At 68.6% G+C, this 56,642-nt stretch carries 48 protein-coding genes, 2 tRNA genes and 1 riboswitch (2 of these 51 only partly in view); of the genes, 28 read left to right on the forward strand and 22 right to left on the reverse strand.

Features of this window, described 5'->3' with window-relative positions:
- Together EIZ45_RS20090 and EIZ45_RS20095 are read left to right on the forward strand one after the other, a co-directional pair.
- Positions 1-376: the end of a 2-hydroxyacid dehydrogenase gene (locus tag EIZ45_RS20090; protein ID WP_037811781.1), read on the forward strand. It extends 533 nt beyond the left edge of the window; only the last 376 of its 909 coding nucleotides appear in the window; its start codon lies off the left edge, out of view; its stop codon occupies positions 374-376.
- 105 nt (positions 377-481) lie between these two features.
- Positions 482-1,057 carry a DoxX family membrane protein gene (locus EIZ45_RS20095; RefSeq protein ID WP_134665599.1) on the forward strand — a complete coding sequence of 192 codons (576 nt, stop codon included), beginning with the start codon at positions 482-484 and terminating at the stop codon, positions 1,055-1,057.
- Positions 1,058-1,648: 591 nt separating this feature from the next.
- Here EIZ45_RS20095 and ilvD read toward each other — a convergent pair.
- Positions 1,649-3,493: a dihydroxy-acid dehydratase gene (gene ilvD, locus EIZ45_RS20100; RefSeq protein ID WP_134665597.1), complete on the reverse strand. Its 1,845-nt coding sequence runs from the start codon at positions 3,491-3,493 to the stop codon at positions 1,649-1,651.
- A 72-nt stretch (positions 3,494-3,565) separates the two neighbouring features.
- Positions 3,566-4,147 carry a PH domain-containing protein gene (locus EIZ45_RS20105; RefSeq protein ID WP_134665595.1) on the reverse strand — a complete coding sequence of 194 codons (582 nt, stop codon included), beginning with the start codon at positions 4,145-4,147 and terminating at the stop codon, positions 3,566-3,568.
- Positions 4,148-4,471: 324 nt separating this feature from the next.
- Between EIZ45_RS20105 and EIZ45_RS20110 the strand changes: the two genes are divergently transcribed.
- From EIZ45_RS20110 to EIZ45_RS20125, 4 genes are all read left to right on the forward strand, one after another.
- Positions 4,472-6,358 carry an acetolactate synthase large subunit gene (locus EIZ45_RS20110; RefSeq protein WP_167756505.1) on the forward strand — a complete coding sequence of 629 codons (1,887 nt, stop codon included), beginning with the start codon at positions 4,472-4,474 and terminating at the stop codon, positions 6,356-6,358.
- Positions 6,355-6,861 (forward strand): acetolactate synthase small subunit, encoded by a 507-nt coding sequence (ilvN, locus tag EIZ45_RS20115; protein WP_037811774.1) that lies wholly within the window; start codon positions 6,355-6,357, stop codon positions 6,859-6,861. Before EIZ45_RS20110 ends, ilvN begins: the two co-directional genes overlap by 4 nt.
- A 42-nt stretch (positions 6,862-6,903) precedes the next feature.
- Positions 6,904-7,917 (forward strand): ketol-acid reductoisomerase, encoded by a 1,014-nt coding sequence (ilvC, locus tag EIZ45_RS20120; RefSeq protein WP_037811773.1) that lies wholly within the window; start codon positions 6,904-6,906, stop codon positions 7,915-7,917.
- A 101-nt stretch (positions 7,918-8,018) separates the two neighbouring features.
- Positions 8,019-8,282, forward strand: a complete 264-nt coding sequence (locus EIZ45_RS20125; RefSeq protein ID WP_134665593.1) for a DUF397 domain-containing protein — start codon at positions 8,019-8,021, stop codon at positions 8,280-8,282.
- A gap of 147 nt (positions 8,283-8,429) precedes the next feature.
- Here EIZ45_RS20125 and EIZ45_RS20130 read toward each other — a convergent pair whose 3' ends face one another.
- Both EIZ45_RS20130 and EIZ45_RS20135 read right to left on the reverse strand, forming a co-directional pair.
- Positions 8,430-9,254: a M55 family metallopeptidase gene (locus EIZ45_RS20130; RefSeq protein ID WP_205670070.1), complete on the reverse strand. Its 825-nt coding sequence runs from the start codon at positions 9,252-9,254 to the stop codon at positions 8,430-8,432.
- Between the two features lie 238 nt (positions 9,255-9,492).
- Positions 9,493-10,053 (reverse strand): TetR/AcrR family transcriptional regulator, encoded by a 561-nt coding sequence (locus tag EIZ45_RS20135; protein WP_205670069.1) that lies wholly within the window; start codon positions 10,051-10,053, stop codon positions 9,493-9,495.
- A 104-nt stretch (positions 10,054-10,157) separates the two neighbouring features.
- On the opposite strand from EIZ45_RS20135, the gene EIZ45_RS20140 reads away from it, so the two are divergent.
- The 3 genes from EIZ45_RS20140 to EIZ45_RS20150 all read left to right on the forward strand — a co-directional run bounded on the left by EIZ45_RS20140 (position 10,158) and on the right by EIZ45_RS20150 (position 12,500).
- Positions 10,158-10,697: a cupin domain-containing protein gene (locus tag EIZ45_RS20140; RefSeq protein ID WP_134665588.1), complete on the forward strand. Its 540-nt coding sequence runs from the start codon at positions 10,158-10,160 to the stop codon at positions 10,695-10,697.
- 97 nt (positions 10,698-10,794) lie between these two features.
- Entirely contained in the window at positions 10,795-11,475 is a 681-nt protein-coding gene (locus EIZ45_RS20145) for a HEAT repeat domain-containing protein (RefSeq protein ID WP_134665586.1), read from the forward strand.
- Positions 11,469-12,500, forward strand: coding sequence for a HEAT repeat domain-containing protein (locus EIZ45_RS20150; RefSeq protein ID WP_134665584.1), 1,032 nt, complete (start codon positions 11,469-11,471; stop codon positions 12,498-12,500). Before EIZ45_RS20145 ends, EIZ45_RS20150 begins: the two co-directional genes overlap by 7 nt.
- Positions 12,501-12,840: 340 nt before the next feature.
- On the opposite strand, the gene EIZ45_RS20155 is transcribed toward EIZ45_RS20150, so the two are convergent.
- The 4 genes from EIZ45_RS20155 to EIZ45_RS20170 form a co-directional block, all read right to left on the reverse strand.
- Positions 12,841-13,737 (reverse strand): nuclear transport factor 2 family protein, encoded by an 897-nt coding sequence (locus tag EIZ45_RS20155; RefSeq protein WP_134665582.1) that lies wholly within the window; start codon positions 13,735-13,737, stop codon positions 12,841-12,843.
- Positions 13,738-13,827: 90 nt separating this feature from the next.
- Positions 13,828-15,174, reverse strand: coding sequence for an ankyrin repeat domain-containing protein (locus EIZ45_RS20160; protein WP_134665674.1), 1,347 nt, complete (start codon positions 15,172-15,174; stop codon positions 13,828-13,830).
- A 157-nt stretch (positions 15,175-15,331) separates the two neighbouring features.
- Positions 15,332-15,958 (reverse strand): DUF1345 domain-containing protein, encoded by a 627-nt coding sequence (locus EIZ45_RS20165; protein ID WP_134665579.1) that lies wholly within the window; start codon positions 15,956-15,958, stop codon positions 15,332-15,334.
- Positions 15,959-16,311: 353 nt separating this feature from the next.
- Entirely contained in the window at positions 16,312-17,145 is an 834-nt protein-coding gene (locus EIZ45_RS20170; protein WP_134665577.1) for a TIGR03620 family F420-dependent LLM class oxidoreductase, read from the reverse strand.
- Between the two features lie 206 nt (positions 17,146-17,351).
- Here EIZ45_RS20170 and EIZ45_RS20175 point away from each other — a divergent pair, with 206 nt between their 5' ends.
- The 9 genes from EIZ45_RS20175 (at position 17,352) to EIZ45_RS20215 (ending at position 31,185) form a co-directional block, all read left to right on the forward strand.
- Positions 17,352-17,951, forward strand: a complete 600-nt coding sequence (locus tag EIZ45_RS20175; RefSeq protein WP_134665575.1) for a TetR/AcrR family transcriptional regulator — start codon at positions 17,352-17,354, stop codon at positions 17,949-17,951.
- Between the two features lie 80 nt (positions 17,952-18,031).
- Positions 18,032-19,630 carry a phosphoglycerate dehydrogenase gene (gene serA, locus EIZ45_RS20180; protein WP_134665574.1) on the forward strand — a complete coding sequence of 533 codons (1,599 nt, stop codon included), beginning with the start codon at positions 18,032-18,034 and terminating at the stop codon, positions 19,628-19,630.
- 251 nt (positions 19,631-19,881) lie between these two features.
- Positions 19,882-23,214, forward strand: a complete 3,333-nt coding sequence (locus tag EIZ45_RS20185) for a S8 family serine peptidase (protein ID WP_167756506.1) — start codon at positions 19,882-19,884, stop codon at positions 23,212-23,214.
- A gap of 262 nt (positions 23,215-23,476) precedes the next feature.
- The gene (locus tag EIZ45_RS20190; protein WP_037811756.1) at positions 23,477-24,517 is read left to right on the forward strand and encodes a 3-isopropylmalate dehydrogenase; all 1,041 of its coding nucleotides are present in this window, start codon (positions 23,477-23,479) and stop codon (positions 24,515-24,517) included.
- Between the two features lie 28 nt (positions 24,518-24,545).
- Positions 24,546-24,627, forward strand: a riboswitch (cobalamin riboswitch).
- 775 nt (positions 24,628-25,402) lie between these two features.
- Positions 25,403-26,476, forward strand: a complete 1,074-nt coding sequence (locus tag EIZ45_RS20195; RefSeq protein WP_205670073.1) for an iron ABC transporter permease — start codon at positions 25,403-25,405, stop codon at positions 26,474-26,476.
- Positions 26,477-27,265, forward strand: a complete 789-nt coding sequence (locus EIZ45_RS20200; RefSeq protein ID WP_134665572.1) for an ABC transporter ATP-binding protein — start codon at positions 26,477-26,479, stop codon at positions 27,263-27,265. It abuts the gene before it with no gap.
- A gap of 16 nt (positions 27,266-27,281) precedes the next feature.
- Entirely contained in the window at positions 27,282-28,262 is a 981-nt protein-coding gene (locus tag EIZ45_RS20205; protein ID WP_240690741.1) for an ABC transporter substrate-binding protein, read from the forward strand.
- Between the two features lie 209 nt (positions 28,263-28,471).
- Positions 28,472-30,136: a citramalate synthase gene (gene cimA / locus EIZ45_RS20210; protein ID WP_134665568.1), complete on the forward strand. Its 1,665-nt coding sequence runs from the start codon at positions 28,472-28,474 to the stop codon at positions 30,134-30,136.
- 278 nt (positions 30,137-30,414) lie between these two features.
- Positions 30,415-31,185, forward strand: coding sequence for a fumarylacetoacetate hydrolase family protein (locus tag EIZ45_RS20215; RefSeq protein WP_037811749.1), 771 nt, complete (start codon positions 30,415-30,417; stop codon positions 31,183-31,185).
- A gap of 543 nt (positions 31,186-31,728) precedes the next feature.
- Here EIZ45_RS20215 and EIZ45_RS20220 read toward each other — a convergent pair.
- Positions 31,729-32,967 carry an FAD-dependent oxidoreductase gene (locus EIZ45_RS20220; protein WP_134665566.1) on the reverse strand — a complete coding sequence of 413 codons (1,239 nt, stop codon included), beginning with the start codon at positions 32,965-32,967 and terminating at the stop codon, positions 31,729-31,731.
- Between the two features lie 1,068 nt (positions 32,968-34,035).
- Here EIZ45_RS20220 and EIZ45_RS20225 point away from each other — a divergent pair.
- The 3 genes from EIZ45_RS20225 (at position 34,036) to EIZ45_RS20235 (ending at position 35,157) form a co-directional block, all read left to right on the forward strand.
- A complete protein-coding gene (locus EIZ45_RS20225) occupies positions 34,036-34,872 on the forward strand; it encodes an HAD family hydrolase (RefSeq protein WP_134665564.1) in 837 nt (278 codons plus the stop codon).
- A 49-nt stretch (positions 34,873-34,921) separates the two neighbouring features.
- A tRNA-Gln gene (locus EIZ45_RS20230) sits at positions 34,922-34,993 on the forward strand.
- Between the two features lie 91 nt (positions 34,994-35,084).
- Positions 35,085-35,157: transfer RNA gene (locus EIZ45_RS20235), tRNA-Glu, on the forward strand.
- A 75-nt stretch (positions 35,158-35,232) separates the two neighbouring features.
- Here the strand turns inward: EIZ45_RS20235 and EIZ45_RS20240 are convergent.
- Positions 35,233-36,288 carry an FAD-dependent monooxygenase gene (locus EIZ45_RS20240; protein WP_134665562.1) on the reverse strand — a complete coding sequence of 352 codons (1,056 nt, stop codon included), beginning with the start codon at positions 36,286-36,288 and terminating at the stop codon, positions 35,233-35,235.
- A gap of 85 nt (positions 36,289-36,373) precedes the next feature.
- Between EIZ45_RS20240 and EIZ45_RS20245 the strand changes: the two genes are divergently transcribed.
- Complete coding sequence (locus tag EIZ45_RS20245) at positions 36,374-36,862, forward strand: TetR family transcriptional regulator (RefSeq protein WP_134665560.1); 489 nt, start codon at positions 36,374-36,376, stop codon at positions 36,860-36,862.
- Here the strand turns inward: EIZ45_RS20245 and EIZ45_RS20250 are convergent.
- The 6 genes from EIZ45_RS20250 to EIZ45_RS20270 form a co-directional block, all read right to left on the reverse strand.
- Positions 36,859-37,359, reverse strand: a complete 501-nt coding sequence (locus tag EIZ45_RS20250; RefSeq protein WP_167753965.1) for a MarR family winged helix-turn-helix transcriptional regulator — start codon at positions 37,357-37,359, stop codon at positions 36,859-36,861. The genes EIZ45_RS20245 and EIZ45_RS20250 overlap by 4 nt on opposite strands.
- A 156-nt stretch (positions 37,360-37,515) precedes the next feature.
- Positions 37,516-38,424, reverse strand: a complete 909-nt coding sequence (locus tag EIZ45_RS46475) for a glycine betaine ABC transporter substrate-binding protein (RefSeq protein WP_134665555.1) — start codon at positions 38,422-38,424, stop codon at positions 37,516-37,518.
- A gap of 33 nt (positions 38,425-38,457) precedes the next feature.
- A complete protein-coding gene (locus tag EIZ45_RS46480) occupies positions 38,458-39,342 on the reverse strand; it encodes a proline/glycine betaine ABC transporter permease (RefSeq protein ID WP_037811739.1) in 885 nt (294 codons plus the stop codon).
- Entirely contained in the window at positions 39,335-40,561 is a 1,227-nt protein-coding gene (locus EIZ45_RS20260; RefSeq protein ID WP_051728871.1) for a glycine betaine/L-proline ABC transporter ATP-binding protein, read from the reverse strand. Before EIZ45_RS20260 ends, EIZ45_RS46480 begins: the two co-directional genes overlap by 8 nt.
- Before the next feature lie 729 nt (positions 40,562-41,290).
- The gene (locus tag EIZ45_RS20265) at positions 41,291-41,914 is read right to left on the reverse strand and encodes an HU family DNA-binding protein (protein WP_037811736.1); all 624 of its coding nucleotides are present in this window, start codon (positions 41,912-41,914) and stop codon (positions 41,291-41,293) included.
- Between the two features lie 1,145 nt (positions 41,915-43,059).
- Entirely contained in the window at positions 43,060-43,761 is a 702-nt protein-coding gene (locus EIZ45_RS20270; protein ID WP_009074079.1) for an IclR family transcriptional regulator, read from the reverse strand.
- Positions 43,762-43,906: 145 nt separating this feature from the next.
- On the opposite strand from EIZ45_RS20270, the gene leuC reads away from it, so the two are divergent.
- The 3 genes from leuC (at position 43,907) to EIZ45_RS20285 (ending at position 46,841) form a co-directional block, all read left to right on the forward strand.
- A complete protein-coding gene (leuC, locus tag EIZ45_RS20275; RefSeq protein WP_043827833.1) occupies positions 43,907-45,331 on the forward strand; it encodes a 3-isopropylmalate dehydratase large subunit in 1,425 nt (474 codons plus the stop codon).
- A gap of 23 nt (positions 45,332-45,354) precedes the next feature.
- Entirely contained in the window at positions 45,355-45,957 is a 603-nt protein-coding gene (gene leuD / locus EIZ45_RS20280) for a 3-isopropylmalate dehydratase small subunit (protein ID WP_037811732.1), read from the forward strand.
- Positions 45,958-46,199: 242 nt separating this feature from the next.
- Entirely contained in the window at positions 46,200-46,841 is a 642-nt protein-coding gene (locus tag EIZ45_RS20285; protein ID WP_037811731.1) for an HU family DNA-binding protein, read from the forward strand.
- Between the two features lie 1,015 nt (positions 46,842-47,856).
- On the opposite strand, the gene EIZ45_RS20290 is transcribed toward EIZ45_RS20285, so the two are convergent.
- From EIZ45_RS20290 to cofC, 3 genes are read right to left on the reverse strand one after another with little or no spacing between them, the layout of a single operon-like run.
- Positions 47,857-48,804 carry an NUDIX hydrolase gene (locus EIZ45_RS20290; protein ID WP_037811730.1) on the reverse strand — a complete coding sequence of 316 codons (948 nt, stop codon included), beginning with the start codon at positions 48,802-48,804 and terminating at the stop codon, positions 47,857-47,859.
- A complete protein-coding gene (locus EIZ45_RS20295; RefSeq protein ID WP_199817566.1) occupies positions 48,801-51,215 on the reverse strand; it encodes an RNA degradosome polyphosphate kinase in 2,415 nt (804 codons plus the stop codon). Before EIZ45_RS20295 ends, EIZ45_RS20290 begins: the two co-directional genes overlap by 4 nt.
- A 55-nt stretch (positions 51,216-51,270) precedes the next feature.
- Entirely contained in the window at positions 51,271-51,903 is a 633-nt protein-coding gene (gene cofC, locus EIZ45_RS20300; protein ID WP_134665553.1) for a 2-phospho-L-lactate guanylyltransferase, read from the reverse strand.
- Between the two features lie 176 nt (positions 51,904-52,079).
- On the opposite strand from cofC, the gene EIZ45_RS20305 reads away from it, so the two are divergent.
- The 3 genes from EIZ45_RS20305 (at position 52,080) to EIZ45_RS20315 (ending at position 54,665) form a co-directional block, all read left to right on the forward strand.
- On the forward strand, positions 52,080-52,793 hold the full coding sequence (locus EIZ45_RS20305) for a 1-acyl-sn-glycerol-3-phosphate acyltransferase (RefSeq protein ID WP_240690744.1): 714 nt from the start codon (positions 52,080-52,082) through the stop codon (positions 52,791-52,793).
- A complete protein-coding gene (locus EIZ45_RS20310; RefSeq protein ID WP_043835439.1) occupies positions 52,793-53,818 on the forward strand; it encodes an NAD(P)H-dependent glycerol-3-phosphate dehydrogenase in 1,026 nt (341 codons plus the stop codon). The genes EIZ45_RS20305 and EIZ45_RS20310 overlap by 1 nt, the downstream gene beginning before the upstream one ends.
- A 364-nt stretch (positions 53,819-54,182) precedes the next feature.
- Positions 54,183-54,665 carry a cysteine dioxygenase family protein gene (locus tag EIZ45_RS20315; RefSeq protein ID WP_043835437.1) on the forward strand — a complete coding sequence of 161 codons (483 nt, stop codon included), beginning with the start codon at positions 54,183-54,185 and terminating at the stop codon, positions 54,663-54,665.
- Between the two features lie 32 nt (positions 54,666-54,697).
- Here EIZ45_RS20315 and EIZ45_RS20320 read toward each other — a convergent pair whose 3' ends face one another.
- The 3 genes in view from EIZ45_RS20320 to EIZ45_RS20330 are tightly spaced (at most 10 nt apart) and all read right to left on the reverse strand, a layout consistent with a single transcriptional unit that may run on beyond the window.
- Entirely contained in the window at positions 54,698-55,684 is a 987-nt protein-coding gene (locus EIZ45_RS20320; protein WP_134665549.1) for an asparaginase, read from the reverse strand.
- Between the two features lie 10 nt (positions 55,685-55,694).
- Positions 55,695-56,516 (reverse strand): bifunctional 2-polyprenyl-6-hydroxyphenol methylase/3-demethylubiquinol 3-O-methyltransferase UbiG, encoded by an 822-nt coding sequence (locus EIZ45_RS20325; RefSeq protein ID WP_134665547.1) that lies wholly within the window; start codon positions 56,514-56,516, stop codon positions 55,695-55,697.
- Positions 56,513-56,642 carry the 3' portion of a VOC family protein gene (locus tag EIZ45_RS20330; protein WP_043835433.1) on the reverse strand. It continues 245 nt past the right edge of the window, so the window shows 130 of its 375 coding nt (coding positions 246-375); its start codon lies beyond the right edge, outside the window — the gene reads right to left on this strand; its stop codon occupies positions 56,513-56,515. Before EIZ45_RS20330 ends, EIZ45_RS20325 begins: the two co-directional genes overlap by 4 nt.

A 56,642-nucleotide genomic window follows, 5' to 3' on the forward strand; every position in this document is an offset into this window, starting at 1 on the left:
GCTGCCGCACCACGATGTGGTGGTCATGATGGTCCCCCTCACGTCGCGGACGCGGGGCATGGTCGACGCTGATTTCCTCGCGGCGATGCGGGACGGCGCGGTGTTGGTCAATGCTGCTCAAGGGCCTGTTGTGGTTACCGACGCGCTCGCGGCGGAGCTGGTGGCGGGAAGGCTTCGCGCCGCGCTCGACGTGACCGATCCCGAGCCATTGCCGGACGGCCATCCACTGTGGACGGCACCCGGTTTCGTGCTGACGCCGCACGTCGCCGGAGCAGTACGGGGCGTCCGGCGGCGCGCTTATTTGGTGGCTGCCGCGGAAATCGCCCGGTACGCTGGCGGAGAGCTACCTGGCAATCTCGTGCGCGGCGAATACTGATCATTTCCCGGATGTCGGCATGGCACTCAGGGTGAACCCTGAAAGAGCCCCTGACCTCGGCGTGCTCGCTCGCGGGCCACGGCTGAATCCCCTAATCTTCGCCGCGTGACCACTCAAGGGGACGACTACCAGACCAGCGTGCTGTCCGGTGTCGAGGACTCTGCCGGCAACGACTACGACGAACCGCGGCAGGGCGGTCTCGGCTTCGGCCTGCTCGTCCTGCGCCTGGGGCTCGGCGTGATCATGGGTGCGCACGGCCTGCAGCATCTGTTCGGCGCTTTCGGCGGACCGGGCGTCGGCGGGTTCGCGCACGTGCTCGAGATGTTCGGGTACCACAAACAGACGACGCTGCTGTCCTGGATCACCGGCATCACCGAGGTCGCGGGCAGTGCGCTGCTGATCGTCGGCCTCTTCACCCCGCTCGCCGCGGCGGGGCTGCTGGGTGTGGCCGCGAACATCGTCTACGCGAAGTTCCACGGCGGCTTCTTCGAGGGTGCCGGTCAGGGCTGGGAGTACGAGCTGCTCCTGGGCCTGTGTGCGCTGACGCTGATCTTCACCGGCGCGGGCACCATCTCGCTGGAGCGGAACACGCCGTGGCGGAAACGGCCGTTGCCGCTTGGGTTCATCTCGTTGCTGCTGGCGGCGGCTGCGTCTGTGGTGGTCATCGTTCTGACTCGCTGACCCGGCCGGGGCCTGCGTCGCTGAGTGCGCGGAGGTCGTCGGAGGCAACGGTGGGGTTGGTGGGCTCGGGTCGTTGGCCAGGCCGTTCAGGCGTTGTTGCCGTTTAGTGGCGAATGCCTGGTCGGGGCCGCAATCCGAGGCTCGCTGGACTGGCTCGTGGGTGGCGGCTGCAGATGTGGGTGCCGCGGCCGGAGGTTGGCGCGGGTGGGCGATCCGTGGCCGTTGAGTGGCGAATCGTGCCGCTCGGGGGGCCTTGGGCTGGCGAGAGCGAGTGTTCGCCGTTTGGTGGCGAATGTTGCGGCCTGGCGACTCGGGCAGGCCGGAGCGACTGCTCGCCGTTGAGTGGCGATTCGCGTTGACCCCGGGGTGGGTTGGGCTGGTCAGGGGAGCGGTCGCCGTTGAGTGGCGAATGGGGCGGGCCGGGACTCGGGCTAGCCGCGGTGACAGTTGGCCGTTCAGCGGCGAATTGTGTCGGCCGGGGAACGTCGGCGGCGCAAATCGGGATTGCAGTGGTGGAAGCCGACTGGCCGAGATACGGAAAGGGGCCCGCGCACCACGCGCGGGCCCCTTCCGGCAAAGCGAACAGCAGGATCAGCGGTTCGGGTCCCGGACCGCACCGGTGTCGGCAGACGTGGCCATCCGGGCATAGGCCCGCAGCGCCGAGGTGATCGGGCGTTCCCGGTCCTTCGGCTGCCACGGACGTTCCGAAGCCTCCATCTTCGCCCGCCGTTCGGCCAGGACTTCCGGTTCGACCAGCAGCTCGAGCCGGCGCTCGTGGACGTCCAGGACGATCTGGTCGCCGTTCTCCACCAAGCCGATCAGGCCGCCCGCGGCAGCTTCCGGCGAGATGTGCCCGACCGAGATGCCCGAGGAGCCGCCGGAGAAGCGGCCGTCGGTGATCAGGGCGCATTTCTTGCCGAGGCCGGATCCCTTGAGGAACGCCGTCGGGTGCAGCATTTCCTGCATGCCGGGACCGCCCGCCGGGCCCTCGTAGCGGATGACCAGCACTTCGCCCGGCTGGATCTCCTTCTTGAGGATCGCCGACACGGCTTCCTCCTGGCTCTCCAGCACCCGCGCCGGGCCCTGGAAGTGCCACAGTTCTTCGTCGATGCCCGCGGACTTGATCACGGCGCCGTTCTCGGCCAGGTTGCCGCGCAGGATCGCGAGGCCGCCGTCCTTCGTGTAGGCGTGTTCGACGTCGCGGATGCAGCCGCCAGCGGCGTCGGTGTCCAGCGACGACCAGCGGTTTTCCGTCGAGAACGCCTGCGTGGTCCGGACCCCGCCCGGGGCAGCGTGGAACAGCTCCAGCGCCTTCTCCGACGGAGACTCGGCGCGGATGTCCCACTCGTTCAGCCACGTCGCGATGTCCGGCGCGTGGACCGCGTGCACGCCGGTGTTCAGCAGGCCGCCGCGGTACAGCTCGCCCAGGATGGCGGGGATTCCGCCGGCCCGGTGGACGTCTTCCATGTGGTAGTCGGAGTTCGGTGCGACCTTCGACAGGCACGGCACCCGCCGTCCGATGGCGTCGATGTCGCTGATCGTGAAGTCGACCTCGCCCTCCTGCGCGGCGGCGAGGATGTGCAGCACGGTGTTCGTCGACCCGCCCATGGCCATGTCGAGCGCCATCGCGTTCTCGAACGCCTCCTTCGTGGCGATCGAACGCGGAAGTGCCGACTCGTCATCGGAGCCGTACCAGCGCTTGCACAGCTCGACCACCGTGCGTCCGGCGTTGGAGAACAGTTCGCGGCGAGCCGCGTGCGTCGCGAGCGTGGAACCGTTGCCCGGCAACGACAAGCCCAGCGCTTCGGTGAGGCAGTTCATCGAGTTCGCGGTGAACATGCCGGAGCAGGAACCGCAGGTCGGACAGGCGGAGCGCTCGACCTCGGAGAGGCCGGCCTCGTCGACCGCCGAGTTCGCGGAGGCCGCGATGGTGGTGATCAGGTCGGTCGGGGCGTGCGCGACGCCTTCGACGACCACTGCCTTGCCGGCTTCCATCGGACCGCCGGAGACGAACACGGTCGGGATGTTGAGCCGCATCGCGGCGTTGAGCATGCCCGGCGTGATCTTGTCGCAGTTGGAGATGCACACCAGCGCGTCGGCCTGATGCGCGTTGACCATGTACTCCACCGAGTCGGCGATGATCTCGCGCGAGGGCAGCGAGTAGAGCATGCCCGAGTGGCCCATCGCGATGCCGTCGTCGACCGCGATCGTATGGAACTCGCGCGCGATGCCGCCTGCTTCGGCGACCGCCTCGGCGACGATCTCGCCGAGGTCCTTGAGGTGCACGTGGCCGGGCACGAACTGGGTGTAGGAGTTGGCGATCGCGACGATCGGCTTGCCGAAATCGCTGTCGGTCATTCCGGTCGCACGCCAGAGCGAGCGTGCGCCCGCCGCGTTGCGACCGTGGGTGGTGGTCCGGGAACGGAGGTGCGGCACGGCATTCTCCCAGGTCAGAAGGCTGAACCAGGCGGAGGGGAACTACGGCTCCGCAAACTGGTCCTACCAATTCTACTCGGCGGGTTTGCCGCTTCCGCCGCCGGTCCGTTCCGCGTCGGCGGAAGGCTCCGGTTCAGCGGGCCCGGGGGAGGACTCGGGAGAGGGCTCCGGTGCGGGTTCCTCAGCAGCGTCCGGCGCGGTCTCGGCGGCGGCCGGTTTGCGACCGGTGAGCTCCTCGTCGCTCAGCACGCCGGACGGGTCCTGGATCTTGCCCTCGCTCACCAGCGCCAGTACCGGAAGGTGCCGCGTCCGCACCGTGGGAAGACTGACCTGCGTGTCGTCGCCGAGGACCGCGCGCACGCGGGCCTTGTTCGTGATCGCCAGGCCCTTGAGCGACGACCACGGCAGGTCGCGCTTGCCGAAGACGGTCCGGATGTGCAGTCCTTCGCGGGTCGCGACGGTGCGCGTGCGCGCGACGAACACGAGCAGCGCGAGCGGGAAGACGTACAGCCACTGGAATCCGCCGATCTCGCCCAGTGCGATCGGTGTCACACAGACGGTCAGCAGACCGATCGCGAGATACGCCGTGGTCGGGATCCGGAACACGGCCTTCCGGCCCTCGTCCGCACGCTGGTCCTGCTGTTTCTTGGCCACGCAGGAATGGTGCACCGACGCCGGGAGTGACCTGCGTCCGGGTCGCGCGGGAGCAGTACTGGCCGTCCACGATGCGGAACCGCCGTCCCGTAGAGTTGACACTCGCCCGGGCGCGCGACTAACGTCGGGGCCGTGATTACGCAGACCGGTCTCGTACTTCCCCAGCGCGCCGACGCTTAGGAAGAGTCCTCTGCGTCGACGCGCGACCCTCGTGCGACCTTACGGTCGGCGAGGGTTTTTTGTTGCGTGAAACCGGTTCCCCGACCGGAAGTACGGCCCAGACAACCCGAACGAGTGACACCGAGAACCCACGAGGCAGAACCGATGACCAGTGCCACGTCGCGCAGCGACGCGAAGCCCGGGCCGACCGCGCCCGGTGTCCCAGGAGCACGTCCGAAGCCCGCCCCGCCGGCGGGTACGCCGGTGCGCGTCACCGGCGCGCAGTCGCTTGTCCGCTCGCTCGAGGCGGTCGGCGCGGAGGTCGTGTTCGGCATTCCGGGTGGCACCATCCTTCCCGCCTACGACCCGTTGCTCGACTCGACGAAGGTCCGGCACGTCCTCGTCCGCCACGAGCAGGGTGCCGGGCACGCCGCCACCGGGTACGCCCAGGCGACCGGCAAGGTCGGCGTCTGCATGGCCACCTCGGGTCCGGGAGCCACGAACCTCGTCACCCCGCTGGCCGACGCCAACATGGACTCGGTCCCGGTCGTCGCCATCACCGGGCAGCAGTCGCGCGCCCTGATCGGCACCGACGCGTTCCAGGAAGCCGACATCTGCGGCATCACCATGCCGATCACCAAGCACAACTTCCTCGTCACCGACCCGGCGGAGATCCCGCGGGCGATCGCCGAGGCGTTCCACCTGGCCGCGACCGGACGCCCGGGCCCGGTGCTGGTGGACATCCCCAAGGACGTGCTGCAGGAGATGACCTCGTTCTCCTGGCCGCCCGAACTGCGGCTGCCCGGCTACCGCCCGACGCTGCGTCCGCACGGCAAGCAGGTCCGCGAGGCCGCGAAGCTGATCGCGCAGGCCCAGCGGCCGGTGCTGTACGTCGGCGGCGGCGTGATCAAGGCCGAGGCGTCCGAGCAGTTGCGCGAACTCGCCGAGCTGACCGGCATCCCGGTCGCCACCACGCTGATGGCGCGCGGCGCGTTCCCGGACTCGCACCGCCAGCACGTCGGCATGCCTGGCATGCACGGGTCCGTCGCCGCGGTCGCTTCGATGCAGCGCGCTGACCTGCTGGTCGCGCTCGGCGCCCGGTTCGACGACCGGGTCACCGGACAGCTGTCGTCGTTCGCGCCGGACGCGAAGATCGTCCACGCGGACATCGACCCGGCCGAGATCTCCAAGAACCGCAAGGCGGACGTGCCGATCGTCGGCGACTGCAAGGAGATCATCGGCGAGCTGATCGAAGCGGTGAAGACCGAGTTCGACCGAGCCCGTCCGGACCTGAGCGACTGGTGGACGCAGGTCGACTCGTGGCGCGAGGACTACCCGGCGGGCTACGAATGGCCCGACGACGGTTCGCTGTCCCCGCAGTACGTCATCGAGCGGATCGGCGAGCTGGTCGGCCCGGACGCGGTGTACGCCGCGGGCGTCGGGCAGCACCAGATGTGGGCCGCGCAGTTCGTGAAGTACGAGAAGCCGCGCACCTGGATCAACTCCGGCGGCCTCGGCACCATGGGCTTCGCCGTTCCGGCCGCGATGGGCGCGCAGTTCGGCCTCCCGGACACGCAGGTGTGGGCGATCGACGGCGACGGCTGCTTCCAGATGACCAACCAGGAACTCGCCACGTGCGCCATCGAGGGCGCGCCGATCAAGGTCGCCGTGATCAACAACGGCAACCTCGGCATGGTCCGCCAGTGGCAGAACCTGTTCTACTCCGAGCGGTACTCCAACACCGACCTCGGCACGCACAAGCACCGCATCCCGGACTTCACGCTGCTGGCCGAGGCGCTCGGCTGTGCGGGCCTGCGCTGCGAGGCCAAGGAAGACGTCGACGCGACGATCCGGCGCGCGATGGAAATCAACGACCGCCCCGTCGTGATCGATTTCGTCGTGGGGAAGGATGCCCAGGTGTGGCCGATGGTCGCCGCGGGCACCGGGAACGACGAGATCATGGCCGTCCGCGGCATCCGGCCGCTGTTCGACGACGACGAGGTTTCGCAGGAAGCCGCCGAGGCCGCGGCCGCGGAGGGAGAACAAGCATGACTGTCCACACGCTGAGCGTGCTGGTCGAGAACAAGCCCGGTGTGCTCGCCCGGGTCTCGGGACTGTTCTCCCGCCGCGGCTTCAACATCGAGTCCCTTGCTGTCGGGCCCACGGAGAACCCCGAGGTGTCCCGGATGACGATCGTGGTCGCCGTTGAGGAGCTACCGCTCGAACAGGTGACCAAGCAGCTCAACAAGCTGGTGAACGTGATCAAGATCGTCGAGCTGGAAACTGGCAGCGCGGTGCAGCGCGAACTGCTGCTCGTGAAGGTCAGGGCCGACGCCACCGTGCGCAGCCAGGTCCTCGAGACCGTCCAGCTCTTCCGCGCCAAGGTGGTGGACGTCTCGCCGGAGGCGCTCACCGTCGAGGCGACCGGGACGTCGGACAAGATCGGCGCGCTGCTGCGGATGCTGGAGCCGTACGGCATTCGCGAACTCGTCCAGTCCGGCATGGTCGCGGTGGGCCGCGGGGCCCGCTCGATCACCGCCGCTTCTCCCCGCTGAACCTCAGATTTCGTGTAAGTACGGAAGGAAGTAGTACCCCCCATGGCAGTGGAAATCTTCTACGACGACGACGCCGACCTGTCGATCATCCAGGGTCGCAAGGTCGCCGTGATCGGCTACGGCAGCCAGGGCCACGCGCACTCGCTCAGCCTGCGCGACTCGGGCGTCGACGTCCGGATCGGCCTTCAGGAGGGGTCCAAGTCCCGGGCGAAGGCCGAGGAGCAGGGCCTGCGCGTGCTGTCGGTCGCCGAGGCGGCCGCCGAGGCCGACGTGATCATGATCCTCGCGCCGGACACGAAGCAGCGCTTCATCTACGAAGAGCACATCGCGCCGAACCTCAAGGACGGCGACGCGCTCTTCTTCGGCCACGGCTTCAACATCCGGTACGAGCTGATCAAGCCGCCGGCGAACGTCGACGTCGCGATGGTCGCCCCGAAGGGCCCGGGCCACCTGGTCCGCCGCCAGTTCGTGGACGGCAAGGGCGTGCCCTGCCTGATCGCGGTCGAGCAGGACGCTTCGGGCAACGCCCAGGCGCTCGCGCTCTCCTACGCCGCGGCGATCGGCGGCGCGCGGGCCGGCGTCATCAAGACGACCTTCACCGAGGAGACCGAGACCGACCTCTTCGGCGAGCAGGCCGTGCTGTGCGGCGGCGCGTCCGCGCTGGTGCAGACCGGTTTCGAGGTGCTCACCGAGGCGGGCTACGCCCCGGAGATCGCGTACTTCGAGGTGCTGCACGAGCTGAAGCTGATCGTCGACCTCATGTACGAGGGCGGCATCGCGCGCCAGCGCTACTCCATCTCCGACACCGCCGAGTACGGCGACCTCACCCGCGGCCCGCGCGTCATCTCGCCGGCCGTCAAGGAGGAGATGAAGAAGATCCTGGGCGAGATCCAGGACGGCACCTTCGCCCGCGAGTGGGTCGCCGAGGACGAGGCCGGCCGGCCGAACTTCACGAAGCTCGAGGAGCAGGGCAACCAGCACCCGATCGAGAAGACCGGCAAGAAGCTCCGCGACCTCATGTCGTGGGTGGACCGGCCGATCACCGAGACCGCCTGACGGTTTTTCTTGGCAGGAGGCCCCTGCCGTCCGTTCGCCGGACGGCAGGGGCCTCTTTTCGTTCCAAGGCGTTGCCGCTGAATGGCGGATACGCTGTGCCGATGAGACGCCCGACCGACGACAAGGCGCACATCCGGCACGAACTCGACCTCACCGGCGTCACCTGGATCCGCGCCGAACCGGCGGGCGCGACCCTGGAGCATTGTGCGGAGTACGCGTTCGTCCCGCACTCGGACGGGGTGACCTACGTGGCCATCCGGCAGCCGACCGACCCGGACGGTGCGGTGCTCGTGTTCACGCCTTCGGAATGGGACGCGTTCACGCGCGGGGTCCGGGACGGCGAGTTCGAGCTGCCGGAGTCGTAGGGTTTTTCGCGGCCCTTTCTGACTGGGAAACCGGCCTGGCTGCTTGTGGGCGGCTGTTGCCGTTTAGTGGCGAATCTGTGGTCAGCGGCGTGATTGCCCAGGTCAGAGGTTTGAGCGCGGCTGCGCAGTCGGGGCTGGTAGTCCGGATCAGACGGCTCCGAGCGTCGCGATGAGTTCGATGACCTGGTAGGCCGTCGGGAAGTCCGGTGCCCGGTAGCGGAGGGTGCGGCCGTCGGCGAGTTCCATGCCCGGCACCAGCAGCGCGTGTTCGGTCATCCGGGGCCGGTGCACCTGGACTTCAAGGTCGACCGGGCCGTCGAAACGCAGCGGGCGGACGTCCTCCCGGCCGGCCAGCGCTTCGGGTACCGCGTGCTCGATTTGGTCGCCCGCCTCGTCGGGATGCAGCATCGCGGCCGCGCCCGCACCCAGCGCGCGTTTGACCACCACGGAGTGAATGCCCGGGGCGACTTCGGCCGCCTCAGCCGCCACGGTGTCATCGCCGCTGGCCAGCACCGGCGGCGCGCCGTAGCGCGCCGCGAGCGCGGTGTTCAGACCGATTTCGCCCAACGAACGGCCATTGCAACGGACGTCCGCGATGGTCCCGCCGGAGATGGTGTGCGCCATGACCGAGCGGGGCGTGCCGGCCTTGCCGTGGTAGCCGATGAACAGGACCGCGTCCGTATTCTCGGCCAATCCCGCCATCATCCCGCCAGGCTTGGGCGTGCCGCGGAGCAATTCGGCACGTCGGTCCAGCAGTTCGGGCAGAAGGTTCCGGAAGCTCGCGTGCGCCTCGGTGACCTGGACGTGCGCGGCTGCGTCATACGCGAATACGCCGCGGACGGCTGCGTTGGCCTCCGCGGTGAGCAGCTTGCGGTTGCGCTCGTATTCGCTGTGCCCGGGAATGACCTCTTCGCCGTGGACCACTCCGGCGATTCCCTCCATGTCGACCGAGACGAGCACCCGCATCTCCATCACGCCCTTCTTGGCGACACATGGCCAGGAATGCCACCTTATCGAGCGATTCTGTCTGCGGGTTGCGATCGGCCGCCTCGCGTCTGCGGGATTTCTCGGGTCTCCGGACGTTCGGTCGATCGCGGGTTTCGCCGATTCGCGGCTACTCGGATCTCGCCGGACCAGATTCGTGTCCCGTCGGATTCGCCACTGGGAGGCCAATGCTGCAGCGGCCGGTGCGGTGCGCGCGGGCTGGCCCTCAGGACGGCAGGAAGATCGCCGCCGCTGCGTCGGCAAGTGCGTCGGGACTTGGCGAGTCCGCTTCGGTCTGGGCCAGGTGCAGCAGCCCGAGAATGGCCGCGTAAGCGACTCTCGCCCGGTGTGCCGCCTGATCCGGCGGGAAGTCGAGTTCGAGATACGTGCTGGTCAGAAGGTTGAGCCGGGCTTGGTTGACGCGGCCGACCGCGTCCTTGACCCGCGGGTCGTTGCGATCGCCGAGCAGGCTCAGGTGTACCGACGGGGCCAACGGCTGGACGGCGCGCACGACGGCGGTGAGCAGTTCGCGCAGCCGTTGCCGCGGATCGGCGATTGCGGCGTACTCGGCGAGCCCCGCTTCGCCGTGGTTTCGCCCCCAATCGGCGAGAGCCGCGGTGATCAGCTCGTCCCGGTTGCGGAAGTGCGCGTAGAAACTGCCCTTGGTCACGCCGAGCGTCCGCGCGAGCGGTTCGACTCCGACCGCGGCCAGTCCGCCGTCCGCGATCGCCTTCAGCGCGGCCCGCGTCCAGTCCTGGGCGGACAGCCGGGGCGAATCGTTCACCATGCGCGGAGGATACGCCACCGTATTGACGGCCCTGTCCACGCTGGATACGGTGGCGTATCCATACGTAACCGTATTCATACGCTGCCGTACTGAGGGGCGAAGAGATGGCACACGCGAAGGTTCGCCGAGTGGTCACCGGGCACGACTCCGACGGCAAGGCCCGGGTGGTCGCCGACGGCACCGTCGAGCCGATCACCACCGGCTTGATGCCGGGCTGCGCGATCTACCGGCTGTGGGGCCGGGACGAGCGACCGGTATTTCCCGACAACGGCTCGCCAGGTCAGGCCGAGACGTATTACCCGCCGCGGGACGGTTCGCGGTTCATGATCAACACGATCGCGCCCGGCGAACTGACCCCGGCGCCAGATCTCGACGTGACGGCAGCCTGGGAAGAACTGGAGCGACAGGCACCGGGCGCGGCCGCCGCAATGGAGCCGGACGCACCGGGCATGCACACCACCGACACCCTCGATTACGTCCTGGTCGTCTCCGGCGAGGTCACGTTGGAGCTGGACGACGGGGAGCAGACGGTCTTGCGGACAGGCGATGTCGTCGTCCAAAACGGCACGCGGCACGCCTGGCGAAACCACGGTGCCGAACCGTGCACCATCGTCGGCGTCGCTGTCGGTGCAGATCGGGCCTAGGCCGGATTCGCCACTGAGCGGCGACAGTTCCTTTTGCCCGCCGCGTTTGACATTGACATCGTGACAAGGTCTTCACTGGTCGGCGGAGGTGATCCCGATGAACTCGACCCAGATGAATTCCCAGCCCACACGGCTGATCGAGGCGTTGGGCGCCGGGGACTCGTCGACGCGGCTGCAGGCCGCACTGACGATCGGAACGCGCCCGGACGGCCCTGGTCTCGTCGAGACGCTCGTCGCACGGTGCGCGATCGAGCCGGACTTTTACGTACGCGACATGCTCACTTGGGCGTTGACCCGGTTCCCGGCAGGGGACACGGTGCCGCGGCTTCTCGCGGAGTTGCGGTCGCCAGTGGCGCAGGCCCGGAGCCAGTCGCTGCACACGTTGTCCAAAATCGGCGACCGGAGCGTGTGGCCAGCGATCACCCGATCGTTGCTGCGCGACGCCGACGACGAGGTCGCGAGAAGCGCGTGGCGGGCGGCTGTCGTCCTGGTGCCAGAAGGGGAGAAGATCGGTCTGGCGGCTGAACTGGCGACACAGCTCGGTCGCGGTGACCGGACCCTGCAGCTCAGCCTCAGCCGGGCGCTGGTCGCGCTCGGTCCCATGATCGAGCCGGTGCTGGAGGCCGCAGTGACGAGTACCGACCCGGATGTTCGGGCGCACGCTGTTGCCACAGAGCGGCTGCTTCGCGACCCGGACGCCGGTTTCGACCAAGCCGTGGACGAGGCGAAACGGATTGTCGCACTCGGTCCGGAACGGGCTCGGGAAACCGCGTGCTGATCGGCGAGGTCGCCCGCCGTTCGGGGGTGAGCACCCGGATGCTTCGGCACTACGACGCCCTCGGGCTGGTGCGGCCGACCGGCCGCACCGTGGGCGGCTATCGCGAATACTCGGCCGACGACATCCGCCGGATCTTCCACGTGGAGAGCCTCCGGTCGCTCGGGATGTCGCTGCGGCAGATCGGCCGGGCGCTGGAAGATCCCGCTTTCGTGCCGTCGGAGCTGGTCGGCGACCTCATCCGGCGGACCGAAGACCGGCTCAAGCGGGAACAGGAGCTGCTCGACCGGCTCCGCGCGGTCGATGCCTCGGCACCCTCCGGATGGGAGGGTGCCTTGCGCATCGTCGAACTGCTGCGCGGGCTCAGTTCACCGGGTGCCGCGCGTCGGCAGCAGACCGTCCTGGCTCCGGCCGACGATGTTCCGGTCCCCGCAGAAGTGCTGGCCAGGGCGATCCTCACCGAATCCGACCCGAACGTCGCCGGCGCACTCCGATGGGCCCTCGCCCGGACCGACGGCGACGCGGTTGCGAATGTGGCGTCCGGTCTCCGCTCGGAGGACGCCGACGTCCGCCGACGCGCGATCCTGGCACTCATCGAGTTGCCCGGCGACGAGGCGACCGCGGTGTTGATGGACGCGCTCGCCGGTTCCGATCCTGCGGTCCGTCGGCATGCGGCGCTCGCTCTGGGCGCGCGCGGTGTGGAGGAGGCTGTGCCGACGCTCGTCGAAATGGTCGTTGAGGGGCGAAACGACGTCGAGGCGGCTGAGGTTTTGGGCGCGCTGGCGGACGGGGGCGCGGACGGAATTGTCCGCGCGTTGGTCGATGCGTCGGCGGCACATCCTGCGGATTCAGCGGTGCGGATCCGGTTGACGCAGGCGCTCGCGGAGATGCCGGGGACGCTCGCGCACGGGGCGTTGCAGCAACTGGCGGGGGATGGGGACCGGGCGGTGGCGTTGGTGGCTTCGGCTTTGGTGAAGGTTGTTGAAGAGCGTGAGGATGTTGGTGGTGAGGGCTCGGGAAGTACCTAGGCGGGTGCCGGTGGTTGGCGGAGATTCAGTCGGTTGAAGCTGGTCAGGGGGCATTTGCCATTTAATGGCGAAAGTTGATCTGGGGTGACTGGCCGTTCAGCGGCGACCGGCTGTTGCCGCTGAACGGCGAATGGTCGCGGTGGCAGTTGCTGTCACCGGGTGGCGAGGTCCGCGGCCGTGGGTGTTCCCCGCTGAATGGCAACGATGGGTTTCGACGGTTGATTGACTGCGTCGGGATGCTGGTTCGCCGTTGAGTGGCGAATCTTGTGGCGAGCCGCCGTGGTGGCTGTGGATAGCGTGGGGGTTGCCGTTCAGCAGCGAGAGGCTGGAGGTGTTGCCGTTATTCGGCGACGCGGGCGACGAGTTCCGGCAGGCGTCCGGTGGCTGCGGCCAGGGCGAGGTGGTCACCGTAGTCGCGGGATTCGATGATCTGGCCGTCTCGGACGCGCATGACGAAGATGTTGTTCACCTGGAACGGAGTCCCGGAGCTGGTTTCGCCTACGTAGGTCGATTCGCCGATGACGACTTCGGGATCGGTGCTCAGGTGGAGCACTAGGTCGGTCACCTCGATGCGGAAGGCTGCTGCGGCACCGGCGGCGAAGTGGGCTCGCAGGTCGTCCCGGGTGCGTAGGACGGGGGCGCCGGGCAGGAACGGGTGGCGGACATCGGTTTTTGCCGCGTAGAGGTCGGGGAGTTCGGACCAGCGTCCGTCGGCGACGCCGAAGACGACTCGTTGGAATACGCCTTCGCGGCTGTTCGGGGAGAAGAGTTCAGTCGGGCGCGGAGCGATGGGGCGTGTTTCGTAAGCGGGTGCTTGGGCGTATGCCGCGTCTAGGCCGGCGGTCGCGTTTTGGATCGCGGCCAGGCGCAGGTAGTCGTGATAGTCGCGGGTGTGGGTAAGGAGTCCGTCGCGGGCGCGGAGGACTTGGATGTTGGCGGTCTCGGTGGTCCGGCCGGTTTTCCGCGCTTCGGCGGTGTACTGGTATTCGGCCACGATGACTGCGGGGTCAGCGGTGTCGTGAATGGTCACGTCGTGGCGTTTGAGGCGAAGGGTCTGGCCCAGGCCGCTGACGAAACGGTCGTGCACTGCGGCTCGGCCTTCCAAGCGTCCGGGCCTGGGGACTGCGGTGGGGTGTTCCACGATGGTGTCTTCGGAGTAGAGGCGTGCGAGGTCGGCGAAGCGGCCGTCGGTGATTCCGGTGGAGAGCTGGTCGAACAGGTCGCGTGCGGTCGGCATGAGGGTCTCCGCGGGGTCGGTTAACCGGAGTATGTAGTCCGTTACGATACGGACTACATACTCCGGTTGTCTACGGCCGGGAGTTGCCGATTAGTGGCGACTGAGGCGGTGCAACAGTTCTTGAGCGGCGGGGCTGTCGCAGGCTTCTGCCCAGCCTTCGGGGGTGCTGTCCCAGAGAGCGTCGCGGGCGTTGAGGTCGGCACCCGCGTTTACGAGGAGTTCGATGACGTCCAGTCGGTTGCTTTGGGCGGCCAGGTGCAGCGCCGTGACGCCGACGCCGTGGCGTGGGCCGCCGAAGGTGCCGACGTGGTTGACGTTCGCGCCCAGTGACAGCAGGGTTTCTGTTGCCGCTGAGTGGCCACGCGTCGCTGCCCAGGTGAGGGCGGTGCCGCGGTAGACGTCGGCGTCCAGGTTCGCGCCGCGTGCGGCCAGGGTGCGGAGTGCGGTTGTTTGGTTGTTGCGGGCGGCCCAGGCTAGGGATTCGTCGAGGACTTCCGTGGGGTCGTTTGTGGGCTGCCAGAAGGGAAAACCGCTGTGTGGACGGTAGAACTCACGGTGCGCGCCGGCTGCCGGAGAAAGAGTCCCCTTTGGACTGACGAGTTCATCCAGTAGTGCGTCGTCGCCGAGACCGGCTGCGACGCGCAGGTTGCGAGGGGACCGTTCGTGCGTTGCCAGTTTTTCGGCAACAGCGCGATTTCCCCAAAATAGAGCCACAATGAGCGGGGTTCCGCCGTCGCCGCGGCCGGAGACGGCCAAGGGCGCGCCGGCGTTGATCAACAGGTCGGCGATCAGTGGTAAATTGCTGTAGGCGGCTTGGTGCAAGGCAGTCCAACCGTGTGCGTTGGCTCGTGCGGGATCGGCACCGTGGGCGAGCAGGATGCGGACGAGGCGTTCGTCATGGGTCGCGGAGGCCATGCCGAGCAGATCGTTCCCGTTGGTGCCGCGTGCGTGGGCAAGGTGCGGCGCCTCGGTGAGCAGTGCCGTCAGGCCGTCCAAGTCCCGGGCTTCTACCAGCTGATAAGCCCGGGCGAACGGTTCGCCGTTTTTCGGCAAATTCTCGACGTGGGTCTTCAGCGCCCGCCATGTCGGGAAGCCGTGCTCGCGGGCGATGACGGTTCGCGCGCCGGTGCGGGTCAGCGGCTGTTCGTGCCGTTCGAAGGCGGCGCGGGCGTCGGGAGTGCCGTCTTCGGCTGAGGCGAGGAGGCCGACGGCGCGGCCGCGGTAGTACTCGACGTCCTGGTGGTAGGCATGCTGGACGTCCGGTCCGTGCTCGGCGATTCGGCGGACGTACGACTGAAGCTGTGGCCAGCTGGGGAATCCGTAGCGGCGGGCGAGCCGGAACTGCGCTTCCGACAGTGCGACCGCGTCCGCGCGGGCGAGTTCCTTTGCCTGCTTGCGGAGCTGACCGAGGTCGGGGTTGGCGGGCAAGGCCGTCATCAGGGAGTCCTTCCTTCCCTTGTGCGCCCCGTGGTCCGCCGGCACCGGGCAGGGAAGAAGGAGAAGCTCGGCAACTCGTAGTACGGGGGTGGGCTCAGCCCTTTCCGCGGACAGGACGCGGCCCCTGCCGCGCGAGGACAACTGTAACTCAAAAGGGTCAACGTCCGCCGGTGATGACGCTGACTGCGATGCCGAGCGTGGCCGTGTTGTACATGAATGACAGGACGCTGTGGGCGAGGACGAGGGAACGGATCGACGTCGTCCTCGTTTCGACGTCCGAGACGGCGAAGCTCGTTCCGATGGTGAACGCGAAATAGGTGAAATCGGCGAGCGTGGGACGTTCCGTTTCGGGGAAGCGGAAGTGCTGCGTCGGGAGGCTGTCGTAGTACTTCTGGGCGTAGCGTTCCGCGTAACCGAAGTGCAGGATCGCCCAGGCCAGCAGGACTGCGGGGACACCGACGATTCTCGCCACGACCGGGTCGATGCCCGCTGTTTCCGGCAAGACGATCGAAAGTCCGGCGGTGACGCCGACCAGACTGGTCAACAGGGTGAACAGGAGTCCCAGTCGACGGCCAAGAACGCCTTTCAGCCACCGGGCGTCGGGGTGGTCTTTTTTCCGGCTGCGGGACACGCGCGCGATCCGGATGCCGAGGTAGATCAGCGCGAGCAGATCCCAGGAGAGAAGGGCGAGGACGTTGTCGTCCTGGATGAAGGTGACGATCCCCAGCACCAGCAGGACCAGTTCGACCGTCCGGGACGCGGCGATGGCGAGTTTCGTGAACACCGGCGGCTCCCGGGGCGAACGCGGGCGAGGCGTCTCGCGAAGATAACAGTGGGTGGTGGCCGCTCGACGGCGAAACGGTCCCGCCGGGGTCGCCCGTTCAGGGGAAGTGTTCGGCGGGAGCACTGCGGCGGGCGCGGAGGCGGGAGAATGTCTGTGATGAACGAAAAAGTGCCCGTATGCAGGGGATGAACGGATTCGCCGTTTAGTGGCGAATCCGTGGTGAGCAGGGGATTCGGCGTCCGAGGGGCGGCTTCGGCGAGTGCGGGGCCGAACCGGTAGCCGGGTTCAGCGGAGATCTCGTGAGTAAGCCGGGTGGGGCTTTCGCGGGAAGTGCCGAAAGCCCCACCGGGGAATCAGGGAACCAGTGCGGCGAGGCGACGCCAGCCGTCCACGGGGATCTCCGGTCCGTTGCCGAGAACCTGGACGCAGACGTGGTCCGCGCCGGCGTCGAGGTGTGCGCGGATTCGGTCGGCGACTTCCTGCTCGCTGCGGTAGGCCACGATCGCGTCGACCAGGCGGTCGCTGCCGCCGTTGGCTAGATCTTCCTCGGTGTAGCCGAGGCGGCGCAGATTCGCTCTTTGATGTGGGGCGAGCCGCACGTAGCCGGCGACGTGTTCGCGAGCGATTCGCCGCGCCCGCAACGGGTCTGGGTCGAGGACGACGGCTTGTTCGGCGGCGAGGTACGCGTCGGGTCCCATCGTTTCCCGGGCGAATGCAGTGTGCTCTGGAGGAACGAAGTACGTGTGCGCGCCGTCGGCCTGAGTCGCCGCGAGTTTCAGCATTTTCGGGCCGAGGGCGGCTAGAAGTCGACGTGGCCGGGCGCTGGAAGCAAAGTCCAGGTCGGCTGCATCCATGGCGTCGAGGTAGTCCTGCATCGCGCTGCTTCCGCCGCCGGGCCGATGTCCGCCCAAACCGAGTGTGAACCGTCCTGGATACGCCTCGGCCAGCGTCCGTCCAGCAGCTTCGGCGGACGCTGCCGACCGTTCGGAAAACCGTGCGATTCCTGTCGCCACAGTCAACGTCGTGGTCGCCTCGAGCAGCAGCGCGGCCTGCGTGAGCGCCTCTCGGCCGCGGTATTCGCCGAACCACAGGGCAGTGAAACCCAGCGACTCGACCTCGCGGGCGGCCGTGCGTAATTCGCCGATTTCCTTGCCGTCAAACGCGAACGTCCAGATGCCGACGGTCATCGGGTCCCGCCTTCCGCGGCGGCGGGAAGCTTCGCGAACAGATCCACAACAGACTCCAAGAAGTTCCTGGCCGCGGAAGCGCGGCGTGATCCCGGCGCAGCCAAGGCTGATACGTCCACTGAGGACGCACCGCAGAACCAGAGGCTGCCTCCGGTTACTATACGGAGGATGCCTCCGATTTGTCACGGGATAAACTCGGACCCGAGATGACCGACGTCAAGCCGATGCGCGCGGACGCCCGCCGCAACTACGACCGCCTGCTGGCCGAAGCGAGGCGCGCCTTCGCCGAACGCGGCGTCGATGCCTCGCTCGAAGACGTCGCCCGCAGCGCCGGCGTCGGGATCGGCACCCTCTACCGCCACTTCCCGACCAGGGAAGACCTGATCGAGACGCTGCTGCGGGACCGGTTCGACACCCAGGCGGAAAAGGCGCGTGAGCTGCTGCTCGCCGACGATCCGCTCGACGGGCTGTACACCTGGCTGATCGGCTTCGGCGAAACCTCCGCCGTTTACCGCGGGCTTACCGAAATGCTGGCTGACGCGTTCGACGATCCGGAGTCGCGGCTGCACGCCTCCTGCGAAGCGATGCGCGAAGCCGCGTCTCACCTAGTGGACAGGGCGCAAGCGGCCGGCGTTTTCCGCGCCGACGTGACGGTCCGGGAGCTGCTTTTGTTGCTGCACGGCGCTTCCTGGGCCGGATCCCACCTTCCGGGAGAAGGCGGTACAGAGCGCCTGATGGGGCTTGTCTTCACCGGATTACGAACAAGTGAACAGCGGGGGCAGCGGGCTGTCAGTGCCCCGCGTTAAACTCCCGCCAGTCCGGGCACAACGACGTGCGCCGCGAGAGAGCGTCCTCGATTTCGTGACCAGATAGTGGGAGCCGCATCGTGACCAAGCCCAGCAAACCCGTAGTCCTCATCGCGGAGAAGCTCGCGCCCTCCGTGCTGAGTGTGTTCGGTGACGAGGTAGAGGTCCGGCACGTGGACGGCACCGACCGTCCCGCTCTGCTCGAGGCGGTGAAGAGCGCCGACGCGCTTTTGGTCCGATCCGCCACCAAGGTCGACGCCGAGGTGCTCGGGGCGACCACTCAGCTGAAGGTCGTCGCCCGCGCGGGCGTCGGCCTGGACAACGTCGAGGTCCCGGCCGCCACCGAGCGCGGCGTGCTCGTGGTGAACGCGCCGACGTCCAACATCGTCTCCGCCGCCGAGCACGCGGTCGCGCTGCTGCTCGCGGTCGCCCGTCGTGTTCCCGCCGCCGACCAGAGCCTCCGCGGCGGCGAGTGGAAGCGCAGCTCGTTCTCCGGCGTCGAAATCAACGGCAAGACGGTCGGCGTCGTCGGGCTCGGCAAGATCGGCCAGCTGTTCGCGCAGCGGCTCGCGGCGTTCGGCGCGAAGCTCATCGCATACGACCCCTACGTCTCGGCCGCGCGCGCCGGCCAGCTGGGCATCGAGCTGGTCACCCTCGACGAGCTGCTGGAACGCGCGGACGCGATCTCCATCCACCTGCCGAAGACGCCGGAGACCAAGGGCCTCATCGACGCCGAGGCGCTCAAGAAGACCAAGCCCGGCGTGATCATCGTCAACGCCGCCCGCGGAGGTCTGATCGTCGAGGAAGCGCTGGCCGACGCGGTGCGCAGCGGCCACGTGGGCGGCGCGGGCATCGACGTGTTCGTCACCGAGCCGACCACCGAGAGCCCGCTGTTCAACCTGCCGAACGTCGTCGTCACGCCGCACCTCGGCGCGTCCACCGCCGAGGCGCAGGACCGCGCGGGCACGGACGTGGCGCGTTCGGTGCTGCTGGCGCTGCGCGGCGACTTCGTGCCGGACGCGGTGAACGTGTCCGGCGGCGGCGCGGTCGGCGAGCACGTGCGGCCGTACCTGTCGCTCACCCAGAAGCTCGGCCAGGTGCTGACCGCGCTGAACCCGAAGGCTCCGACGTCGCTGACCGTCGAGGTCAAGGGCGAGATCTCCAGCGAAGACACCGCGGTGCTGAAGCTGGCGGCGCTGCGCGGGCTGTTCGCGGGCGTGGTCGAGGACCAGGTCACCTTCGTCAACGCGCCGCGGCTGGCCGAGGAGCTCGGCGTGCAGGCGGAGCTGGTTTCCGAGTCGGAGAGCCCCAAGTTCCGCAGCCTGGTCACGCTCCGCGCGGTGCACGGCGACGGCGGGACGCTCACCGTGTCCGGTTCGGTCACCGGCAAGGACGAGGTCGAGAAGATCGTCGAGGTCAAGGGCAGGCACTTCGACCTCCGCGCCGAGGGCGACGTGCTCGTCATCGAGTACCCGGACCGCCCGGGCGTCATGGGCCGCGTCGGCACGCTGCTCGGCGAGGCCGGCATCAACATCGAGGCCGCGCAGATCAGCCAGAGCACGGACGGTTCCGACTCGATCATGCTGCTGCGCGTCGACCGGCACGTGGACGCCAACGTGCTCGAGCCGATCGGAGCCACCGTCGGCGCGCACACCATCCGCGCCGTCGACTTCAGCTAGTCCCGATTTCGCCGAACGGCCCCTTTCCCGGACTCCCGGGGAAGGGGCCGTTCTGTCGTTCGCCCGCACCGGCAACATTCGGGTAACGGAGCTTTTTCCGCACGAAAGTAGGGGTTTCGGACAGTTAGGTTCTTGCCGCGAGGCTGAACCACGCGCCGTGAGAGCACGGTGCGGCGCCGGTGCTCACCGTCGGGGGTGCGAATGGGGAGCGCGGGCAGGTTCGTGATCCGGGCCTCGAGAAGGGGTTACTCATGAGCAGAACCCGGTTGCCCGGGTGGGCTGCCCGCTCGGTGGTCGTGGGTTCCGCGGTGGTGCTGGCGGCGGCTGTCGCCGTGCCCGCGGCGTCCGCGCAGGGCGCGCCGCTTGCCGAGCCGGTCGCTCCGGTGAAGGTCGACGCGAGCAAGGTCCAGGGCAAGCTTTCGCCCCGGCTGAGCGCGGCCCAGGGGCAGATCACCGCGTTCGTCGAGCTGGCCAAGAAGCCCGCGGTGGACGCGTTCAAGGAGGAGCAGGGCAAGGGCAAGGAGAAGGCCAAGCAGGCAGCGAAGGCGGCCAAGGCCGACGTCGCCGCGGCGGTCAGCTCCGTCGTCGGGCAGCTGCGGGCCGCGGACGCGGGCATGAAGCTGGTCACCCAGACGGCCAACGCGGTGCCCGGCGCCGTCGTCACCGCGGACGCGGCCAAGATCCGCCAGCTCGCGGAACGGCCGGACGTCGTCTCGGTGCGCACGGTCGTGCCGAAGAACCGCACCAACGCCAGCGCCGAACAGCTCACCAACACGCTTGCCAGCTGGCAGAAAACCGGCAAGTTCGGCGACAACATCCGCGTCGGCGTGATCGACGACGGCATCGACTACACCCACGCCGACTTCGGCGGACCGGGCACGCCCGAGGCGTACCAGGCGGTCGACCGCGCCAAGCCGTCGCCGCTGTTCCCGAGTGCCAAGGTGGTCGGGGGCACCGACCTCGTCGGCGACGACTACGACTCGGCGGGCAAGACCGGTTCGCCGACGCCGGTGCCGGACCCCAACCCGATCGCGTGCGGCGAGCACGGCACGCACGTCGCGGGCACGATCGGCGGCTTCGGCGTGAACGCCGACGGCAGCACGTTCACCGGCGACTACAAGAAGCTGAACAAGAAGACGCTCGACGCCATGCGGATCGGGCCGGGCACCGCACCGAAGGCTTTGCTGTACGCGATCAAGGTGTTCGGCTGCAAGGGTTCCACGAACGTCACCTCGCAGGCGCTGGACTGGGCGCTCGACCCGGACGGCGACGGCGACTTCACCGACCACCTCGACGTCGTGAACCTGTCGCTGGGCAGCGACTTCGGCGCGCCGGACGACCCGGACTCGCTGTTCGTGCGCAAGCTCGCGCAGAACAACGTGCTGCCGGTGATCTCGGCGGGCAACGGCGGCGACATCAACGACATCGCCGGTTCGCCGGGCAACACGCCGGAAGCGCTCACCGTGGCCAGCAGCCGCGACGCGGGCGAGCTGCGGGACGCGATCGAGGTCAAGGCACCGACCGCTGGCCAGCAGCCTGGTCAGTACAGCCAGGAGTACACCGGCTACGACACCCTCGACCTCACCGCGCCGGTAGTGCCGATCTCGGCGAGCAACAACGCCGGTTGCGCCGCCTATTCGGCTGAGGACAAGGCAAAGGTCGCGGGCAAGATCGCGTGGCTGGAGTGGGACGACAACGACGCCACCCGTCCGTGCGGTTCCGCGGCGCGGGCCAACAACGCGCAGGCCGCGGGTGCCAAGGGCGTGCTGCTCTCGTCCACTGTGGAGCATTTCGGCGCGGGCATCGCGGGCAACGCGGCCGTTCCGATGTTCCAGCTCACCGGCAAGGCCACCCAGGCCGTGCGGGCGGGTCTGACCGCGGGCACGCTGACCGTGCGGCTGTACGGAGCCGGCCGGACCACGCTGCAGACCTATGACCAGTCCATCGTGGACACTCCCAGCTCGTTCACCTCGCGCGGCGGACGCGGTCCGTCGGTGAAGCCGGACGTCGCCGCGCCTGGCGACACGATCACGTCGGCGTTCCGCGGCAGCGGCAACGAGCGGCTGGTCATCTCGGGCACCTCGATGGCCGCGCCGCACACGTCGGGCATCACGGCGCTGGTCCGCCAGGCGCACCCGGACTGGAGCGTCGAAGAGGTCAAGGCCGACGTCGTGGGCACCGCGGTGCACGACATCACCGACGGGGCCGGGCACACCTACGGCCCGCAGCGGGTCGGGGCCGGCCGGATCGACGCGAAAGCCGCGCTGGACAACCAGGTTCTCGCGTATGTGCAGGACGACCCGGGCGCGGTGAGCGTCACGTTCGGCACCGTCGAGGCGGCTGGGCCGGTCACCTTGAGCAAGACGATCAAGGTGGTCAACAAGGGCGTCAAGGCGGCCGAGTACTCGGTGGGCTACGAGGCGGTCAACAGCCTGCCCGGCGTTGAGTACACAGTGGACAAGAGCTCGGTGAAGCTGAACCCGCGCGGGGTCGCGACGGTGAAGGTGACGCTGAAGATCACCGACCCGAAGGCGCTGCGCAAGGTTCTCGACCCGACCATGGCGGCTTCGCAGGCCGGGCTCGCCCGGCAGTTCGTGGCCGACGCCTCGGGCCGGGTCGCGTTCACCCCGAAGAACGGCGCGACCGTTCCGCTGCGGGTGGCCGTGTACTCGTCGCCGAAGCCGGTTTCGGCGATCACCACCCCGGCCGGCGTGCGCTTCGGCGCGAACGCCGACCAGGCCGTGCTGAACCTCGGCGGCAAGGGCATCGACCAGGGCAGCGGCTCCCAGCGGTACCGCTCGCTGATCAGCGTCCTCGAACTGCAGGCCGAATCGCCGCAGCTGCCGGAATGCGACTCGCACGTCACGTCCGACTGCACCCTCAACCGCACCGCGAAGGGCGGCGACCTGCGCTACGTCGGTGCGGCGTCGACGGCCCCGCTCGCCAAGGCGCAGGGGGAGCCGGAGAACGCGACGCTGGCGTTCGGCATCACGACCTGGAGCGATTTCGCGAACCTCGGCAGCAACACGGTGCCGTTCGTGGACATCGACACCACCGGCGACGGCAAGCCGGACTTCGAAACCTTCGTGACGAAGGCGACGGGGTCGGACGTGCTGCTCGTCAACACGGTGTCGCTGACCAAGCCGGGCAACCCGTCGGTGGACCTGCAGGCGATCAACGGGCAGCTCGGCGACGTCGACACCAACGTGTTCGACTCGAACGTGATGGTGCTGCCGGTCAGCATCGCCGCGCTCGGCATCGACCCGAAGGAGGCGTCGCACCGGATCAGCTACACGGTCGGCACCGCCGGGTACTACGTCGCGCCGGGTACCTCGAACGGGTTGATCGACCAGGTCGGCACTCCGCTGTCGTTCGACGTGCTCGCACCGGCGTACTCCGCGCAGGGCGGCGGCGACGCGGCGCTGGGCTACGTCGCCAAGCCGGGCACGGCTCTGGTGGTCAACCGCAACAAGGCCGCCGTCGCCGGGGACAAGGCGAAGGGCCTGCTGGCGATCGAGCACCACAACGCGGCCGGGCAGCGCGCCTCGGTCGTGCGGATCGAATCGCAGTTCCCGCGCGGCTGACCTGGTTCACCCTTTGAGGGGAACTTGAAGGGTGCCGCGCAGGCGGCCGCATAGCGGGACGCGGGGGCTTGCCAAGGCTGTCCGGCCTGGGCAAGCCCCCGTTTCCGTTCGCCCGAACGGGTGTCTCACCCTGTGGGAGGATGCGGCATAAGGGTGGTGCGGCTACGGCACCTTGTCTACGGCCGGTAACCTTCCGCTGCTGGCGTTTTTGTGCGAATGGGCCATCGGTGCGCCCGGTGGCCTGGGCTACGGAGGTGTGTGGATGCGGCTCGCGGTGATCCCAGGGGACGGGATCGGGCCCGAGGTGGTCTCCGAGGCGCTCAAGGTGCTCGGTGAGGTAGCACCGGCGGCGGAGATCACGAACTACGACCTCGGCGCCTCGCGGTGGCACGCCACCGGGGAGCTGCTCCCGGAGTCGGTGCTCGGCGAACTGCGCCAGCACGACGCGATCCTGCTCGGCGCGGTCGGCGACCCGACGGTGCCCAGCGGAATCCTCGAGCGCGGCCTGCTGCTGCGGCTGCGGTTCGAGCTGGACCACCACGTGAACCTGCGCCCGGCGCGGCTGTACCCCGGAGTGCGCGGCCCGCTGGCCGACGCCGGGGACGTCGACATGGTCGTGGTGCGCGAAGGCACCGAAGGCCCGTACGCGGGCAACGGCGGCCTGCTGCGCAAGGACACCGAGCACGAGATCGCCACCGAGGTCAGCGTCAACACGGCCTTCGGCGTGCGGCGCGTGGTCGCGGACGCGTTCAACCGCGCCGAAGAGCGGCCGCGCAAGCACCTCACGCTCGTGCACAAGACCAACGTGCTGGAGCACGCCGGTTCGCTGTGGTCGCGGATCGTCGAAGAGGTTTCGCTGGAGCACCCGGACGTCACCGTCGCGTACTCGCACGTGGACGCCGCCACGATCCACCTGGTCACCGACCCGTCGCGGTTCGACGTGATGGTCACCGACAACCTCTTCGGCGACATCATCACCGACCTCGCGGCCGCGGTGACCGGCGGCATCGGCCTCGCGGCCAGCGGGAACCTCGACATCACGCGCCGGAACCCGAGCATGTTCGAGCCGGTGCACGGCAGCGCTCCGGACATCGCTGGCCAGGGTCTCGCGGACCCGACCGCCGCGGTGCTCTCGGTGTCGCTCCTGCTGGACCACCTCGGCCAGAAGGAAGCGGCACGGCGGATCGAGGCCTCGGTGGCGTTCGATCTCGCCACGCGCGACCAGTCGTCCCCCGGCGCGACCCAGGCGATCGGCGACCGCCTCGCGGCGCTCGTTTCGTCCAACGCGCGTCAGGCCGGCTGACCGCCTGACTTTCTCGGACCCCCGCCGCGGAAGCCGGTCGAATTCCGGCGCTGACCCGCAACGGTAGGCCTTCGGCTCCCTCTCCCGGGAGCCGAAGGCGAGCCCGATACCGGCGGAGGTTCCTCGAACCTCGTCCCCTCCCGTCGTGGTCTGCGGGAGACGACACTCCCGCCGCCGGCGGCTGCCGTCTTTTGCGGGCCCAATGTTTCGATTGGGTCGTCGCCGGTGGTTTTTTCTGAAGGACGTTCTGCTTCTCCCGAGCCCGTGGTCGACGAGGCCGGGGATTCGCCGGTTTCCGGCGACGGTGGTTCTGGTGTTTCGCCATCCAGCGGCGATGGCGGTACGCGCGGCTCGAGCCGACAGGCTGGTTTTGCTCCGGCGGGCTCGCCACTTCGCGGCAACTCGGGGCAGTGCGGTGGGCCGCCGATCGGTGAGTTGCAGGCCGACAACTCGGCTCGCCGTGAGTTGGGTGGCTCCGGGGCTCGCGATGTCTCGCCGTTGGATGGCCAATCCTCGGGGGAGGGGCGGGGTTCGCCGTTGAGTGGCGAACCTCAGAGCCGACCGGTTGTGTCGCCGTGGACTGGCGAATCCGAGAGCCAGCGAGTGGCGTCGCCGTTGAGTGGCGAATTCGAGAGCGAGCGGGCGTCGCCGTTGAGCGGCGAATCCCCGGGCGAACGGGCTGTGTCGCTGGCGAGTGGCGAACCTGAGAGCCAGCGGGCTGTGTCGCCGCAGATTGGCGCGCCTGAGAGCCAGCCGGTTATGTCGCCATTGAGCGGCGAATTCGAGAGCGAGCGGGTCCCGTCGCCGTCGAATGGCGAACCCCAGCACGAGCAGGTTGTGTCGCCGCGGATTGGCGAATCGCAGGGCCAGCAGGCTGCGTCGCCGTTGAGTGGCGAATCCCAGGTCGGGGCCGTAGCCGTTCAGCGGCGACGACCGTTGACGCCGGTGCTGCTCGGGCTTGGGGTGGCGTTGCTCGGGTCGATTGTCATCGCGGTCGGGATCGGGACGGTGGCGGTACCGGTCACTCACACGTGGGCCTTTCTCCGCGCGGGGCTGTTCGGTGGGACGATCAGCCCGGACGAGGTCGGGGAGTACCGGATCATCTGGGACCTTCGGCTTCCTCGCGTTCTGCTTGCGGTGGTCGTCGGTGCGGGGTTGTCGACAGTGGGCGTCGCGATTCAAGCGATGGTGCGCAATGCGCTCGCCGAGCCGTACGTGCTGGGGATTTCTTCCGGCGCGTCCGTCGGCGCGACTGCGGTGACGTTGTTCGGCGTCTTCGCGTCGCTCGGGATCTACGCGTTGTCGGTCGGGGCGTTCGTGGCCGCGCTCGCTGCGACTTTGATCGTTTACCTCGTCGCCCGTACGCGGCAAGGGCTCACACCGCTGCGTCTGGTGCTCACCGGAACGACGTTGTCTTATGGGTTCTTCGCGATCACCACGGTCATCGTCTTCCAAGCGCCGAACGGCGAGGCCGCGCGGTCGGCGCTGTTTTGGCTTCTCGGCAGTCTCGCCGGCGCGAATTGGGGCACTCTGCCGGTCGCCGCGATCGTGGTGGTCGGCGGGGTTTTGTTGTTGCTGGCGCTGGCCGGACGGCTCAACGCGCTCGCCATGGGCGACGAAGCGGCGACGACTCTTGGCGTTGACGTCGGGAAACTGCGGATCCTCCTGTTCATCGTTTGCGCCGCCATGACGGGGGTTCTGGTGGCGGTGAGCGGGGCGATCGGATTTGTCGGGCTGATCCTTCCGCATCTGGTGCGGTTGGTCGTCGGTGCGGATCATCGTCGGGTACTTGCCGTGGCACCGCTGGCCGGCGCGGTTTTCCTGGTGTGGGTGGACGTCGCGGCGCGGGTGCTCGCTGCACCCGAGGAGTTGCCGATCGGGGTACTGACCGCGGCGGTCGGGGTACCGGCCTTCCTGCTGTTGATGCGCCGTCGAGCCTACGTGTTCGGAGGTGCGTGAATGGACCTCTCGCTCAACGGCGTCAGCGTGACCGCAGCCGGTCGCACGCTGGTCGAAGATGTGACCCTCGAAGCACGGCAAGGTCAGTTCGTCGGACTGCTCGGCCCGAACGGCAGCGGAAAGTCGACGACTTTGCGCGCCGTCTGCCAAGTGCTCAAGCCGTCGGCCGGAGCTGTTCTGGTCGACGGCCGGCCGCTGGACGGCCTGGCACCGCGGAAGCGGGCGCGCGCGATCGCGGCGGTCGCGCAGGAAGCGCACGCGGAGTTCGACTTCACCGTCGCCGAAGTGGTGGCGATGGGTCGAATGCCGCATCACGGCCTGCTCGACCGCATGAGCGCGGCCGACCACCGGTTGTGCGCCGCCGCGCTGGCCCAAGTGGGTCTGGCGCACCTGGCCGAGCGAGGCGTGCTCACCTTGTCCGGCGGCGAACGGCAACGGGTGCTGATCGCGCGTGCACTCGCGCAGCAGCCCCGGATCCTGGTGCTCGACGAGCCGACTAACCATCTCGACATCCGGCACCAGCTCGAAGTCCTCGCGCTCGCACGCACCAGCGGACCTACGGTGCTGGCCGCACTTCACGACTTGAACCTGGCCGCCGCCGTGTGCGACGTGGTGCACGTGCTCGACCACGGCCGTCTCGTCGCGAGTGGAACCCCGGCCGAGGTGCTCACGCCCGCTCTGCTCGCCGAGGTGTTCGGCGTGCGCGGGCATGTGGTGCCGCATCCCGCTACGGGCCGTCCGCAGTTGTTGTTCGACCTGCTCGAGTCCCAGGAGGACAGTCATGCGTAGGACAGTCGCGTTGCTCGTGACGGTCGCCCTCGTCGCCACCGGATGCGGCGCTCAAGTGTCCGAAGGGGACAGTCGAGCGGCCCCGGCCGGGTTTCCGGTGACGGTGACCAATTGCGGTTCGTCGTTGACCGTGTCCAAACCTCCTTCTCGGGTCGTGACGAATGACATCGGCATCACCGAGCTGATGTTCGCACTCGGCCTGGGCGACCGGATGGCCGGTTACGTGGTCGACAAAGGACAGTCCGGTGGCGTGGCCTCGTCGCCATGGAAAGCCGATTTCGCCAAGGTGCCCAAGCTCGCGGAGAAGATCAACCGTGAGGTGGTGCAGGGCGCGGGAGCGGACCTCGTGTTCGCGGGCTGGAACTACGGCTTCTCGGAAGCAACCGGGTTCACCCCGGACTCCCTCGCGAAGCTGGGCATCTCCAGCTACTTGCTCACCGAGGCCTGCCGCAACGGCAATGGCAAGCAACGGGGCATCATGCGACCGCTCGACGCGCTGTACACAGACATGCGCAATCTGGGGAAAATTTTCGGAATCAGTGATCGTGCAGAACGTTTGATCGAAGAGTACCGCGCACGGGTCGCCGCTGTCACGAACGCGGTCCCGGCGGGACGGCCGAAACCCAAGGTGTTCCTCTACGACGACGGCCGTGACCAGCCATTCACCTCCGGACGCAACGCGGGCCCGGACGAGATCATCACCAAATCGGGTGGTGTCAACATCTTCGCCGACCTCAACGACAGCTGGACCAGTGTCAGTTGGGAAGCCGTGATCCAGCGAGCGCCGGACGTCATCCTCATCAACGACTACGGCGGCGAGGTCGGCAGTGTGGCCGATAAGGAGAACTTCCTCCGCTCGCGTCCCGGTCTGCGCGACATCCCGGCGGTGAAGGAAGGACGCTTCTTCGCGCTGCCGTACGCGGCTTTGGTGGAGGGGCCGCGAAATGCCGCTGCGGTCGAGGAATTCGGCCGCTACCTGGCGAAACTGCCCGGCTGACGACTCTCAGAAGGTGGGATGCTTCGCCCGCGTTTGGAAGCCGGGCGAAGCTGTGGCATGATGGCCGACATGACCGCCATCTCCGTCATTATTGCCTTGCGCGCCGGATAGACGCTCCACAAGAGCTACCGGCGCGCAACCTCTCGCACCCATGCGGGAGGTTTTTTTGTTGCCTGGACCAGGTTCTGCCCCGCCACAAGGAGAACACCGTGACCCGCACGGAACCCGCCGGCACGCCGCTCGGCGATGCCTTCCACCTCTACGACACCACTTTGCGCGACGGTGCTCAGCGCGAAGGGATCACCTACTCCGTCACCGACAAGCTGGCCGTTGCGCGGCTGTTGGACGAACTGGGTGTCGGGTTCATCGAGGGCGGCTGGCCGGGTGCGTTGCCGAAGGACACGGAGTTCTTTTCCCGCGCGGCACAGGGGGAATTGCCGCTCAAGCACGCTGCGCTCGTCGCGTTCGGATCCACGCGCAAGGCCGGAACTGCGGCCGACAAGGATCCGCAGGTCCGTGCGCTTTTGGATTCGGAGGCCCCGGTCGTCACGTTGGTGGCCAAATCGGACCTTCGGCACATCGAGCGGGCGCTGCGGGTCGACGTCGACGAGGCGTGCGCGATGGTGCGGGACACAGTCGCTTTCCTCGTCGGCGAAGGACGACGCGTTTTCCTTGACGCAGAACACTTTTTCGACGGTTATGCCTTCTCTCCCGAAACCTCGCTGCGGGTGCTCGACGCGGCGGCGCACGCTGGCGCGGACGTTCTCGTGCTGTGCGACACCAACGGTGGGCAGTTACCGCTGGGGCTTGCCGAAACCGTAGGCAAGATCAAGGAAAAGACCGGATTCCGACTCGGAATCCATTGTCAGGATGATACTTCCTGTGCCGTAGCGAACTCTGTCGCCGCGGTGCAGGCCGGTGCGACGCACGTGCAATGCACCGCGAACGGCTACGGGGAGCGGGCAGGCAACGCCGACCTGTTCGCCGTAGCGGGAAACCTCGTGACCAAGCTCGGAATGGAGGTCCTCCCGACCGGAGGAGCCGCCGAGCTCACTCGCGTCTCCCATGCTTTGGCCGAAATCGCCAACCTCGCACCCGACACCCACCAGGCTTACGTCGGGTCGTCCGCTTTCGCTCACAAGGCGGGGCTGCACGCGAGTGCGATCAAGGTGGATCCGTTGTTGTACAACCACATCGATCCGTCTTCCGTCGGCAATGGCATGCGAGTACTGGTCACGGAGATGGCCGGCAGGGCCAGTCTCGAGCTCAAGGGACGTGAACTCGGGGTCGACCTTGCCGGCCGGCCCGACGCACTCACGAACGCGGTGCGGAAGGTGAAAGAACTCGAATCGGAAGGCTGGTCGTTCGAAGCGGCCGACGCGTCGCTGGGGCTGTTGCTGCGCCGCGAGGTCGAGGAGGTTTCCGGCGAAAAGTCGGATCCGCCGCCGTTCGAGCTCGAGTCGTACCGGGTGGTGCTGGACCATCGCCAGGACGGCGAAGTCGTCTCCGAGGCGACGGTGAAGGTGCACGTCGCGGGCGAGCGAGTCATCGCGACCGCCGAAGGGAACGGCCCGGTGCACGCCCTCGACGCAGCGCTGCGCCAGGCGTTGACGCCTTATCTGTCCTGGTTGGACAGCATGGAGCTGGCTGATTACAAGGTGCGGATCCTGCCGTCGAACCCAGGGACGGACGCTGTCACGCGGGTGCTCCTCGAAACTAGTGACGGCGAACACGAATGGACGACGGTGGGCGTGCACGGCAACATCGTCGAGGCGAGCTGGCTGGCGTTGTGTGACGCGTTGGTGCACAAGAGCCTGGCAGTCGCGTCGGAACCGTCGGTGCCCGAGCTGGGGGTGGCTGCTGTGGGCGGGTGATTCCGGCTTTCCTGCTGGGGGCGTTGAGGCTTTCGGGTCTGGCCTTCGTGCGGGTGGTATTGCGGCTCACAATCGGGTCGTTGGTGGCCGTGCGTGCTGGTGCTGAGGCTGGCTTGTACTTGCGGTCGTTTCTGGCCGGTGCGATGGGTCCTTTCGCGCCAGTTGTGTCACGTCAGGTCACCTGGTGCGAGGGGGTCATTCGTGCCGAATGGAGCGAGGGGGACTGTCGCGCACGCTCGGGGTGCGCGACAGTCGGTGGGGGTACGTAGACTGGTGCCGTGCGTCTAGCTCGTATTGCTCATCCCAGTGGTGTCGCGTTCGCTTCGATCGAGGGGGACGGCGACGATGCCCAGGTCCTCGAGATCGCGGAACATCCGTTCGGCCAGCCGAACTTCACCGGCAAGCGCTGGCCGCTCGCCGACGTCCGGCTGCTCGCGCCGATCCTGCCGTCGAAGGTGATCGCGGTCGGCCGGAACTACGCGAAGCACGCGGCGGAGTTCGGCAACGAGGTGCCGTCCGCGCCGATGCTGTTCATCAAGCCGTCCACGACGGTGGTCGGGCCGAATGCTCCGATCCGCCGTCCGTCGGACGTCGGACGCGTTGACTTCGAGGGCGAACTCGCGGTCGTCATCGGACAGCCGGTCAAGAACGTGCCCGCGGCCCGCGCGGCCAGTGCGATCCTCGGCTACACGGTCGCGAACGACGTGAGCGCGCGCGACCTGCAGAAGTCCGACGGCCAGTGGGGTCGGGCGAAGGGGTTCGACACGTTCTGCCCGCTCGGTCCGTGGATCGACACGTCGATCGACCCGTCCGACCTGGCGCTTCGCAGCGAGGTCGACGGCGAGCTGAAGCAGGACGGCCGTACTTCGGATCTCGTGCACAAGGTGCCCGAACTGGTCGAGTTCGTGTCGCGGGTGATGACGCTCCTTCCCGGCGACGTGATCCTCACCGGCACGCCGGAGGGGGTCGGTCCGATCGTCAACGGGCAGTCGGTGTCCATCACGATCGACGGCATCGGGACTCTGACGAACCCGGTTCAGGACCTCTGAGCTGGGTGTCGCCGTTTTGTGGCGACATCGGGTTGGGCGGGTTCGGGTGTCGCCGTTTAGTGGCGACATCGGCTCGGCGGAGTGCGTTCGGGCGTTGCCGTTTAGTGGCGAATGGTCGCTGGCGAGTGGTCGGGGTTGTCGCCGCGAGGCGGCGAGAGGTGACTGCTGATCGGGCTGGCTAGTGGTCAGCGCTGTTTGCCGGTGAGTGGCGAATGACCGCTGGCGCTTCGCTTGGCGAGCGGTCGGTGCTGTTGCCTCGGAGCGGCGAAACACGATCGGTGCTGAGCTGGCTGGGAGTCGGTGCTGTTGCCGATAGGTGGCGAGAGCGCAGCTGATCGTCAGTTGGCGAGTTGGTGCCGTTGTGGCCGCTGGGTGGCGAGAGCGCTGATGGTCAGTCGCCGGGTCGGTGGCGTTGTTGCCGTTGGGTGGCGAAACGCATTCCCGTGGTCGGCTTTGCCCACCGGCGGGTGATGCCGGTGGGCGGGTGCGTCGCGTGGGCGAGAGGTGCTCGGCGTTGCCGGTTGGCGGCGAATCCGGGGTGGCTTAGCGGCTGGCCGGTTCTGCTGGGCGGCGGGCGAAGGCTGGGGCGGATTCCCGGCGGATGCCTACGCCGATGAGGTACGCCGGGACTCGAGCGAGTTTCGGGAAGCGCCTGAGCAGGGCGATCAATTGCGCGGGCGGGCCATCGGCGTGGCCGGTCATTACGGGGCCCATTACGCGGCGGTGGAGAAGGCGTTGCAGCCCCTGAACGGCGACGGTCGGCAGGAGGCGACGGCGGCGGACTGCGGTGAGGTCCTTTTCGGTCGGTTTGCCGCGGAGGAGCGGCTCGGCCAGTAGCCTCGCGGCGGCGACGGCGTCTTGGACCGCCAGGTTGATTCCGACGCCTCCGACTGGGGACATCGCGTGGGCGGCGTCTCCGATGCACAGCAGGCCGTCGACGTGCCAGCGGTGCAGGCGGTTGAGGCGGACGTTGAGGAACTTGACGTCGTCCATGGACTTCAGTTCGTGCACTCGGTCGGCGAATTCCGGGCAGACCTCGGTGACGTCGCGGCGGAAGCTTTCGATGCCGGCGTCTTTCAGGTCCTTGCCCTTCGGCGTGAGGTACGCGATCTGGTAGTAGCCCTTGCGTGGCAACGGCACTGCGAAACGGTGGTTGCGCATCCTCGGCATGAGCGTGGCTTCCTGTTCCTCGGGCTTCCGGGAGAGGCGGAACCACCAGGCGTCGAACGGGGTGTAGTACTCGCGCGGGGTGAGGCCGGCTGAGCGGCGGGCCAGGGACCAGCGGCCGTCGGCGGCGAGGACCAGGTTGGCTTTCAGTTCGCCTTCGGTGCCGTCTGCGGTGCGGTAGCGGACGCCGGTGACTCGGCGGCCTGAGCGGAGCAGGCCGGTCATTTCGGTTTCGAGGCGCAGGGTGAAGGTCGGCTCCTTCTGCGCTGTCTCGGCGAGCAGGTCCAGGAAATCCCATTGGGGGACCATCGCCACGTACGGGCGGGGGACGTTCAGCAGGGACATGTCGGCGAGGGTCAGCGCGTCGCCGTCGGGGGTGGGGAGTCCGACTGTGGTCACTTTGGTGTGCGGCAGCGCTTCGAATTTCTCGCCCAGGCCCAGCTCGTCCAGGAGCCTCAGGGTGGACGGGTGGACGGTGTCGCCGCGGAAGTCGCGGAGGAAGTCTGCGTGCTTTTCCAGCACGGTTACCTCTACGCCTGCTCGGGCCAGCAGCAATCCCGCCACCATGCCTGCCGGTCCGCCGCCGACTATGACGCAGCCCGTGTGCTCGGTCATCTTCCCCAGCTCCCTCTTATTCATCGCCTGTTGAATAACACCGAGGATGCACCTTGGGAGGAGGGCGCGTCAAGTCGGCCGATGGGGTGGGGGTCAGGCGTGGGGTGGGTGTCGGGGAGAGCGGTTGGGGTCGGAGTTGGCGGAGGCTTCGGGGCGGGCGAGGCAGGCAAGCAAGGCAGGCAGGCGAGGCAAGCAAGGGAGCCAGGCAAGGGGAGCCAGGCAAGGCAAGTGAGGTAGGCCAGGCAAGTGAGGTAGGCCAGGCAAGTGAGGTAGGCCAGGCAAGTGAGGTAGGCCAGGCAGGCAATGCGAGGCAGGCATGCAACGCGAGGCAGGCATGCAACGCGAGGCGGGCAGGCAAGGCGAGCGGGAGAGGGGTTGCCTCAGCGGCGATGGGCAGCAACGGCGGGGTCGAGAGCATGTTTGCCCACCGGGGATCGTGATCAGGATCGGCTTTGCCGCCGGGGATCGTGGGTGGGGTCGGTTCTGTCCACCGGGGATCGTGGGGCGGGATCGGCGGAGCGCGGTGTCTTCAGGGAGAGCGCGGAACTGCCACTGGCTGGTGTCGGCAGCGGAGTTGATGTAGTCCGCGGGCGGCCAGAATGTGGGGAGTTTGCGTAATGGCACGTGGTTCGCGTATGTGGATCTCCGGTGGCATGAGGGGTCGCTGCCATCTGGCCGGAAAGATCAGGACGGCAGTATTTCCGGAAAGGATTTCGGGTGGTTAGTTCGGTCGCGGAACTTATGCGTGGTTGTTGTTGCTTTGAGGACAGTCAGGACTGAGGGCGGCCGACTTTGTGCGCGGGGAAAGGGTTGTGGCTACAGGGTTTCGAGGCGGAAGCAGGAGGGGGCAGTGGCGCGGGCGCCGAGGGGGACCGTTCGGAATTGGTAAGTTTTCGAAGGGGAGCGTGGAGTAAGCGGCTTTCACCCGCTCGGCCCTCTGGGGCGGTGGTGAACGTCACGGGGCGGACACTTTGTGCACCGGCGGTAGAGCCGGTCAGCGGCAACGGCTCTGGGGTAATCACCTTTTTGGCCGCGTTGCGAACGCGGCGAGTGCCCTAGCCTCACGGGGTGGATTTCGCCCCGGCCGCTCTGTCGCGTGCTCGTACTGCCCCGCCGGCCGCTGCCGGTCGCGAACCGTGGGCTCCTCCTGAGTTGAGTCTGGTTTGCCTCGACATCGATGACACGTTGATCGACTGCACCGCCGCGATCCGGCGCACGTTGCACGCGCTCACGGGGCGCGACGATCTTTGGCCGTTGTGGGATTTGACCACCGAGGAGCACGTCGCGCTTGTGGTGGCGGGGAAACTCGGTTACGACGTCATGCATCACCGGCGTACTGAATGTTTCCTCGCCGAGTTGGGGATCTTCGGCGACTCCGCGCAAGTGAGCGCGTTCGAGGCGCGCCGGCGGGAGATTCTGGCTCGGTCCTGGCGGTTGTTCGACGATGTTCTTCCTTGCCTGGAATGGCTGCGCGCCGCGGGGCTTCAGCTGGCCGCCGTGACGAACGCCTCAGGGGTTCATCAGCGGCAGAAAATCGCGGAACTCGGGCTGGCGCCGTATTTCGACCACGTCGCGATCGCGGGCGAGGTCGGGGTCGCGAAACCCGATCCGGTGATGTTCCACTCGGTCTGCCTGGCGCTGGACTGCCCGCCGGAACGCACGGTGCACGTCGGGGACAAGCTCGACACCGACGCGATCGGCGCGTTCGAAGCCGGGCTCGGCGCGGTCTGGCTCGATCGCGACGGGACCAGTCGCACCGGCGAGCGGGCGCCTGAGGGGGTGCACACCGTGGCGGGGCTCGGCGAGCTTCCTGAGCTGCTGGTTTCGGAGTACGCGACGGTCGGCGTGCCTGCCCCGCGCGCGGCGGGGACCCCCGCTGCGACCGGCCGCGGCGGGATGTTCTAGTATTTCTTCTCGTGCGGCACTGACCTGGGCAACCGGGAAAGTACCTCACTGGGGTATGGTGTAATTGGCAGCACGACTGGTTCTGGTCCAGTTAGTCTAGGTTCGAGTCCTGGTACCCCAGCTGCAGAGAGGACCCCCTCTCGGAAGTGCGAAAATCGCTTCTGGTAAGTTCTCTCTCGCAAGAAACGCCCCGGAAACGGGGAAGTTCCTAAGCCCCCGTCGTCTAGCGGCCTAGGACGCCGGCCTCTCACGCCGGTAGCGTGGGTTCGAATCCCATCGGGGGTACAGCCAGCCCGGTTGATCGATTAAAGATCAACCGGGCTTTGTTGTATTCAGCGGGAAAACCCGGGCAATCCACGATCACTCCTGCGCGCCGCCGAACATCGCTGCCGCCGCGCGGCCATTCGCCTGGTTTTCGGTCACATACGGCCGGAGTTCGGCCTCGTACTTGGCGAAAGCTTCCGGGTACGCCGCGTCCGCCAAGCGCCGGGCCAGCGAACGGGCGCCGAGCAGGGCCTGCGAGGTGCCCATGCCCGCCGTCGGCGCGGCGCAGTATCCGGCGTCTCCCACCAGGGCGATGCGGCCGGTCGACCAGTGGTCCAGGTGTACCTGAGTGCTCGAGCTGAAGTAGAAATCCGCGGCCTCCGACATCGCCTCGAGGAGGCGCGGCGTGTGCCAAGCGTCACCGGCGAAGGCGGCGCGGGTCGCTGCTTCCTGGTCGGCGCGGGGGAGACGGTCCAGGGCTCCTGAGGTCGTTCCGAAGGACAGGCTGACCGTCAAGCGGTCGGGGTCCGCTGAGTTGAACAAGTAGACCGCGGTGCCGTCGGCGGTGCGGAGGAGGCCGCTGTGGTCCAAGTTCAGGAAGTTCGGCATGGTGAAGCCCGCGCCCGAGAGGCCGAGGTGCTGCAGCACTGCTGAGTGCGGGGCGAAGGCCAGTTGGCGGACCTTCGAGTACACGCCGTCCGCGCCGAAGACCAGGTCGTAGGTCCCCGTGGAGCCGTCGGTCAGTTCGGCGGTCACGGCGGCCTCAGTTTGCGTCAGCGACGTGATCGAGGTGCCGAAGCGGTACTCGACATGATCGACAGTCAGGGCGTACAGCAGCTCGTTCAGGACGTGCTTGGGCACCTCCAGTTCGCCGGCGAAAGCTTCGGCGGGCAGCAGGTCTACCTGGGTGCCGTCGCGGTCGACGATGGCCGTGCCGGTCATTTTCGTGTCGTGCCGGCGGACGTCGTCGAGGATGCCCAGCTCGGCGAGGACATCGAAGGCGGCGCCGCGGAAATCCACGGCGTAACCGGTGTGCCGGAGGGCGGGGGCGCGTTCGACGATCGTCACGCGGTGGCCGGCGCGGGTGAGCAGCTCGGCGAGGGTGGTGCCGGCGACGCCGGCGCCGGAGATCAGGACGTTCGAGGAGGTCATGGGAGAGACCGTAGCCAAGGTTTGTCCATTTGGTCAAACCGTTTGGATAAACCATCTGGACAAGACTTCGGCTAGGCTGGGCGCCATGGGTAATCGCGAGGATCTGCTGGCCGGGGCGAAGCACTGCTTGATCGAGCGGGGCTGGGGCAATACGACGGTGCGCGACATCGCGGCCGCGGCGGGGGTCAGTCACGCGGCGATCGGCTACCACTTCGGGTCGCGGGACGCGTTGCTCACGCAGGCGCTGGTCGCGGCGGTCGACGAGCTGGGCGGTCAGGTCGCGGATTCGTCCTTCGACCTGTCCGAGCAGGGGCTGAGCCGGCTGATCGACAGTTTCGGCGAGCACCGGGCGCTGTGGGTCGCGCAGTTGGAAGCGCTCGTGCAGGCCGAGCGGTCACCGGACGTGCGCCGGCATCTCGTGCAGGGGCTGCGGGAGGCGCGCGCCGGGGTCGGCGGGGCGGCGCAGAGCGCGTTGGTGATCGGGCTGATGGTGCAGTGGCTGCTCGACCCGGAGGAGGCCCCGTCGGCGAAAGAAGTGACCGACGGGATTCGCGCGGTGGCGGCGGAAAGCTAGACCCAGACGGCGTCGGCCGGGTTTCCGGCGGGCGGTTCGCCGCCCGCTTCGGCGAACGCGGTCAGCGCGTCGACCAGGCCGCGGCGGGCCGATTCGGGCATTTTCTCCACGACGGCGGCGATTTCGCGTCGCCGCCGTTGGGTGACGACGCGGACGATCCGGTCGCCTTCCTGAGTGAGTTCGATGACGACCTCGCGCCGGGACGACGGGTTGCCCAAACGGGCGACCAGTTCGACGGCGACCAGCCGGTCGATCATCCGGCTCGCGGTGGACGGCGTGACGCCGAGATGTTCGGCGAGCGCGGCCTGTTTCAGCGGGCCGCGGGAATGCAGCACCACCAGGAGCCGGAATTGCGGCATCGTGATGAGGTCGCCGACGGAGGCGATGGACCGCGCGGACACCGCGACGAGCAGCCGCGAAGCGGTGAGCACGGCTTCGGTGACCGCGTCGACGTCGTCGGGTACGTCGGTGCGAGCGGAGATCGGCGCGCGAGACATATGCCCAGTGTGCCGCATCCCGCGGCGGATTCCGCTCGATAACGGTGCTGGGCAACGAATCAGGGGGGATCGGGCCGTCCCGGCTGCCCGACCGGCGGGAAAAAGAAACGACCCCGCGTCCCGGCGAACGGGAGGCGGGGTCGTTCTGGAGCCTGCTCAGAGACCGGCGAAAGCCTGGTCCACGAACTGCTTGTGCTGATCCGCCCACTGCTTGGCGGCGGTCTTTTCCTGGCCCTTCGGAGCCTTCTGGATCGCGTCCTCGAGCGAACCGAGGTCCTCGTCCGACATCTTCAGCTTCTTGGCCACGCCGGCGAGCGCCGGGAAGTCCTTCTCGAAGCCCTTGCGACCCAGTGCGTGGATCTGCTCGCCCTTGCCCATCGCGCCCTTCGGGTCCTGGAGATCCTTGAGCTGGTAGCGCGAGTACGCCCAGTGCGGGTGCCACAGCGTCACGACGATCGGCTTCTTCGCCTTGATCGAGCTGTCGAGCGCGGCCAGCATCGCGGTGGTCGACGAGTTCTGCAGGGTCATCGCGCCGTCGAGGCCGTACTGCGGGATCGCTTGCTTCTGCACGATGCCCGTCTCGCCCGCGCTCGCCTCGATGCCGGTGATCTTGCCGCCGAACATGCTCGCCTTGTCCTTGAGGTCGGCGATGCTGTTGACGTCCTTCACGTAGTCCGGCACGGCAAGGTTCAGGGTCGCCTTGTCGTACCAGACGCCGAGGTCTTCGAGCTGGTTCTTGTACTGGTCCCAGTACTGCTTGTGCGTCGCGGGCAGCCACGAGTCGAGGAACAGGTCGACGTCGCCCTTCGCGAGACCCGCGTAGATCGGGCCGACGTCGAGCATCTGCGTCTTGACCTTGTAGCCCTTCTCCTCCAGCACCGCCTGGTACAGGTTGGTGAGGGCGACGTCCTCGTCCCAGTTGATGTAGCCGATGGTGACGCTCTTGGCTTCCTGGCTGTTGCCCGACTGGGACTCCCGGCCGCCGCACGCCGCGGTGAGGCCGACCAGGGCCGTCACGGCGGCGCCGATGGCGATGATCCGGCCGAAGCGTTTCGATGTGCGCACTCGTTCGTCCTTTCTCGTTGCGGTGGAGGTGGATCAGGCCGCGTCGGCCCGGCGGAGGGCGCGGCCCACCGCCGAGCGCGCCCCGAGCGAAGAGGTGAGCCGGTCGAGATAGATCGCCAGCACGACCACGCTGAGACCGGCTTGGAAACCCAGGTCCAGCTTGAGGCTCGTGACCGCGGCGTACACCTCGGCGCCGAGTCCCGGCGCGCCGACCATGCCGGAGATCACGACCATCGACAGCGACAGCATGATGATCTGGTTGATTCCGGCCATGATCGACGGCATCGCGAGCGGGATCTGGATCTCCCGCAGGATCCGCCGCGGCGGTGAGCCGAACGCCTCGCCCGCCTCGACCATTTCCGGGTCGACCTGGCGGATGCCGAGTTCGGTCAGCCGCACGCCCGGCGGCAGCGAGAACACGACAGTCGCCACCACGCCCGGCACCGCGCCGATCGAGAAGAAGAAGATGACCGGGATCAGGTACACGAACGCGGGCAGCGTCTGCATGAAGTCCAGCACCGGCTTCACGATCCGGCTCACTGTTTCGTTGCGCGCGGCCGCGATCCCGACCGGCACCGCGATCACCACCGCGACCACGCCGGAAATCAGCACCTGCGAAAGGGTCTGCATCGCGGAGGGGAATTCGCGGAGGCTGTCGATGAGCGCGAACCCGATCGCCGAGCCGAGGCCGAACTTCCAGCCGCGCAGCCACCAGCCGAGCGCCGCGAAGATCACGAGCAGCACGGGCCACGGCACCCAGGTCAGGGCCGAGGAAAGGCCGTTGATCGCACCGCTGACGACGGTTTCGACGAAATCGAAGAACGGGCCGATGTTGCCCTGCAGCCAGTCGATGATCGCCTTGAACCAGGTGCCGACGGGAATCTGCGGCAGATCGCCGAAGAGGACGCTGTCAGACACGGGCGTTCACCTCCTGTTCGTCGTTTTCTCCTGAGCTCAGCGCGTTCAGCAGCGCCTCCCGGGTCACCGCGCCGAGCAGCGCGCCCTCGGCGTCGACCACCGCGAGCGGCGCGGGCGCGGAAGCCGCGTGGCCGAACAGTTCGGCCATCTGGGTTTCCGGGCTGGTGCGCGCGGCGGACCGGTCGACGAGGCCGGCGATCGTTTCCGTGCCGTTGTCGGCGGCCTCGCTCACCGCGCGCCGGTCGACCGCGCCGGCGAACTTGCCGTCCTCGGTCACCAGCACGCCGGAGAGTTCGTTCCGGCGCATCGTTTCCAGCGCTTCGGCGACGGTCGTGGCCGGGGTGAACGAGATGTCCGCGGGCGCCATCACGGCGGACGCGGTGAGCACCCGGGAACGGTCGACATCGCGGACGAACTTCGCGACGTATTCGTCGGCCGGTTCGGTGAGCATCTCCTGCGCGGTCGCGACCTGCACGATCCTGCCGTCGCGCATCATCGCGATCCGGTCGCCGAGGCGCATGGCCTCGTTGAGGTCGTGCGTGATGAACACGATCGTTTTGCCCAGCTGCCGCTGCAGCGTCAGGAGCTGGTCCTGCATCTCCTTGCGGATCAACGGGTCCAGCGCGCTGAACGCCTCGTCCATCAGCAGGATCTCGGTGTCCGCGGCCAGCGCGCGGGCGAGGCCGACGCGCTGGCGCATCCCGCCGGAAAGCTGACCGGGCAACCGGTCCTCCCATCCGGTGAGCCCGACCATCTCGAGCGCTTCGGCGGTGCGTTCGCGCTGCCGCTCGCGCGGAGCGTTCTGCACGCTCAGCCCGTAGGCGACGTTCTCCGCGACCGTGCGGTGCGGGAACAGCGCGAAGTGCTGGAACACCATGCTCATCCGCCGCTGGCGCAGCTCGCGCACCTCGCTCGCGGACTTGTCGGTCAGGTCGATGTCGTCGACCAGCACCCGCCCGGAAGTGGCCGGGAGCAATCCGTTCAGCGTGCGCAGCAGGGTCGACTTGCCCGAACCGGACAGTCCCATCACCACGAAAATTTCGCCGCGCTCCACGGTGAAGGAGGCGTCGATCACCGCCGCGGTCACGCCGGGCAGCTCCAATTCGGCGCGGTCGGCGCCGTTCTCCAGCTTGCCGACCGCTTCTTCCGCCCGGCGGCCGAACACTTTGTACAGCTTCTCCACACGAACTATCGGCACAGTCGTCTCATGTTCTCGCATTCGGGGTCCTTGCCGGGCGTCATGATTGCATAGACCAACAGTGATCGGAGCCGATCGCGCGACCGCTTCACCGATGACGGCCGGTTTTCGTGGCCCGGCACCCACTTTCGCGGGCGCGGTGCGCGCGCCCGCGAGACACCGGTGCGGCGGCGGGGAAAAGACGGTGTGCGCTGGCGAAACCAGTCCGGATTCGCCGGTTCGCCCGACTGGATTACCGGTGGCGACAGTGCGTGGTTGTCACGTTCGCATAACAACCCGAAAGTCTGTTGTGGACCTTGCGCGGCCTGGGTGATCGCGGACACCTGGCGGCCACGCATGGTGCCGGGCCGGACACGGCAAGGAAACCCCGGAGACCGTTTCGCGCGGGCGTTCGCACTTGCTTGGGGGAACAGGTGATCGACTGGAGGCGGCGGCGAGATGGCCGGTGCGATCGGGAAAACGCAGAGGCGTTCCCCCGATTTCCTTCGCGCTGCGCCGTTGTGGTGCGGCGGGGACAATGCCCGCCGCTGCGACCCAGCTGTCGCTTCACGGTCCGGGAGAGCCGTACGGGCAAGCCTGCCAACGGATCTTGACGGTCGACGCGCTGCTGGGGAATCGGGGTCGTCCGTGCGCCGTTTGCTCCGAATGCCGGAGAGCGCATGCGGCGCGGGAAAAAAGGGCAGAGATGCGGCAAGCCCCGCCCGGGGAGAAGCCGGGCGGGGCTTGCGGTCTGCTTCCGGAGAAGCGGAGTTACTTCTTCTTCGCGGCCGAGGTGCGCTTGGCCGGAGCCTTCTTCGCGGTCGCCGTGGTCTTCTTGGCGGCCGGCTTGGCGGCGGCCTTCGCCCGCGTGGTGGTGGCCTTCGGAGCCGCCTTGGCCGCGGTGGCCTTGGTGGCGGTCGCCTTGGCGCGGGTGGTGGTGGCCTTCGCGGCGGTGGCCTTGGCGGGAGCCTTGGCCGCGGTGGCGCGGGTGCGGGTGGCGGCCGGCTTGGCGGCGGTGGCCTTGGCGCGAGTGGTGGTCGTCGCCGTGGCGCGGGTGGCGGTCGCCTTCGCGGTGCTGGCGGTCGCACGCTTCACGGCAGTCGCCTTCGGCAGCTTCTTGGAGCCGGAGATGACGTCCTTGAACGTGGTGCCCGCGCGGAACGCCGGAACGTTGGTCTTCTTGACCCGCACGGCTTCGCCGGTGCGCGGGTTGCGCGCGGTGCGGGCGGCACGAGCGCGCTTTTCGAAGACACCGAAGCCGGTGATGGTGACCTTTTCGCCCTTGTGGACGGTGCGGATGATGATGTCGACGAGACCGTCGACGGCTTCCGCGGCTGCCTTCTTGTCGCCGATGCGCTCCGACAGAGCTTCGATCAGCTGGGCCTTGTTGGCCATTCCAGTTCCTCCAACCAGAACTTGTTTTATACGGCCATACAGGCCGAACGCAGTCATTATCACCCATAGACTTCGCAAGTCCAATCGGGACCTGCCTTTTTCGTTGCCGTGTCGGCTAACCGGAGAGCGGGCGAGCCGCCCGAAGCGCCGGATTCTTTCACTGGCCGGAAGACCTGCGAGAGTGCTTGCGGCACCGGCAAAGTCGCATGTGGACAGCCGCTGGCCTGCGGTTTTGCCTTTTCTTGAGGTGTCGTGGCCGGGTGTGGATGCGGTGCTCGGACGACCCGTGCAGCGGCCGGACGGTCTACTGAGGACGATCGAAAACCGCGCGAAAAAGGCTGCCTCGCACGGGCGTGGCGGAGCGGGGGCTGGGCGACAGAGGCGTTCCGCGGGGCGTCGTGGTTGGCGGCCGGGAGGGTCTGCGGGAGGGGCTCGAGGTCGTTCGATCGGGTCGGTGGCGTGGCGCGGGGGAATCGCGCGGCGGGGCGGAATCGTTCGCGGTGCCGGGTTTGGGTTCGGCTGCGGGGTGCGTTGGGTTCGCGGGACGTCGCGTCGGTGGGATCGGTTGTGGGGAAGGGCGGTTCTTGGCGGGGTGGCGGGGAGGTGGTCGGGGCTTGGGGTTCGTCGCGTGGGGCGAGGGGTGCGGCTTCGCGTTAGGGGAGGGCTGTCGGGGAAGGGTTGAGCGGCGGAGTCGTTCCTCGGGTGCTTCGGCGGCGGCGCTTGGGGTCTGGCTGTCGGTCGGGGTGTGTTCGCGGTAACCCGCGTCAGGATTGTCGATGGGAAAAGGCTGCCTCCTTCCGGTGCGGTGGAGCGGCGGCTGGGGTGGGCGGGCTTTGGATTCGGGTCTGACAGGCGGGCGTCGATGTGAAAAGGCCGCCTCCCGCCGGGGTGGCGGAGAGGTGGTTGGGGCTTTGGGTTCGTCGCGTGGGGCGAGGGGAGCTGCCTCGTGTGAGGGGAGGGCTGTCGGGGAAGGGCTGAGCGGCTGAGTCGTTCCCCGGGTGCTTCGGCGGCGGCGCTTGGGGTCTGGCTGTCGGTCGGGGTGTGTTCGCGGTAACCCGCGTCAGGCGGGCGTCGATGTGAAAAGGCCGCCTCCCGCCGGGGTGGCGGAAGGCGGCCTGGGGTTGGCGCGTGGTGGGAGGCGGGCGTTAGAGGCGTTCCTGGAGCGCGTCGGCGGCGGCGAGGAGATCGGCCGCCCACCGGGCGCCGGGCTTGCGCCCTATGCGTTCGATCGGGCCGGAGACCGATACCGCGGCGACGACGGTTCCGGAGGAATCGCGCACCGGGGCGGAAACGCTCGCGACACCCGGTTCGCGTTCGGCGACGCTTTGCGCCCAGCCGCGGCGGCGGACTTCGAGCAGAGTGCGTTCCCCGTAAACCGCGTCGGCGAGGATCGTCCGTTGCGTGTGCGGATCCGACCACGCGGCAAGGACCTTCGCGCCCGAGCCCGCCGTCATCGGCAGGCGCGAGCCGATCGGAACCGTGTCGCGCAAACCGCTCGGCGGTTCCGCGGTCGAAACGCACACGCGCTGCACGCCGTCGCGCCGGTAAAGCTGAACGCTTTCGCCGGTGATGTCCCGGAGCTTCGGCAGCACCGAACTCGCCGCGTCGAGCAACGGGTCGGTCGACCCGCCCGCGAGTTCGGCGAGCGCGGTGCCCGGCCGCCAGCGCCCGTCCGGGCCGCGCCGCAACAGGCGATGCACCTCGAGCCCGACCGCGAGCCGGTGCGCGGTCGCGCGCGGAAGCCCGGTGCGCGTGCACAGTTCCGCCAGCCCGCACGGGTCCTCGGCGACGGCCTGCAGCACGGCCACGGCTTTGTCCAGTACTCCGATACCGCTATGCTGTCCCACGACGCGATACTATCTTCCCGCAGTGTGGGAAGTCCAGAATCTGGGAAAAACGAAACCCGGGCCCGCGGCCAGCCGCGGCTCGCCCCTCCTCACCGGCTCTGTCCGGGTTCCGTGCTCCCGGCCGATCCCGTGGAAGGAGCCGGAGATGACCACCCCCACCGGCAAGGCTCGTACGCTGGCGGAGAAGGTGTGGGACAGCCACCTCGTGCGCCGAGGCGAAGGCGCCGAACCGGATCTGCTCTACATCGACCTCCACCTGGTGCACGAAGTGACCAGCCCGCAGGCGTTCGACGGACTGCGGCTGGCCGGGCGGCAGGTGCGCCGCCCCGACCTCACCATCGCCACCGAGGACCACAACGTCCCCACCGTCGACATCGACCTCCCGATCGCCGACCCGGTGTCCCGCACCCAGGTCGACACGCTTCGCCGCAACTGCAAGGAGTTCGGCGTCCGGCTGCACCCGATGGGCGACGCCGAACAGGGCATCGTGCACGTGATCGGACCGCAGCTCGGGCTGACCCAGCCGGGCACCACCGTGGTGTGCGGCGACAGTCACACCTCGACGCACGGCGCGTTCGGCGCGATGGCCTTCGGCATCGGCACTTCCGAGGTCGAGCACGTGCTCGCCACCCAGACGCTGCCGCTGCGGCCGTTCAAGACGATGGCGATCAACGTCGACGGCACGCTGCAGCCGGGCGTCACCGCGAAGGACGTGATCCTCGCGGTGATCGCCAAAATCGGCACCGGCGGCGGGCAGGGCTACGTCCTCGAGTACCGCGGCAAGGCCATCGAAGAGCTGTCGATGGAAGCCCGGATGACCATCTGCAACATGTCGATCGAGGCGGGCGCGCGCGCCGGCATGATCGCGCCGGACGAGACGACCTTCGCCTACCTCAAGGGCCGTCCGCACGCGCCGAAGGGCGAGGAGTGGGACGCCGCCGTCGCCGCCTGGCGCGAGCTGCGCACCGACGAGGGCGCGGAATTCGACGCCGAGGTCCACCTCGACGCGGACCAGCTGACGCCGTTCGTGACGTGGGGCACCAACCCGGGACAGGGCCTGCCGCTGGGCGATTCGGTGCCCGACCCGGCCGCGATCCCGGACGAGAACGCGCGCTTCGCCGCCGAGAAGGCGCTGTCCTATATGGATCTGAAGCCGGGCACGCCGCTGCGCGAGATCGCGGTGGACACCGTCTTCCTCGGGTCCTGCACCAACGGCCGGATCGAGGACCTGCGCGCCGCGGCCGAGGTGCTGCGCGGGCGCAAGGTGGCCGATTCGGTCCGGATGCTCGTGGTGCCCGGTTCGATGCGGGTGCGCAAGACCGCCGAAGAGGAAGGCCTGGACAAGATCTTCGCCGAGGCGGGAGCCGAATGGCGGCAGGCGGGCTGCTCCATGTGTCTCGGGATGAACCCGGACCAGCTCGCCCCCGGCGAGCGGAGCGCGTCCACCTCCAACCGCAACTTCGAGGGACGGCAGGGCAAGGGCGGGCGCACGCACCTCGTCTCGCCGCTCGTGGCCGCCGCCACCGCCGTGCGCGGGACGCTGTCCTCGCCCGCCGACCTGCCCGCCTGACTTCCCCGAGAGGAGCTCCCACCATGGAACCGTTCACCCAGCACACCGGGATCGGGGTCCCGCTGCGCAGGTCCAACGTGGACACTGACCAGATCATCCCGGCCGTCTACCTCAAGCGCGTGACCCGCACCGGATTCGAGGACGGGCTGTTCGCCGCCTGGCGCGGCCAGGAGGACTTCATCCTCAACCAGGAACCGTTCAAGAACGGGTCGGTGCTGGTCGCCGGGCCTGACTTCGGCACCGGTTCGTCGCGCGAGCACGCCGTGTGGGCGTTGATGGACTACGGCTTCCGGGTCGTCATCTCGTCCCGGTTCGCCGACATCTTCCGCGGCAACTCCGGCAAGGGCGGCCTCGTCGCCGCGCAGTGCGAGCAGTCGGATGTCGAACTGCTCTGGAAGCTGCTGGAGAACGAGCCCGGCACCGAGGTGTCGGTGGACCTCGAGGCCAAGACCGTGCGGGCCAAGGACTTCACCGCGCCCTTCCAGATCGACGACTACGTCCGCTGGCGGCTGCTCGAAGGACTCGACGACATCGCGCTGACCCTGCGCCACGCGGGGGACATCGACGAGTTCGAGTCGAAGCGGCCCTCCTGGAAGCCCGCGACGCTTCCCGCCGCGACCTCCTGACCTGCGCCGCCGGGGCCGGATTCCCTGCTCGGAAAGGGAATCCGCCCCCGGCGGGCCCCCTCTTCGCCCACGCCAAACGGAGCCTCCCGGACCCGGAAACGGGTCCTTCGGGAGGGCGGAACCGTTCCCGCCGCAAGGGAAAATTTCGCGTGCCGTTTGGAATTTGTGCTGTCTTGGTAATACCGTGTGCGTTAGCCGGCCGACCTGGCCGTGGACGAAGAGTTCTTCTTGGAGGGACTGGAATGGCCAACAAGGCCCAGCTGATCGAGGCGCTGTCGGAGCGTCTGGGCGACAAAAAGGTTGCTTCGGAGGCCGTCGACGGTCTCGTCGACATCATCATCCGGACGGTCAACAAGGGCGAAAAGGTGAACATCACCGGCTTCGGGGTGTTCGAGAAGCGCGCTCGTGCCGCCCGCACCGCGCGCAACCCGCGCACCGGCGAAGCCGTGCGAGTGAAGAAGACGAACGTTCCGGCGTTCCGCGCGGGCACCACGTTCAAGGACGTGATTTCCGGTTCGAAGAAGCTGCCGAAGGCCACGGCGGCGAAGCGGGCCACGGCCAGCACCGCGAAGGCGACCACCACCCGCGCCGCCTCGACCACCGCCACGCGCAGCACCCGTGCCACGGCGGCGAAGCCCGCCGCCACGCGCACCCGCGCCACCGCGGCCAAGGCTCCCGCCAAGGCCACCGCGGCCAAGACGACGACGCGCGCCACGGCCGCGAAGTCCACCACCACCCGCGCCAAGGCGGCCCCGAAGGCCACCACCACGCGGGCGAAGGCCGCCGCCAAGCCTGCCGCCAAGACCACCGCGGCAGCGAAGAAGACTACGGCCGCGGCCAAGAAGGCCCCGGCGAAGCGCACCTCGGCGGCCAAGAAGAAGTAACAGCCCCGGTATTCGTTGCTTCGCGGCAGGGCCCCGACCTCGGGTGAGGTCGGGGCCCTGCCGCGTTTTCGGGGGCTTGGGCGGCTGGACGGGCGGAGTCTGGCGGGGAGTGGTGAGGCGTTGTGGGGGCTGGGGTTTCGGCTGGGCTGAGCGGGGAGTCGGGGCGGGGTTGTTGTGCGGGCGCTCGGCTGGGCGGCGTGTTTGGGGCGGTGAGTCGGCGCAGGGGTTGCGGTGCTGGCGTGGGGTTGGGGTTTCGTCTGGGTGGGTGCTTCGCGCGGTGAGCAGGGGCAGGGTTGTTGTGCTGGTGCGGGTTAGGTTGCGGCTGCGTGGGGTGCTTCGGGCGGGGAGTCGGACGAGGTTGCGGGGGCTGGGATTGTGGCTGGACGGCGGCGGGTCGCGGGTGGCTGAGGGGTGCCCGGACGAGCGGACCGGGCGCGTTGCGGGGATGGCGCTGCGGGGGCGATTGCGGTGTCGACCTGCTGCGAGAGGGCGGGCGAGCTGTTGTGGCGGGCGGGTTTCGAGGCGGGGCGAGCGGTGGTCAGCCAGACCCCGTTGTGGTCGCGGGGTTTCCGGGCGAGGCGGGACAGCGGGGCAGGCGAGCCGGTGTGGCGAGTCTCTCCGGAGGTCGCGAATTCGCTGCCCCGCCAGGGTTGCCGGAGCACCTGCCCGGATGGTGTTGGGGCAGTGGGAAGACAGCGTTTCCCGAGGTCGGCGGCCTGTTCGGGCTCCAGGGAGAACCCGCCGAATTGCTGATAAGACAACAGATTCGGGGCCGTCCGGGAAGGCGATCGGATTCCCCGAAGAGGTCGGTCCGGGAGGGCTAATCCGACGCCCGGAGATAAATCCCCGCCGGGGGTAAATAAACCCCGCGAGCGTGTCTCGGACGTCGCTTATGCCGGACCCGGGATAACTGCTGAGCGGCGCTCAGCAATACCGGTCTCTATAGAATCCGAATCGCCGAAGAGCGCGCACGAGAAGGGGCCCGGCGCGCACGCCGGGCCCCTGGTGAAAAAAATCAGCCTGCCGAAGGCACCGGAGCGGGCAGCGGGCTCGGGTAATAGTCCGCGCCCACCAGAACCGGTCCGTCGTCGCCGGGGGAGAACGACAGGACCCACAGCGAGCCCTTCTTGCTCGGCACCACCCCGTCGCGGGCGGCGGGCAGTTCCAGGCCGTCCCGATCCGCCAGTGCGCTCACCAGGTCCGGGATCACCCCGCCCTGGCTGCTGATCAGCGGGGTGCCCCCGTCGGCCGCGATCGCCAGCAGGCGGCGGATTCCGAGCAGCGGGTCGGGCCAGTAGCCCTCTTCCGACAGCAACGGCTCGTGCCGCACCTCGACGCCGAGGGCGTCCGCGATTCCGCCGACGGTCTGCACGCAGCGCAGCCGCGGCGCGGAGAACACCCGGTCGGGGCCGAAGAGCGGCAGCAGGTCTCGCAGTGCGGCCGCTTGGCGTTGGCCGGCTTCCGACAGCGGGCGGAGGTCGTCGTCGCCGGTCCAGTCTTCGCGTTTGCCCGCTTTCGCGTGCCGCACCAGCAACACCGTCGTCGGCGCGGGCGGGAGGGCGCAGAACTCGCGCAGCACCCGGACATCCGCCGGCCGGGTGAGCAGCTGCTCGGCCGCGATCGGGTCCAGCCAGCGCAGTTCGTCGACCTCTTCGTTGGGCGCGAAGGCTCCCTCGACGGCTTCGCCGCTGAAGTAGTCGACGCTCTTGCGCAGCAGCCGCCCGTTGTTCTTCGCGGGGACTTCGTACCTCGTCTGCGCGACATAGCGGCCCAGCACCGCGCGGAACCCGGTCTCCTCGGCGATCTCGCGCACCGCGGTGGCGGCGATCGTTTCGCCGGGGTCGACCTTTCCCTTCGGCAGCGACCAATCGTCGTAGCGGGGCCGGTGCACGACGGCTACCTCGATCCCCGCCCCGGCACGGCGCCAGAGCACCGCGCCCGCGGCCCGGACGTCCACGCTCATCCGACGGCCCCGTGCAGCTTCGCGAGTTCGAGCTGATGGTCGCGCACCTGCGAACCGGCGGCCGGGAACGGCTGCCATTCGCCCGAGGAACTGAGCACCCAGCAGCGCGTGTGCGGATCGAGCGCCGAATCGAACACCTCGTCCAGCTGCCGTGTCAGCCTCGGGTCCTTGACCCGCACCAGCGCCTCGATCCGGCGGTCGAGGTTGCGGTGCATCATGTCCGCGCTGCCGATCCAGTGCGTGCCGCCCGCCCGGAAGTTGAACACCCGCGAATGCTCCAGGAACCGGCCGAGGATCGAGCGGACGCGGATGTTCTCGCTCAAGCCCTCGACGCCCGGCTTCAGCGAACAGATCCCGCGCACCACCACGTCGACCGGAACGCCTGCCTGCGACGCGTGGTACAGCGCGTCGATCACCTGCTCGTCCACGAGCGAGTTGCACTTGATCCGGATGCCCGCGTCGAGCCCGGCGCGCGCGAGTTCGATCTCCTCGCCGATCGCGCGCACGATGCCGCGGCGGATGCCGTGCGGCGACGTGAGGATCGTGCGGTAGGTGTCCTGGCGCGAGTAGCCGGTGAGGACGTTGAACAGGTCGGTGATGTCCGCGCCGATGCTCGGGTCCGCGGTGAGCAGGCCGAGGTCCTCGTACAGCCGCGCGGTCTTCGGGTTGTAGTTGCCGGTGCCGATGTGGCAGTAGCGGCGGATGGTCGAACCCTCCTGCCGCACCACCATCGACACCTTGCAGTGCGTTTTGAGGCCCACCAAGCCGTACACGACGTGCACGCCCGCGCGTTCCAGCGTGCGCGCCCAGGTGATGTTGGCCTGCTCGTCGAACCGCGCCTTGATCTCCACCAGCGCCACGACCTGCTTGCCCGCCTCGGCGGCGTCGATCAGCGCGTCCACGATCGGCGAATCGCCCGACGTCCGGTACAGCGTCTGCTTGATCGCCAGCACCTTCGAGTCGGCCGCGGCCTGTTCGATGAACCGCTGCACGCTCGTGGAGAACGAGTCGTACGGGTGGTGCACCAGGACGTCGCCCTCGCGCAGCGTCGCGAACACGCTCTTGGGCGTCTCGCGTTCGCCGAACGCCGGATGCGTCGCGGGCACGAACGGCCGGTCCTTCAACTCCTTGCGGTCGACCGCGGACAGCTGGAACAGGCAGGTGAGGTCGAGGAGACCGGGCACCTCGACGACGTCCTCGGGATCGACTTCCAGCTCGCGCAGCAGCAGTTCGAGCATGTGCTCGCTCATGTCCTGCGCGACCTCGAGCCGCACCGGCGGGCCGAACCGGCGCTGCGCCAGCTCGCGTTCCAAGGCCTGCAACAGGTCCTCGTCGCGGTCTTCCTCGACCTCGAAGTCGGCGTTGCGGGTGACGCGGAAGACGTGGTGCTCGGTGACCTCCATGCCGGTGAACAGATCGCTCAGGTGCGCGGAGATCAGTTCCTCGAGCGGCAGGAAGGTCGCGGTCCGGTTGCCGCGTTCGGTTTCCACGCGCATCAGCCGCGGCACGTTGCTCGGCACCTTCACGCGCGCGAACCGTTCGAGGCCGCCCTGCGGATCCCGCACCGTCACCGCGAGGTTCAGCGACAGCCCCGAGATGTACGGGAACGGGTGCGCCGGGTCGACCGCGAGCGGCGTGAGCACCGGGAAGATCTGCTCGGAGAAGTAGCTCGACAGCCGGAGCTGGTCGGCGCCGGACAGGTCGGACCAGCCGACGATCCGGATGTCCTGCTCGGCCAGCTGCGGGCGCAGGTGCTCCTTGAACGCGGCGGTGTGCCGCTCGACCAGGTCCTGGTTGCGCTTGGCGATGTAGTCCAGCTGTTCGCGCGGCGTGAGCCCGTCCGCGCTGCGCACCGAGAGGCCGGTGCCGTCGCGCCGTTTCAGCCCGGCGACCCGGACCATGTAGAACTCGTCCAAATTGGACGCGAAAATGGCGAGGAACTTGGCCCGTTCGAGCAGCGGCTGCGATTCGTCCTCGGCCAGCGCGAGCACGCGGGCGTTGAAGTCGAGCCAGGACAGCTCGCGGTTGAAATAACGGTCGTCGGGAAGCGACTCGACGGCGGTGGGCGCGGACGTGACGGCGGGCGGGGCCGAGGGGACGGAGCGGAATTCCTCGCCGCTCTCGGTCGTGGTCCGGCGCGATCGCGCGGCGGCGGGCGGCGCGGCGGGTTTCTTCGCCGAGGTGCGCAGCGCGCTCGACGAGGCGGTTTTGCGCTTGGCCGGTTTGTCTTTGTCCTCAGCCGGAGCCGCCTTGGGTTTTGCCCGGCGGGCCGCCGCGGCGTCGCCGTTCCCGCGCGAGGTCGCCTTCCCGCCCGCGGTGCGCGGGGCCGGGGACGAGGGGGACGCGCTGCTGCCGCTCTTCACGCGCCGCCGGGCCGGAGTGCTGCCGTCTTCTGTGCTCACGCTGCCCATTGTTCACTACGAAGCCGCGGTTTGCGCAGGCCGCGATGAAGGTCGAGTGAACACGTCAGCGCAATTGCGTCCGTTCGGCCGGGAGCAATGCCGCGGTGCGCTTCCCGAGACCGAGTCGCGCGGCGTGGCGCAGATCATCTTCGGTGTCGACGTCGCTGCGCAGCGACGGCAATGCCTGGGTGAGCGGAATCGCACCGGACGCCCGATGCAGTTCCGCGGAACCGGCACCGAAGTGCGGGTCGAGCGGTTTCCCCGGCGCGGACAGCAACAGCGTGGTCCCGGTGCCCTGCCGGTCGAAGACCACCGCGCGCCGGCCGGCGGCTTCGGTGAGCGCCTGTTCCAGATCCACCGCGCGCAACGCGGGGAGATCCGCTTGGAGCGCGCCGACGACTCCGTCCGGCGCGTCCGCGCGCAGCAGCTCCGCGCCGTGGCGCAACGCTTCGTTGAGCCCGCCGCCCGCCGGTTCGGCGACCAGTTCGACGCCGAGACCGGCCAATTCGGACAGCGCGGCCGGATCGGAGGTGACGACGAGCACGCGGCGGACGCGGGCGACCGACGTGACCGCGGCCAGCGTGTCGCAGGCCAGCGCCAGCACCAGTTCGGCGTGCCGGTGCGCGGCGACCGCGCCGCGCAGCCGCGACTTGCCCGCGCCCGGCGGTTTCAGCGGCATGACCAGGTCTGCGTCCACCTGTCCATCTTTACCCGAAACCGCTCGCGCGCGTGCGTGAGCGCACCCTCCCTGGACTGCGCGAACCGGCGCGCGGCAGGATCACCCGGAGCAGAGGCGACCCGAGGAGGAGAACTGTGGCACGGCGTGAGAAGGGCGGATTCTGGGTGGGGCTGGCCGCCGCCGCGTTCTACCCGATGACCGCGATCGGCAAGCGGGTGTACCTCGGCGCGGAGAAAATCCCCCGGCAAGGGCCCGCGGTGCTGGTGATGAACCACATCTCGCACCTCGACCCGCCGGTCGACGCGGTGTTCGTGCACCGGCAGAAGCGGGTGCCGCGGTTCTTCCTCAAGGCGAGCCTGAAGAACGTGCCGGTCTTCGGCCGGATCGTGACCGGGTCCGGGCAGATCCCGGTGGCGCGCGGGTCGAGCGCGGCGGGCGACAGCCTCAAGGCCGCGCACCAGGCGCTCGAAGAGGGCAAGGTCATCGTGATCTACCCCGAGGGCACCATCACGAAGGACCCGCTGGGCTGGCCGAAGGAGGCCTACAGCGGCGCGGCTCGGCTGGCGCTGCAGAACGACGTGCCGGTGATCCCGATCGCGCGCTGGGGCACGAACCAGATCTTCAACGGCTACACCAAGAAGTTCACGCCGTTCCCGCGCAAGACGGTGACGCACCTGGTCGGCGACCCGATCGACCTGTCGCGGTTCCGCGGCGCGAACCCGCGCAGCGCCTCGACGCTGCGTGAGGTCACCGCGGTGCTGATGGACGAGGTGACCCGGCTGCTGGCCGAGATCCGGCAGGAGGAACCGCCCGCGAAGAAGCCGGACACGGACGCGGCGGCGGACACCAAGGCGGAGATCACCGCCGAGCCCAAGGCGGAGGCCGAGAATCCGGAGGACGGTGCCTGATGGCGGGTTTCGCCGCCGACGTGCAGCGGGTCACCGTGCTCGGCGCGGGTTCGTGGGGCACCGCGTTCGCGAAGGTGCTCGGCGACGCGGGCCGGGACGTGACGATGTGGGCGCGCCGGGAAAGCGTCGCCGAGGAAATCCGGGAGCGGCACACCAACGAGTCGTATCTGCCGGGAACGACGTTGCCGGACCGGATCACCGCGACGTCCGACGCGGCCGAAGCGCTGGACGGCGCGCAAGCGGTCGTGCTCGGGGTGCCGAGCCAAAGCCTGCGCGCGAATCTCACCGGCTGGCGGCCGCTGCTGCCGCCCGAGGCGATCCTGGTCAGCCTCGCCAAGGGCGTGGAACTGGGCACGCTCAAGCGGATGAGCGAGGTGATCGCCGAACTCGCCGAAGTCGATCCGGGCGAGATCGTGGTGGTGTCCGGGCCGAACCTGGCCCGCGAGATCGCCGCCGGGCAGCCCGCCGCCGCGGTGCTCGCGTGCGCCGACCACGAGCGCGCGAAAGCGGTGCAGCAGGCGACGTCGAACCAGTATTTCCGGCCCTACACCAACACCGACGTGGTCGGCTGCGAGCTGGGCGGCGCGTGCAAGAACGTGATCGCGCTCAGCTGCGGGATGGCCGCCGGGATGGGCTTGGGCGCGAACACGATGGCGACGCTCATCACGCGCGGCCTCGCCGAAATGGCCCGGCTCGGCGCGAAACTCGGCGCGGACCCGCTGACCTTCGCCGGACTCGCCGGGCTCGGCGACCTGGTCGCGACGTGCTCGTCGCCGTTGTCGCGCAACCGCACCTTCGGCGAACGCCTCGGCCGCGGCGAGACGCTGGCCGAGGCGCAGGCGGCGACTGGCGGGCAGGTCGCGGAGGGTGTCGCGTCGTGCTCGTCGATCCGCGAACTGGCGCAGCGGCACGGGGCCGACATGCCGATCACGGACGCGATGTACCGGGTGTGCCACGAGGGCGTCGACCCGCGGCAGGCGGGCGCGGAACTGCTCGGACGGTCGCGGAAGCCGGAGTGGCGCTGAGACTTGTGAGTGGCGGTGCCGGTGAGAACCGGCGTTGCCGCGCACGAGTTGCGAAGGCGGGAAGCTTGGCCTGGCGAGCGGGCTGGGTGTCGTGAGCGGCGCTGCCGGTTAGAACCGGCGTTGCCGCGCACGAGCGGGCACACCAGGGTGTGAACCTGCGCTCACCTGGGCGGTCCAGGGGGTGAGACGGGTTGACCGGGCGGTCCGGGGCTGGTTCTCTGTGCGGCATGCTGACGTGCGAGATGACGATGCGGCCGGGGTCTGACGACCTCCGCCCCGTCATGGGCATGTCGTGTCGCTGTTGTCGGTGAAACCGTCCCGGCCCAGTTCGACACCCATCTTCTTCCCGTGAGGACTTCTTTTCATGTTCGCCGTTCCGGACAACACCCTGCTGCGTCCCGAGAACCCCGCCCTGCGCCACCCGGTCCGCGTCGCCGTCGACGTGGCCGCTGACCGGGAGCGCTGGGGCAGCCTGCTGCGCTACGACCCCGACCAGCGGTTCTCCGCCCTCGTCGAACGCACCGAGGACCAGGAGATCTGGCTGCTCAGCTGGCTTCCCGGCCAGCACACCGACCTGCACGACCACGCCTTCTCGACCGGTGCGTTCACCGTCGTGTCCGGGCGGCTGACCGAAACCGTCGCGCGGCGCGCCCCGGGCGGGCGTGCGGTAACCGAGGTGCACGGGCTGTCCGCCGGGCAGTCGCGCGTATTCGGGCCCGGCTACGTGCACGAGGTGCGCAACGACGGCCCGGACCCGGCGATCAGCGTGCACGTCTACCGCCAGGGCGGCCGGCAGATGCGGTCGTACCAGGCGAATCCGGTCGACGGGCCCGAGCTGCGGTCGTGAGTGTTCATCACGGTTAGAACCGGGATCAACACTCACGAGTCGAGGTCGCCGCGCAGCCTGAACTGCCGTTCGATCTCCTCCCGGGAGACACCCGCCGCGAGCAGAACCTGCAGCAGGATCCGCGATTTCCGCGGGCACAGCCAGCCGGCCATGGTCGCGCCCATCCGGATCAGGCTCGATTCGGAGCCGTGAAACCCGTAGGTGCCGCGGAAAGTCGGGCCCGCGCCGGTCCGGGAAGCGACGACCACCGGTACTTCCGCCGCTGCGATCACGTCCGCGGTTCCGGTCGACACGTGTCCGACGCCGTTCGCGGCCACCACTACGCCGCGCGCGCCGCCCTTGAGGACCAGCGAAAGCAGTTCGCCCGAATCTTCGAGACCTGATTCCAGCAGCGGAACGAGATCGACGGTTTCGGCTCCCGGCAGCACCGGCAGGCGCGGCGGCGACGGGTGGAAGTAGTGCACCGAGCCCTCAGCGACCATGCCGAGCGGGCCCGCGGGCCGCGACGAAAACGTTTCGACGTGGCTGGAATGCGTCTTCCGCACCCAGCGCGCCGCGTGCACGTCGTCGTTGAACGCCACCAGCGCGCCCCGGCCGCAGCTGCGCGGATCGGCGGCGACGGCGAGCGCGGCGAGGATGTTCGCCTGCCCGTCCGGGCTGGGCAGGCTCGGGTTCCGCATCGCGCCGGTGATCACCACCGGTGCGTCGGACGGCCACGTGAGGTCGAACAGGTACGCCGTTTCCTCGAGCGTGTCCGTGCCCTGCACCACCACGAAACCGTCCGCGCCCGCCTCGATCTGCTCGACGCCCCACTGCCGGGTCCGCGCGAGCGTCGCGTAGTCCATCGACGAACTCGACAGCCCGGCGAGCGTGGCCGCGGTGATCTCCATCGGCAGCCGGGAACCCAGGTCTCCCAGCAGGTCCTCGGCGCTGAGCCGCGGCACGACGCCGTCTTCGATCGAACGTCCGGGAGCCATCGAGATGGTGCCGCCCAGCGCGGCGACGGCGATGCGAGTCATGCCCCGCACTCTATGCGGGGCGCCGCGCCTGCAGGGTGTAGCTCGCGGCGATCCGGCGCGGGTTGTCCCGCAGCCGCCATTCGCCGCCCCCGGCCTCTTCCATCTCGTGCGGCAACGCGTTCCACGCCGCGGTGTCGTGTTCGGTTAGCCCGGTCAGGATCAGGCCCTGGTCGAGCAGCGCGGTGACGATCTCGCCGAGCGAATGGTTCCAGCTGTGCGTGGTCGTCGTGCGCAGTGGTTCGTCCGTGTCGACGTAGGTGGTGTCGTCGCTGAACACGAGCGGTTCGTCGTGCTCGAAGTAGTCGTACTTCGGCCACGCGCGTTCGGATTCGTCGTCGAGCGTCCACAGCATCGGATGGCCTTCGCGCATGAAGAGCCGTCCGCCGGGCCGCAGCAGCCGCGCGACCACCTCGGCCCACGGCGCGATCTTCGGCAGCCAGCAGATCGCGCCGATCCCGGTGTACACCAGGTCGAACGCGTTTTCGCCGAAGACTTCCACCGCGTCGTAGACGTTCGCCTCGTGGTAGTCGATGTCCGCGCCGGTGGCGTCGGCGAGCTCGCGCGCCTCGGCGAGCGACGCCGGGGAAAGGTCCAGACCAGAGATCTTGGCCCCGAGCCGGTGCAGCGACAGCGTGTCCGTGCCGATGTGGCACTGCAGGTGCACGGTGCGCAGCTCGGAAACGTCGCCGAGCCGCGGCTGGTCGAAGCGCACGATCTGGCTCAGGTGCGCGGGATCGGCCTTGAACTTGTCGAACTCGTAGTACGCCGAGCGCGCGTGGATCGGCGCGCGGTCGTCCCAGTTGGCGCGGTTGATCTCGAACGAATCGGTCACGCCTTCTCCGCCGCGCTGCGCAGGACGCAAAACTCGTTGCCTTCGGGATCCTGGAGGACAGCCCATCCGGTGCCGTCGTCGCGGCGGTGGTCGGAATGCAGTGTCGCGCCCAGCTTGAGCAGCCGG

This window comes from Amycolatopsis sp. CFH S0740, from assembly GCF_004522315.1.
GTDB lineage: Bacteria > Actinomycetota > Actinomycetes > Mycobacteriales > Pseudonocardiaceae > Amycolatopsis > Amycolatopsis nivea.

Excerpts from the sequence above, each read along its gene's own strand:
- EIZ45_RS20220 (WP_134665566.1), bottom strand. The coding sequence starts at position 32,967 with ATGACCGAGCACACGGGCTGCGTCATAGTCGGCGGCGGACCGGCAGGC.
- EIZ45_RS20130 (WP_205670070.1), bottom strand. The coding sequence starts at position 9,254 with ATGGAGATGCGGGTGCTCGTCTCGGTCGACATGGAGGGAATCGCCGGA.
- EIZ45_RS20290 (WP_037811730.1), bottom strand. The coding sequence starts at position 48,804 with ATGAGCGTGGACGTCCGGGCCGCGGGCGCGGTGCTCTGGCGCCGTGCC.
- EIZ45_RS20245 (WP_134665560.1), top strand. The coding sequence starts at position 36,374 with ATGGGTAATCGCGAGGATCTGCTGGCCGGGGCGAAGCACTGCTTGATC.
- EIZ45_RS20240 (WP_134665562.1), bottom strand. The coding sequence starts at position 36,288 with ATGACCTCCTCGAACGTCCTGATCTCCGGCGCCGGCGTCGCCGGCACC.
- EIZ45_RS20260 (WP_051728871.1), bottom strand. The coding sequence starts at position 40,561 with ATGCGAGAACATGAGACGACTGTGCCGATAGTTCGTGTGGAGAAGCTG.
- EIZ45_RS20200 (WP_134665572.1), top strand. The coding sequence starts at position 26,477 with ATGGACCTCTCGCTCAACGGCGTCAGCGTGACCGCAGCCGGTCGCACG.
- EIZ45_RS20110 (WP_167756505.1), top strand. The coding sequence starts at position 4,472 with ATGACCAGTGCCACGTCGCGCAGCGACGCGAAGCCCGGGCCGACCGCG.
- EIZ45_RS20285 (WP_037811731.1), top strand. The coding sequence starts at position 46,200 with ATGGCCAACAAGGCCCAGCTGATCGAGGCGCTGTCGGAGCGTCTGGGC.
- EIZ45_RS20190 (WP_037811756.1), top strand. The coding sequence starts at position 23,477 with ATGCGGCTCGCGGTGATCCCAGGGGACGGGATCGGGCCCGAGGTGGTC.
- EIZ45_RS20145 (WP_134665586.1), top strand. The coding sequence starts at position 10,795 with ATGAACTCGACCCAGATGAATTCCCAGCCCACACGGCTGATCGAGGCG.
- EIZ45_RS20155 (WP_134665582.1), bottom strand. The coding sequence starts at position 13,737 with ATGCCGACCGCACGCGACCTGTTCGACCAGCTCTCCACCGGAATCACC.
- EIZ45_RS20185 (WP_167756506.1), top strand. The coding sequence starts at position 19,882 with ATGAGCAGAACCCGGTTGCCCGGGTGGGCTGCCCGCTCGGTGGTCGTG.
- EIZ45_RS20305 (WP_240690744.1), top strand. The coding sequence starts at position 52,080 with ATGACCGCGATCGGCAAGCGGGTGTACCTCGGCGCGGAGAAAATCCCC.
- EIZ45_RS20295 (WP_199817566.1), bottom strand. The coding sequence starts at position 51,215 with ATGGGCAGCGTGAGCACAGAAGACGGCAGCACTCCGGCCCGGCGGCGC.
- EIZ45_RS20250 (WP_167753965.1), bottom strand. The coding sequence starts at position 37,359 with ATGTCTCGCGCGCCGATCTCCGCTCGCACCGACGTACCCGACGACGTC.
- EIZ45_RS20170 (WP_134665577.1), bottom strand. The coding sequence starts at position 17,145 with ATGACCGTCGGCATCTGGACGTTCGCGTTTGACGGCAAGGAAATCGGC.
- leuC (WP_043827833.1), top strand. The coding sequence starts at position 43,907 with ATGACCACCCCCACCGGCAAGGCTCGTACGCTGGCGGAGAAGGTGTGG.
- ilvC (WP_037811773.1), top strand. The coding sequence starts at position 6,904 with ATGGCAGTGGAAATCTTCTACGACGACGACGCCGACCTGTCGATCATC.
- EIZ45_RS20160 (WP_134665674.1), bottom strand. The coding sequence starts at position 15,174 with ATGACGGCCTTGCCCGCCAACCCCGACCTCGGTCAGCTCCGCAAGCAG.
- leuD (WP_037811732.1), top strand. The coding sequence starts at position 45,355 with ATGGAACCGTTCACCCAGCACACCGGGATCGGGGTCCCGCTGCGCAGG.
- EIZ45_RS20310 (WP_043835439.1), top strand. The coding sequence starts at position 52,793 with ATGGCGGGTTTCGCCGCCGACGTGCAGCGGGTCACCGTGCTCGGCGCG.
- ilvN (WP_037811774.1), top strand. The coding sequence starts at position 6,355 with ATGACTGTCCACACGCTGAGCGTGCTGGTCGAGAACAAGCCCGGTGTG.
- EIZ45_RS20175 (WP_134665575.1), top strand. The coding sequence starts at position 17,352 with ATGACCGACGTCAAGCCGATGCGCGCGGACGCCCGCCGCAACTACGAC.
- EIZ45_RS20315 (WP_043835437.1), top strand. The coding sequence starts at position 54,183 with ATGTTCGCCGTTCCGGACAACACCCTGCTGCGTCCCGAGAACCCCGCC.
- EIZ45_RS20140 (WP_134665588.1), top strand. The coding sequence starts at position 10,158 with ATGGCACACGCGAAGGTTCGCCGAGTGGTCACCGGGCACGACTCCGAC.
- EIZ45_RS20320 (WP_134665549.1), bottom strand. The coding sequence starts at position 55,684 with ATGACTCGCATCGCCGTCGCCGCGCTGGGCGGCACCATCTCGATGGCT.
- EIZ45_RS20265 (WP_037811736.1), bottom strand. The coding sequence starts at position 41,914 with ATGGCCAACAAGGCCCAGCTGATCGAAGCTCTGTCGGAGCGCATCGGC.
- EIZ45_RS20125 (WP_134665593.1), top strand. The coding sequence starts at position 8,019 with ATGAGACGCCCGACCGACGACAAGGCGCACATCCGGCACGAACTCGAC.
- EIZ45_RS20135 (WP_205670069.1), bottom strand. The coding sequence starts at position 10,053 with ATGGTGAACGATTCGCCCCGGCTGTCCGCCCAGGACTGGACGCGGGCC.